This window comes from Tenacibaculum aiptasiae (genome assembly GCF_008806755.1).
Classification (GTDB): Bacteria; Bacteroidota; Bacteroidia; order Flavobacteriales; family Flavobacteriaceae; genus Polaribacter; species Polaribacter aiptasiae.
In genome coordinates this window covers 1-57671 of the sequence record NZ_WAAU01000036.1, presented here as the reverse complement: position 1 = coordinate 57671, position 57671 = coordinate 1, and the positions used below count along the sequence as shown (strand labels likewise).

The 57671-nt window shown below is 29.4% G+C and carries 51 protein-coding genes and 3 tRNA genes (1 of these 54 running past the window's edge); 20 read left to right on the top strand and 34 right to left on the bottom strand.

Annotated elements, in window-relative coordinates:
- From F7018_RS17460 to F7018_RS17400, 13 genes are all read left to right on the top strand, one after another.
- Positions 1-114, top strand: the 3' portion of a protein-coding gene (locus tag F7018_RS17460; RefSeq protein ID WP_150901391.1) for a DUF4876 domain-containing protein. It extends 1212 nt beyond the left edge of the window; the window shows 114 of its 1326 coding nt (coding positions 1213-1326); the start codon falls outside the window, past its left edge; its stop codon occupies positions 112-114.
- A gap of 62 nt (positions 115-176) precedes the next feature.
- Entirely contained in the window at positions 177-1703 is a 1527-nt protein-coding gene (locus tag F7018_RS17455) for a DUF6850 family outer membrane beta-barrel protein (protein WP_150901390.1), read from the top strand.
- Positions 1704-1712: 9 nt separating this feature from the next.
- Positions 1713-2825, top strand: coding sequence for a cytochrome-c peroxidase (locus F7018_RS17450; RefSeq protein WP_150901389.1), 1113 nt, complete (start codon positions 1713-1715; stop codon positions 2823-2825).
- A 251-nt stretch (positions 2826-3076) separates the two neighbouring features.
- Positions 3077-3150 (top strand) — tRNA-Thr (locus F7018_RS17445).
- 100 nt (positions 3151-3250) lie between these two features.
- Positions 3251-3856, top strand: coding sequence for a uridine kinase (udk, locus tag F7018_RS17440; protein WP_150901394.1), 606 nt, complete (start codon positions 3251-3253; stop codon positions 3854-3856).
- Between the two features lies 1 nt (position 3857).
- Positions 3858-4175: an FtsB family cell division protein gene (locus F7018_RS17435; RefSeq protein ID WP_150901388.1), complete on the top strand. Its 318-nt coding sequence runs from the start codon at positions 3858-3860 to the stop codon at positions 4173-4175.
- Positions 4175-5524, top strand: coding sequence for a methylmalonyl-CoA mutase subunit beta (locus tag F7018_RS17430; RefSeq protein ID WP_150901387.1), 1350 nt, complete (start codon positions 4175-4177; stop codon positions 5522-5524). The genes F7018_RS17435 and F7018_RS17430 overlap by 1 nt, the downstream gene beginning before the upstream one ends.
- Entirely contained in the window at positions 5517-7580 is a 2064-nt protein-coding gene (gene scpA / locus F7018_RS17425; RefSeq protein ID WP_150901386.1) for a methylmalonyl-CoA mutase, read from the top strand. Before F7018_RS17430 ends, scpA begins: the two co-directional genes overlap by 8 nt.
- 4 nt (positions 7581-7584) lie before the next feature.
- The gene (locus F7018_RS17420; protein WP_150901385.1) at positions 7585-8463 is read left to right on the top strand and encodes a phosphatidylserine decarboxylase; all 879 of its coding nucleotides are present in this window, start codon (positions 7585-7587) and stop codon (positions 8461-8463) included.
- Positions 8464-8569: 106 nt separating this feature from the next.
- Positions 8570-11716 carry a cytochrome c biogenesis protein CcsA gene (gene ccsA / locus F7018_RS17415; RefSeq protein WP_150901384.1) on the top strand — a complete coding sequence of 1049 codons (3147 nt, stop codon included), beginning with the start codon at positions 8570-8572 and terminating at the stop codon, positions 11714-11716.
- 53 nt (positions 11717-11769) lie between these two features.
- Positions 11770-12285 carry a DUF2892 domain-containing protein gene (locus F7018_RS17410; protein ID WP_150901383.1) on the top strand — a complete coding sequence of 172 codons (516 nt, stop codon included), beginning with the start codon at positions 11770-11772 and terminating at the stop codon, positions 12283-12285.
- A 56-nt stretch (positions 12286-12341) separates the two neighbouring features.
- A complete protein-coding gene (locus tag F7018_RS17405) occupies positions 12342-13109 on the top strand; it encodes a polysaccharide biosynthesis/export family protein (protein WP_175578772.1) in 768 nt (255 codons plus the stop codon).
- Positions 13110-13121: 12 nt separating this feature from the next.
- The gene (locus F7018_RS17400) at positions 13122-15482 is read left to right on the top strand and encodes a GumC family protein (protein WP_150901382.1); all 2361 of its coding nucleotides are present in this window, start codon (positions 13122-13124) and stop codon (positions 15480-15482) included.
- Between the two features lie 42 nt (positions 15483-15524).
- Here the strand turns inward: F7018_RS17400 and F7018_RS17395 are convergent, their stop codons facing one another.
- Positions 15525-16262, bottom strand: a complete 738-nt coding sequence (locus tag F7018_RS17395; protein WP_150901381.1) for a tyrosine-protein phosphatase — start codon at positions 16260-16262, stop codon at positions 15525-15527.
- Between the two features lie 163 nt (positions 16263-16425).
- Between F7018_RS17395 and F7018_RS17390 the strand changes: the two genes are divergently transcribed.
- Positions 16426-17277: an N-acetylglucosamine kinase gene (locus F7018_RS17390; RefSeq protein WP_150901380.1), complete on the top strand. Its 852-nt coding sequence runs from the start codon at positions 16426-16428 to the stop codon at positions 17275-17277.
- On the opposite strand, the gene F7018_RS17385 is transcribed toward F7018_RS17390, so the two are convergent.
- Both F7018_RS17385 and gldJ read right to left on the bottom strand, forming a co-directional pair.
- Positions 17274-18527 carry a UDP-N-acetylmuramoyl-tripeptide--D-alanyl-D-alanine ligase gene (locus tag F7018_RS17385; protein ID WP_150901379.1) on the bottom strand — a complete coding sequence of 418 codons (1254 nt, stop codon included), beginning with the start codon at positions 18525-18527 and terminating at the stop codon, positions 17274-17276. The two genes, F7018_RS17390 and F7018_RS17385, sit on opposite strands and share 4 nt — an antisense overlap.
- A 64-nt stretch (positions 18528-18591) precedes the next feature.
- Complete coding sequence (gldJ, locus tag F7018_RS17380; protein ID WP_150901378.1) at positions 18592-20310, bottom strand: gliding motility lipoprotein GldJ; 1719 nt, start codon at positions 20308-20310, stop codon at positions 18592-18594.
- 381 nt (positions 20311-20691) lie between these two features.
- Here gldJ and porV point away from each other — a divergent pair, with 381 nt between their 5' ends.
- The 5 genes from porV (at position 20692) to F7018_RS17355 (ending at position 27047) form a co-directional block, all read left to right on the top strand.
- Complete coding sequence (porV, locus tag F7018_RS17375) at positions 20692-21783, top strand: type IX secretion system outer membrane channel protein PorV (RefSeq protein WP_150901377.1); 1092 nt, start codon at positions 20692-20694, stop codon at positions 21781-21783.
- An 82-nt stretch (positions 21784-21865) separates the two neighbouring features.
- Entirely contained in the window at positions 21866-22348 is a 483-nt protein-coding gene (gene cdd / locus F7018_RS17370; RefSeq protein ID WP_150901376.1) for a cytidine deaminase, read from the top strand.
- Positions 22349-22506: 158 nt separating this feature from the next.
- The gene (locus F7018_RS17365) at positions 22507-23571 is read left to right on the top strand and encodes a 3-oxoacyl-ACP synthase III family protein (protein ID WP_150901375.1); all 1065 of its coding nucleotides are present in this window, start codon (positions 22507-22509) and stop codon (positions 23569-23571) included.
- 62 nt (positions 23572-23633) lie between these two features.
- A complete protein-coding gene (gene guaA / locus F7018_RS17360) occupies positions 23634-25169 on the top strand; it encodes a glutamine-hydrolyzing GMP synthase (protein WP_150901374.1) in 1536 nt (511 codons plus the stop codon).
- A gap of 24 nt (positions 25170-25193) precedes the next feature.
- Positions 25194-27047 (top strand): LysM peptidoglycan-binding domain-containing protein, encoded by a 1854-nt coding sequence (locus F7018_RS17355; protein WP_150901373.1) that lies wholly within the window; start codon positions 25194-25196, stop codon positions 27045-27047.
- 96 nt (positions 27048-27143) lie between these two features.
- Here F7018_RS17355 and F7018_RS17350 read toward each other — a convergent pair whose 3' ends face one another.
- The 30 genes from F7018_RS17350 to F7018_RS17205 form a co-directional block, all read right to left on the bottom strand.
- A complete protein-coding gene (locus F7018_RS17350; RefSeq protein WP_150901372.1) occupies positions 27144-28274 on the bottom strand; it encodes a glycosyltransferase family 4 protein in 1131 nt (376 codons plus the stop codon).
- A gap of 65 nt (positions 28275-28339) precedes the next feature.
- Positions 28340-29386 (bottom strand): dTDP-glucose 4,6-dehydratase, encoded by a 1047-nt coding sequence (gene rfbB, locus F7018_RS17345; protein ID WP_150901371.1) that lies wholly within the window; start codon positions 29384-29386, stop codon positions 28340-28342.
- Between the two features lies 1 nt (position 29387).
- A complete protein-coding gene (rfbD, locus tag F7018_RS17340; RefSeq protein ID WP_150901370.1) occupies positions 29388-30251 on the bottom strand; it encodes a dTDP-4-dehydrorhamnose reductase in 864 nt (287 codons plus the stop codon).
- A 2-nt stretch (positions 30252-30253) separates the two neighbouring features.
- Positions 30254-30808, bottom strand: a complete 555-nt coding sequence (gene rfbC / locus F7018_RS17335; protein WP_150901369.1) for a dTDP-4-dehydrorhamnose 3,5-epimerase — start codon at positions 30806-30808, stop codon at positions 30254-30256.
- 4 nt (positions 30809-30812) lie between these two features.
- The gene (rfbA, locus tag F7018_RS17330) at positions 30813-31685 is read right to left on the bottom strand and encodes a glucose-1-phosphate thymidylyltransferase RfbA (RefSeq protein ID WP_150901368.1); all 873 of its coding nucleotides are present in this window, start codon (positions 31683-31685) and stop codon (positions 30813-30815) included.
- Between the two features lie 22 nt (positions 31686-31707).
- Entirely contained in the window at positions 31708-32148 is a 441-nt protein-coding gene (locus F7018_RS17325) for a ParB N-terminal domain-containing protein (protein ID WP_150901367.1), read from the bottom strand.
- Positions 32149-32176: 28 nt separating this feature from the next.
- Positions 32177-33295: a glycosyltransferase gene (locus F7018_RS17320; protein WP_150901366.1), complete on the bottom strand. Its 1119-nt coding sequence runs from the start codon at positions 33293-33295 to the stop codon at positions 32177-32179.
- Complete coding sequence (locus F7018_RS17315; RefSeq protein ID WP_150901365.1) at positions 33279-34346, bottom strand: glycosyltransferase; 1068 nt, start codon at positions 34344-34346, stop codon at positions 33279-33281. Before F7018_RS17315 ends, F7018_RS17320 begins: the two co-directional genes overlap by 17 nt.
- Positions 34331-35359 carry an ATP-grasp domain-containing protein gene (locus F7018_RS17310; protein ID WP_150901364.1) on the bottom strand — a complete coding sequence of 343 codons (1029 nt, stop codon included), beginning with the start codon at positions 35357-35359 and terminating at the stop codon, positions 34331-34333. The genes F7018_RS17315 and F7018_RS17310 overlap by 16 nt, the downstream gene beginning before the upstream one ends.
- On the bottom strand, positions 35356-35925 hold the full coding sequence (locus F7018_RS17305; RefSeq protein WP_150901363.1) for an HAD family hydrolase: 570 nt from the start codon (positions 35923-35925) through the stop codon (positions 35356-35358). The genes F7018_RS17310 and F7018_RS17305 overlap by 4 nt, the downstream gene beginning before the upstream one ends.
- Positions 35912-37066: a pyridoxal phosphate-dependent aminotransferase gene (locus F7018_RS17300; protein ID WP_150901362.1), complete on the bottom strand. Its 1155-nt coding sequence runs from the start codon at positions 37064-37066 to the stop codon at positions 35912-35914. Before F7018_RS17300 ends, F7018_RS17305 begins: the two co-directional genes overlap by 14 nt.
- 1 nt (position 37067) lies before the next feature.
- Positions 37068-38120, bottom strand: a complete 1053-nt coding sequence (locus F7018_RS17295; protein ID WP_150901361.1) for an O-antigen ligase family protein — start codon at positions 38118-38120, stop codon at positions 37068-37070.
- Between the two features lie 35 nt (positions 38121-38155).
- A complete protein-coding gene (locus F7018_RS17290; protein WP_150901360.1) occupies positions 38156-39325 on the bottom strand; it encodes a hypothetical protein in 1170 nt (389 codons plus the stop codon).
- On the bottom strand, positions 39325-40344 hold the full coding sequence (locus tag F7018_RS17285; RefSeq protein WP_150901359.1) for an NAD-dependent epimerase: 1020 nt from the start codon (positions 40342-40344) through the stop codon (positions 39325-39327). The genes F7018_RS17290 and F7018_RS17285 overlap by 1 nt, the downstream gene beginning before the upstream one ends.
- Positions 40344-41669, bottom strand: coding sequence for a UDP-glucose dehydrogenase family protein (locus F7018_RS17280; RefSeq protein WP_150901358.1), 1326 nt, complete (start codon positions 41667-41669; stop codon positions 40344-40346). Before F7018_RS17280 ends, F7018_RS17285 begins: the two co-directional genes overlap by 1 nt.
- 2 nt (positions 41670-41671) lie before the next feature.
- A complete protein-coding gene (locus F7018_RS17275; RefSeq protein WP_150901357.1) occupies positions 41672-42103 on the bottom strand; it encodes an adenylyltransferase/cytidyltransferase family protein in 432 nt (143 codons plus the stop codon).
- Between the two features lie 33 nt (positions 42104-42136).
- The gene (locus tag F7018_RS17270) at positions 42137-43069 is read right to left on the bottom strand and encodes a Gfo/Idh/MocA family protein (protein ID WP_150901356.1); all 933 of its coding nucleotides are present in this window, start codon (positions 43067-43069) and stop codon (positions 42137-42139) included.
- Positions 43069-44355 (bottom strand): nucleotide sugar dehydrogenase, encoded by a 1287-nt coding sequence (locus F7018_RS17265; protein ID WP_150901355.1) that lies wholly within the window; start codon positions 44353-44355, stop codon positions 43069-43071. Before F7018_RS17265 ends, F7018_RS17270 begins: the two co-directional genes overlap by 1 nt.
- A 131-nt stretch (positions 44356-44486) precedes the next feature.
- Complete coding sequence (locus F7018_RS17260; RefSeq protein WP_150901354.1) at positions 44487-45647, bottom strand: DegT/DnrJ/EryC1/StrS family aminotransferase; 1161 nt, start codon at positions 45645-45647, stop codon at positions 44487-44489.
- The gene (locus F7018_RS17255) at positions 45634-46566 is read right to left on the bottom strand and encodes a GDP-L-fucose synthase family protein (RefSeq protein ID WP_150901353.1); all 933 of its coding nucleotides are present in this window, start codon (positions 46564-46566) and stop codon (positions 45634-45636) included. The genes F7018_RS17260 and F7018_RS17255 overlap by 14 nt, the downstream gene beginning before the upstream one ends.
- 3 nt (positions 46567-46569) lie before the next feature.
- Positions 46570-47691: a GDP-mannose 4,6-dehydratase gene (gmd, locus tag F7018_RS17250; protein WP_150901352.1), complete on the bottom strand. Its 1122-nt coding sequence runs from the start codon at positions 47689-47691 to the stop codon at positions 46570-46572.
- A gap of 270 nt (positions 47692-47961) precedes the next feature.
- A tRNA-Val gene (locus tag F7018_RS17245) sits at positions 47962-48039 on the bottom strand.
- Between the two features lie 26 nt (positions 48040-48065).
- Positions 48066-48140: transfer RNA gene (locus tag F7018_RS17240), tRNA-Val, on the bottom strand.
- Between the two features lie 69 nt (positions 48141-48209).
- Entirely contained in the window at positions 48210-49421 is a 1212-nt protein-coding gene (locus F7018_RS17235; RefSeq protein WP_150901351.1) for a bifunctional folylpolyglutamate synthase/dihydrofolate synthase, read from the bottom strand.
- Between the two features lie 64 nt (positions 49422-49485).
- Complete coding sequence (locus F7018_RS17230) at positions 49486-50307, bottom strand: energy transducer TonB (protein WP_150901350.1); 822 nt, start codon at positions 50305-50307, stop codon at positions 49486-49488.
- A 1-nt stretch (position 50308) separates the two neighbouring features.
- Complete coding sequence (locus F7018_RS17225) at positions 50309-50701, bottom strand: ExbD/TolR family protein (protein WP_150901349.1); 393 nt, start codon at positions 50699-50701, stop codon at positions 50309-50311.
- Positions 50701-51384 (bottom strand): MotA/TolQ/ExbB proton channel family protein, encoded by a 684-nt coding sequence (locus tag F7018_RS17220; protein ID WP_150901348.1) that lies wholly within the window; start codon positions 51382-51384, stop codon positions 50701-50703. Before F7018_RS17220 ends, F7018_RS17225 begins: the two co-directional genes overlap by 1 nt.
- Before the next feature lie 145 nt (positions 51385-51529).
- On the bottom strand, positions 51530-52924 hold the full coding sequence (nhaD, locus tag F7018_RS17215; protein WP_150901347.1) for a sodium:proton antiporter NhaD: 1395 nt from the start codon (positions 52922-52924) through the stop codon (positions 51530-51532).
- Between the two features lie 18 nt (positions 52925-52942).
- The gene (locus F7018_RS17210) at positions 52943-54169 is read right to left on the bottom strand and encodes a Glu/Leu/Phe/Val dehydrogenase dimerization domain-containing protein (protein WP_150901346.1); all 1227 of its coding nucleotides are present in this window, start codon (positions 54167-54169) and stop codon (positions 52943-52945) included.
- 311 nt (positions 54170-54480) lie between these two features.
- On the bottom strand, positions 54481-55542 hold the full coding sequence (locus tag F7018_RS17205; protein WP_150901345.1) for an anhydro-N-acetylmuramic acid kinase: 1062 nt from the start codon (positions 55540-55542) through the stop codon (positions 54481-54483).
- Positions 55543-55635: 93 nt separating this feature from the next.
- Between F7018_RS17205 and F7018_RS17200 the strand changes: the two genes are divergently transcribed.
- Positions 55636-56778 (top strand): acyl-CoA dehydrogenase, encoded by a 1143-nt coding sequence (locus F7018_RS17200; protein WP_150901344.1) that lies wholly within the window; start codon positions 55636-55638, stop codon positions 56776-56778.
- A 47-nt stretch (positions 56779-56825) separates the two neighbouring features.
- On the opposite strand, the gene F7018_RS17195 is transcribed toward F7018_RS17200, so the two are convergent.
- On the bottom strand, positions 56826-57608 hold the full coding sequence (locus tag F7018_RS17195; RefSeq protein WP_150901343.1) for a tRNA pseudouridine synthase A: 783 nt from the start codon (positions 57606-57608) through the stop codon (positions 56826-56828).
- Between the last annotated feature and the right edge of the window lie 63 nt (positions 57609-57671).

Here is a 57671-nt window from a genome sequence, read left to right as displayed (position 1 = left end):
ATTATAAGAAAAGTAGCTCAAACTTTTGGAACTCGTAAAGTATTACAAGATACCAATAACTCTGAAAATGATTTTATCGCAATAGACATTCCAGTACCTGGAGGTTGGAATTAATATAACTCATAAAAAATAGAGAAGATCTTGTTACAAAACTAGATCTTTTCTTTTTAAAGGATATGAAAAAAGCTTTCACAACCATAATAATGTTACTCTCTTTTGCTAAGATAAATGCACAAGATAGTTTAAAAGTTCAACAAAACTTACAACACTTTTACTACGAAGATTTATTACAGAACTTTCATAAAACACCTTTTTTATTCTACATAAATAAGGTCAACAATTACACTCATACTACCTTATCCTATCAAAATAAACAAAACAACAAAGCTAAACAGCAGCAAGCTATTGAAGAAACAAATATTAATTTACAAACCGAGGGTATTTACAAAAAAAACACTACTCTTTTTACAGGTAATATAGGTTATACTCGCAACTATCTAGATGGTTTAGGCTGGAATACCACAAATCTTCATCCTTATAAAAATCCTGTAGAATCATCTCCTATTTATAATTTAGCTTATAAACGTGGAAATTGGGACAATCAATTTTATCGTCTCAACGGAAATTTAGTTTTACCTTTAATAAAAGATAAATTATTTACCACAATTAACATAAACTATAAAACACTTCAGTTTTTTAGAAAAAAAATAAATCCAATTCCCAAATTAAATTATTTAGATGTTTTTGTAAAAGCTTCACTTTATTATAAAATTTCTCCTCAAAAATATATTGGAGCTTTTGGTGGTTACGGATCTGTAAATAATAAATCAGAAATATCTTATTTAGGTGGAGGTTATGAAAACATTCCTAACAATACTGAAATCTATAGTAGAATATCATATGGATATGGACTTATTGAAACAGCTATCTTTTTGACAAACACAGAAAACGATATCAAATACAGCGGAGGATTTAATTATATTTCAAATAGGAAAAACAAACTATTACACGCCGAAATAAGATATGATAATACTACCACAAAATTTAACGCGGTAGATACTTCTGAAGAAATATTATTAGCCAAATACACAGTAAATAAAGTTTCTTCTAAAGTTAATTGGTATAATTTTAATAATGGTCATTCATTTTCTTTAAATGGAAATTATACTTCTGGAAGTAACTTCAAAATATCTACTAATGGTAAAAATTACGACGCTTCTTTAATTGATATTCAAGCAACCTATCAAATTTTAAAGCAAACAGACAATTTAATTAATCACAATTTTGGTATATATACTAGCTACTATCAACTAGAAAAGAAAGATTATCAAGCTGTAAATAGTTTTAATTTCGCTAATGCAAGTTTAGGTGCTTTTTATGGTAAAGATTTTAAAATCAAAAACAATAAAATCTACCTAAAAGCTAAAACAGACATCCTTTTCAATTTAAAAAAAGAAAAATTATTTAGTAATACTAACAACCGTTTTATTACTGATGTTGCTCTGCCTGACTTTTATTTAAACACCGCTAATAAATTAAATACGTCATTACAAATTGGATATCAACGTAAAGTTAAATCAGCTACCTATCTAACTTTAGGTACCACTTTACAACAACAATATTTTTTCAACTTAAACGAGAACATCACCTATAATAAAGGCTTCAATTATGGAGCAATGTTCTTTTTCAATATTACTTATTAATTTTTTAGCATGAGATATAGTATAATAGCTCTTATTATATTTAATTTATTGGTTTCCTGTAAACAGCAAAAATCAGAATATCAAGCTTTACAAGATATTTATAAAAAGAAACCTTCTGAATGGGTAAAACCATGGGTAGACAGTACCGTTACATGGAAAGAACTAGGAGTATTACCAAAACCTAACTATCCAAATAATGAGAAACCTTCAAAAGAACTCTTACAATTGGGTAAACAATTATTTTTTGATTCAAGATTATCACAAACAAAACAATTTGCTTGTGTTAGTTGCCATCATCCAATACAAAACTATACTGATAATAGAGAAAAATCTTTAGGTTTTATGCTTAAAGAAGGTAACAGAAACGCTCCAACTGTGTTAAACCTATCTTATAACAAACATTTTTTTTGGGATGGAAGAGCTGCCTCACTTGAAGAACAAGCTTTAGGTCCATTTCAAAACCCTGTAGAAATGAATACTCATCTAGATACAGTAGTCTCTAGAGTAAAAAGTATAAAAGGTTATAGAAAAGTTTTCAAAAATATTTTTAATAAAGAAGATATTATTATAGAAGACATTGCTTATGCAATAGCAATGTTTGAACGATCGTTAATTAGTCGTAAATCTAAATTTGATAATTTTTTACTAGGAAAAAAAGAACTCGACGAAAACGAATTAAAAGGATTACATTTATTTAGAACTAAAGGCCGTTGTTTAACATGTCATAACGGACCTTTATTCACCGATAATAAATTTCATAACTTAGGACTTACCTATTACGGCAGGAAATTTGAAGACTTAGGTAGATATAATATTACTAAAAAAAAGGAAGATGTAGGAAAATTCAAAACACCTAGTCTACGAGATGTTATGCGTACAGGTCCATGGATGCATAATGGTTTATTTGGAAAAATGGATGGAATTTTAAATATGTATAGTAATGGAATGCCCAGACCTAGACGTAGGGAGCACCAAAAAAACGACAGTTTATTTCCTACAACTTCGCCTTTAATACAAAAGTTAGATTTAACAGAAGAGGAAAAAGAAAATATTATTGCTTTTTTAGAAAGCCTTTCCGCTCCTGCTTTTCGCATTTCAACACCAGAATTACCTAAAGAATAAATTTAAAACCATATTTATAAAACTCAAAGAAATCCTCTCGGCCTTTAAAAATTGATATAATTTTAATTGAATCATATTTTTCAATATTTTTTTGAAAAAAAATTAGCATTCAAAAAAAAACTCAAGCTTTTAAAAAACAAACAGTTACAAACCTCAAAAAAAACTTCTCAATTTTTACCCTAAAAAAAAGTGAAAAAAGTTTTTGGCAGTATCAAAAAACCTTCTATATTTGCAGCGCCTTAAAGGAAAAGGCCGATGTAGCTCAGCTGGCTAGAGCAGCTGATTTGTAATCAGCAGGTCGGGGGTTCGAGTCCCTTCATCGGCTCAGAAACAAAAAGCGTTAACTTAAGTTAGCGCTTTTTTTGTTTACATATTTTCCTAAATTTGTCTTGAAAATTTTATCTTAATTAAACTCAATGAAAAATATATTTGTTATTGGTATTGCTGGTGGAACCGGAAGTGGAAAAACTACTGTAGTAAATCAAATAATTAACGAACTTCCACAAGATGAAGTTTGTGTAATCTCACAAGACTCATACTACAACCAAACCGATAACTTAACATACGATGAGCGTACTAAGATAAATTTTGACCACCCAAGAGCTATTGACTTTGATTTATTAGTTCAACACCTAACAGATCTAAAGAACAATAAAATAATTGAACAACCTGTATACTCTTTTGTAGCTCACAATAGAACCAAAGACACTATTAAAACACATCCACGTAAGGTTGTAATTATTGAAGGAATCTTAATCTTTAACAGTAAAGAATTAAGAAACCTTTGCGACATTAAAGTTTTTGTACATGCCGATGCAGACGAACGCTTAATTAGACGTGTAAGAAGAGACATAAAAGAACGCGGTAGAGACATTGACGAAGTTTTAAGCAGATACCAAAGCACCTTAAAACCTATGCATCAACAATTTATTGAACCAACAAAAAATTATGCAGATATTATAATACCTAACGACAGGTATAATACTGTAGCTATAGATATCGTTAGAACAGTAATTAACGACCGTTTATAAGATGAATTTAAAATCACTAAAAAACAAACCATCCTTTAAAATAGCAACTAACATATATGTTATTATCTTAACAATATTTGTTTTCTGGATGCTTTTTTTAGATGAAAATTCATATCTTACCCATAGAGAGTTCAATAAAGAAATCAAGGAACTTGAAACCTGGATTGACTACCACCAAAAAAAGATTAAGAAAGATAAAGAGACAATCGAAAAACTTAAAGATTCTCTTCAACTAGAACGCTATGCTCGTGAAAAATACTTGATGAAGAAAGAGAATGAAGATATATATATTATTGAATTTGATACCATACAGAAATAATGAGTAATTATTTATTTAATGAATTCAACGAAATTAGCCCTGCAGAATGGAAACAAAAAATCCAAGTAGATCTTAAAGGCGCTGATTACAACGAAACACTTCTTTGGAAAACTAACGAAGGAATTACCGTAAAGCCTTTTTATTCAAAAGAAGATCGAACACAATTAAAATCGAACACTTCTAATGAAGGCTTCAAAGTATGCCAATCTATCTTCGTTGAAGATGAAAAAAAAGCAAATTCTTTCGCTTTAGATTCATTAAATAGAGGAGCTAAATCAATAGAGTTTAAAGCTAAGAGTAAATTCAACCATAAAGCTCTACTAGATAAAATCGACACTCAAAATATTACCATTTATTTCAACTTAAAATTTTTAGAATCAGATTTCATTATTGAATTATCGGAATTTGTTAATTCTAAAAACTGTTATTTCAATATAGATATAATTGGAAACCTTGCTAATTCTGGAAATTGGTTTAGCAACCTAAACAATGATCACAAAGAACTAGAAAGAATTATCTCTTCTACCGACAACTCTATTTGCGTAAATGCTTCAATATATCAAAATGCAGGTGCAAATATTACCCAGCAATTAGCTTATTCGTTAGCCCATGCAAATGAATATTTAAATCACTTCGGAAAAGATATAATCAATAAAATACATTTCAATTTTTCAGTTGGAAGTAATTACTTTTTTGAGATAGCTAAACTAAAAGCTTTTAGGATTCTATGGGATGCTCTTTTAAAAGAATACAATACTGAAAATCAAAAAGCACATATTTACGTTCAACCAAGCTCACGAAATAAAACATTATATGACTATAATGTAAATATGCTACGTACTACCTCAGAATGCATGAGTGCTATACTAGGAGGAGCTAACACGGTAAGCAACATATCTTATGATGATATTTTTCACCACTCAAACGAATTTGGTGAACGAATTTCAAGAAATCAGCTATTAATCTTACAGCAAGAAAGCGAATTAGCTAACGCTCAAAATTATGCCGATGGTGCTTATTACATAGAAGCAATCACACAACAATTAGCACAGAATGCTTTAGTTATTTTTAAGTCGATAGAACAAGGAGGAGGCTTCTTACAACAACTTAAAGAAGGAACTATTCAACGAAAAATAAAAGAATCAGCAGACAACGAACAAGAAAAATTCGATTCAGGCGAATTAGTTTTACTAGGAACTAACAAAATTCAAAACGAAAAGGATTTAATGAAAAACGATTTAGAATTATTCCCTTTTGCAAAAACTAGAAATGAAAAAACTCTAATACAGCCAATTATCCAAAAACGATTAGCTGAAAAGTTAGAACAAGAACGATTAAGTAATGAGTAGAAAAGATATATCAAATATAAAACTAGCAGAAAGCCAAGATATAGAAAACAAAAGCTTCCCTCATGAAAATTTCGTTGCAGGGATTGCTCCAAATTTACGTGGTCCATATTCAACAATGTATGTCCGTAGACCATGGACTATTAGACAATATGCCGGTTTTTCAACAGCTGAAGAAAGTAATGCTTTTTACAGAAGAAATTTAGCTGCAGGACAAAAAGGGCTTTCAGTTGCCTTTGATTTAGCAACCCACAGAGGTTACGATTCAGATCACGAACGCGTTCAAGGAGATGTAGGTAAAGCTGGAGTAGCCATAGATTCTGTGGAAGACATGAAGGTTTTATTTGATCAAATACCTTTAGATAAAATGTCGGTTTCTATGACAATGAATGGAGCCGTATTACCTATTCTTGCTTTTTATATTGTTGCTGCAGAGGAACAAGGAGTAGAACCTAAATTACTTACTGGAACTATTCAAAATGATATCTTAAAAGAATTTATGGTGCGTAACACCTATATCTACCCACCTACTCCATCAATGAAAATTATTGCAGATATTTTCAAGTATACTTCTGAAAATATGCCAAAATTCAATTCAATATCTATTTCTGGATACCACATGCAAGAGGCTGGTGCCACTGCAGAAATTGAATTGGCCTACACTTTAGCTGACGGATTAGAATACATCAAAAAAGGATTAGAAGCCGGAATGGATATTGATACCTTCGCCCCTCGCCTTTCTTTTTTCTGGGCTATTGGAATGAATCATTTTATGGAAATCGCAAAAATGCGAGCAGGTAGAATGCTATGGGCTAAGCTAGTAAAACAGTTCAATCCTAAAAATCCAAAATCACTAGCCTTAAGAACACATTGTCAAACAAGCGGATGGTCTTTAACAGAACAGGATCCTTTTAACAATGTAGCAAGAACAACTATTGAGGCTATGGCAGCAGCTTTTGGTGGAACACAAAGTTTACACACCAATGCTTTAGATGAAGCAATAGCACTTCCTACAGATTTTTCTGCTAGAATTGCTCGAAACACACAAATATACTTACAACAGGAAACCAACATTACCAAAACTGTTGACCCTTGGGCTGGTAGTTATCATGTTGAACAATTAACTGAAGAAATCGCAAACAAAGCTTGGGACTTAATTAAAGAAGTTGAAGAGCTAGGTGGAATGACCAAAGCTATTGAGAAAGGTATACCTAAAATGCGTATCGAAGAAGCCGCTGCTAAAAAACAAGCAAAAATAGACAGCGGTCAAGATGTAATTGTTGGTGTAAATAAATATCAACTAGAACAAGAAGACCCTTTACATATTTTAGAAGTAGATAATGAAGCTGTAAGACAATCTCAAGTTGACAGGCTAAACGATTTAAAAGCTAAAAGAAATCAAACAGAAGTTGATGAGATTTTAACTGAATTAACCGAATGTGCTAAAACAGGCGAAGGCAATTTATTAGATTTAGCTGTAAAAGCTGCTAGAAAACGAGCTACTTTAGGCGAAATTTCCGATGCAATGGAAAGTGTTTTCGGACGTCATAAAGCAGTTCACAAAACCATATCAGGCGTGTACAGTAAAGAAATAAAAGACGACAAATTATTTAAAAAAGCAACTGAACTAGCTGATCAATTTGCTGAATTAGAAGGTAGACGACCTCGAATTATGATTGCCAAATTAGGACAAGATGGACATGATCGTGGGGCAAAAGTAGTAGCTACAGGATATGCCGACTTAGGTTTTGACGTAGATATAGGACCTCTTTTTCAAACTCCAATCGAAGCAACTAAACAAGCCATTGAAAACGATGTTCATATTTTAGGAATATCCTCATTAGCAGCAGGCCATAAAACATTAGTACCACAAGTTATTGCTGAACTTAAAAAATATGGTCGTGAAGATATAATGGTTATTGTTGGAGGAGTAATTCCTGCACAAGACTACCAGTTCTTATTTGATGCTGGTGCAGTAGGTGTTTTTGGACCTGGAACCAAAATAGCACAAGCAGCTATTGATATGTTAACTATTTTAATTGACAGTATAGAAGAATAAAGCCATGCAAATAAAATTCATTGATAGAGAATCTGGTAACACAATTATAGAAACTCCTCCTGGAGAAGCGTTCCTAAAATTATTATACAATAACCCATTCGGTAAAATGGCTATTTTACCTATAGCTAAACGTAAGTTTTTATCATCTTGGTATGGTAAAAAAATGAGCAAACCTAAGTCTACAAAAAAAATAGAAAGCTTTGTAGCACAGTTAGGTATTGATATAAACGAAGCTGAAAAATCTATTTCTGAGTTTACCTCTTTCAATGATTTCTTTTATAGAAAATTAAAACCCAATGCCAGACCCATAAATTCTGGCTTTGTCTCTCCTGGTGATGGAAAAATGTTGGCTTTTGAAAACATTTCTGACATCCACAACTTCTTTGTAAAAGGTAGAAAATTTACACTTAAAGAATTTTTAGGCAACGAAGAATTAGCAGAAAAACACAAAGATTCTTCTTTGATTATTTTAAGATTAGCTCCTAATGATTACCACAGATATCATTTTCCTTTTGATGGAGTCCCTTCTGAAATGACAAAAATAAAAGGTGATTATTTTTCTGTTTCTCCATATGCTTTAGCTTCCAATTTTACAAAGGTTTTTTGCGAAAATAAACGTGAATATTGTATTTTATCAACAGAAGAAAAAGGAGACATCGTCATAGCACCAGTCGGCGCAACAATGGTAGGAAGCATTATTGAAACTTATACTGCAAACACCCCAATAAAAAAGGGTGACGAAATGGGGTATTTTGCTTTTGGAGGCTCAACTATTGTTCTTCTAGTAAACAAAGAAAAAATAGCTATAGATCAAGATATTATAGAAAACACAAAAAACCGTATAGAGACTTTTGTTAAAATGGGGGAAACAATAGGAAAGTAATCTATTTACTTTAACACTTCTCTACCCTTAAAAATGATTGAAATCATAATTTTATTACAGCTTTAATCCGTAAATTTGCGAAGTTTTATACTTATCAGATTTACAGATGAAAAAAGTTCTTAATATTCTTTACTCAACTCGCCTGATGGCCGTGTTGTTTTTTGCTATTTCAATTGCCATGGGAGTTGCTACTTTTATAGAAAACGACTATGGTACTCAAACCTCAAAAGCTTTAGTTTACAACACTTGGTGGTTTGAATTAATTATGATTTTTTTCACTATCAATTTCTTTGGAAATATTTTCAGATACAAATTATATAAAAAAGAAAAGTGGTCTGTTTTATTATTCCACGTAGCTTTCTTATTCATTTTAATTGGAGCTGGAATTACCCGTTATATCAGTTATGAAGGTTTAATGATTATTGATGAAGGAGAAACTACAAATACTTTTTTCTCAGACATCAATTACCTTAACGTAATTATAGACGACAATCAGTTTCAAAAAGAAACAAACAATAAACTTTTATTATCAGCTTGGGGAAGTAATTCCGCTAGTTTTACAGAATATTTCCAACCTAAAAAAGATGGTAAAAACCATCAAATAGACTTTAAACTTATTGATTACATTCCTTGGGTAGAAAAGAAATTTATTGAGGACGATAACGGAGTAGAACATATCAAATTTGTTGAGAGTTCTAGTGGAAGTAGACATGAACATTATATCAAACGAGGTCAGATTCAAAATATCCATAATATTTTAGTTGGCTTTGATGCTAAGGATGGAAATGCTAACATTAATATTTTTAAAAGAAATGATTCTTTAAAAATAATTACAAAATCTGCTGGTAACTACCAAGTAATGGCTACTCAACAAAAAGGTTTTGTAAAACAAGATACTATTCAAGATTTTAAACTACGTTCACTTTACAATGTTTCTGGTTTACCTTTTGTAGTTCCTCAGTACCCTACTAAAGGAGACATTAAAACTGTTAGAGGAAAAAAAGACAATAAAAAATACGACATGGTTATTTTTGATGTAACTACAGATGGAAAAACTGAGCGTATCGAATTAACAGGAGGACAGTTTAATGTAGACGGGCAAAAACAATTTAAAATTGGAGATTTGAATTTTAGAGCTTGGTATGGCGCTAAACAGCGTGTAACTCCTTTTAGCGTAAAACTAAATGATTTTCAATTAGAAAAATATCCTGGTTCAGAAAACGCAGCTTCTTTTGCTAGTGAAATTACTGTTTTTGATAAAGATGAAACTTTTGATTTTAGAATTTTTATGAATAATATTTTACACTATAAAGGATATCGTTTATTTCAATCAAGTTACTTAAATGCTGGTGAAAAAATTGAACAAACTCACCTTTCTATAAACCACGATTCTTGGGGTACAGCTGTAACTTATATTGGTTATTTTCTATTATTTTTTGGTTTAATCGCTTCTTTATTTGTGAAAAATACTCGCTTTTACGATTTAAAAAAATCGTTAGAAAAAATACGAACTAAAAAAGCTACACTTTCAATTATACTATTATTAATTAGTTCTATAGCTTTTTCTCAACACAACACGCATAAACCAAAAGAATTATCAGAAACTCAAATTGATTCTATATTACAAAAATCAATAGTTGATAAAAAACATGCTGATTTATTTAGTCAATTAGTAATACAAGATGCAGGTGGAAGAATGAAACCCGCACATACTTTTGCTTCTGAATTAGTGCGAAAAGTTGCACACACCGATAATTTTAAAGGTTTAACTCCTAGTCAAATTTTAGTTTCTATAACTGAAGCACCTATGTTTTGGTTAAATGTTCCTTTTATTTATTTAGAAAAAGGAAATACGCAAATACGTGAAGTTCTTGGTTTACCAAAAGATACAAAATACGCTCGTTTTATTGATTTTTATGACGAAAATGGTACTTCAAAAATTAGTCATTTAGTTATTGAAGCTCAGAAAAAAAGAATACAAAGTAAATTAGAGCAAGACGCTATAAAAATAGAGCGTAGAGTTTGGCTATTATCTCAAGCTTTAGGTGGAGGTATATTAAGAATATACCCAATTCCAAATGATGAAAATAACAAATGGGTATCGCAACCTGAAACTTCACAAGCTAATTTTAGAGGAACTGACTCTGTATTTGTTCGTCAATCATTACCTGTATATTTTCAATTATTACAAGCTTCTAAAAAAACAGGAGATTACACAGAAACTAATAAAATTTTAGATGGCATTAAAAAGTTCCAGAGAAAATTTGGTTCAAAAGTAATTCCTACTCAAGATAAAATACAATTAGAAATTGCTTATAATAAAGCTAATATTTTTGTTAAGCTGGCTAAATACTACGGATACGTTAGTTTACTAATGATTATATTCGTTTTCTTCCAAATATTCAACAATAAACCCTGGATTAATTACGCCATCAAAGCTTTTATAGGAATAATAATCATACTTTTTATTATACATGTATTAGGTTTAGCTGCACGATGGTACATTAGTGGTAATGCTCCTTGGAGTAACGCTTATGAAACCATAATCTTTGTAGGATTAGCCTCTATGTTTTTTGGCTTAATTTTAGGTAAGAAATCCTCTTTAACGATTGCAGCTACTACATTTTTAACTGCTATCATATTATCTTTTGCTCATCAAAACTGGTTAGATCCTGAAATTGCTAACTTAGTACCTGTATTAAACTCGTGGTGGCTATATGTACATGTTTCTATTATTGTTTCTGGTTATGGGCCTTTTGCCTTAGGTATGATTCTAGGTATATTTTCTTTATTCTTAATCATTTTTACAAATGAAAAAAACAAAAAGAAAATGAAGTTACACCTAAATGAGCTAACAACTATAAACGAAATGGCCTTAACTGTTGGTTTAGTCTTATTCACTGTTGGTAACTTTTTAGGTGGAATGTGGGCAAATGAAAGTTGGGGACGTTACTGGGGATGGGATCCAAAAGAAACTTGGGCTTTAATATCAATTATGATATATGCTTTTGTATTACATATGCGTTTAATCCCTGGATTACGTAGTAAATATACATTTAATCTTTGGTCAATTATTGCATTTGCTTCTGTTATGATGACATACTTTGGAGTTAACTTCTACCTATCTGGCTTACATTCTTATGCAAGTGGAGATAAAGTAATTACTCCAAATTCAGTATACTATTCTGTATCTTTTGTCTTTATCATCGGTTTAATTGCATGGTTTAAACACAAGAAGTTTTACAAAAAATAATTATAAATAAATAAGAATAACGTACTTTTGCGCGTTGTTAAAAAAAAGAAATTATGTTCAATAAAAATATAAAATTAGTTTTAGCTGGATTAACTGTTATTTGGTCAGTATATGAATTTACTCAAGGCCACATAATGAATGGTATATCTATATTACTATTGGCAGGGATATTCATCTTATTTTATTTTAAAAACGAATTTATTTTATTAGCCTTTCTAAAATTAAGAAAGCAAGATTTTGAAGGAGCTAAGAAATGGCTTAGCTATATTAAAAATCCATCAAGTGCTTTAATCAAAAAGCAAGAAGGATATTTCAACTATCTTCATGGTATTATGCTTTCTCAAACAAATATTACTCAGGCAGAAAAGTTTTTAAGAAAAGCTGTAAAATTGGGATTAGCAATGGATCATGATTTAGCAATGGCTAAATTACAATTAGCTGGTATTGCTATGACCAAACGTAGAAAACGTGAAGCAACTAATTTAATGGCCGAAGCTAAAAAACTTGACAAGCATGGCATGTTAAAAGAGCAAATGCAAATGATGAAGCAGCAGATGAAGAAAATTTAAATAGGCTAAAAAACATAAGAAAAATTAAATTAGTACTTTCGCAAAAAAATAAACAAATGCTAAGAATCATTAAAATTTCGTTAGTCTTAGTTGCGCTAACAATTTCTTCATGTGTTTCGAAGAAGGAAATTGTATATTTTCAAAATCATGAAGCAAATCAATCATTAGTTAATAACACCTATAAAACTATTTTTAAACCAAATGATTTAGTGCAAATTACAATTTCAGCATTAGATATTGAGGCTGTAAAACCTTTTAATTTACCGATTGTTAACTTTGCAACAACAACAGATAATGTTGTAGGTACTCCTCAACAACAATCATATTTAATTGACAATAATGGTTTTATTGAATTTCCTCTTTTAGGAAACATAAAATTAGCTGGTCTTACTAGACCTGAAGCTATCTCTCTCTTAAAAGAAAAATTATCACCAGATTATGTTAAAAATCCGACCATAAATATAAGAATATCTAATTTTTCAGTTACAGTGTTAGGTGATGTTAAAAATCCTGGGAGATTCATTATTCCAAATGAAAGAATTTCTGTACTTGAAGCAGTAGGTTTAGCAGGTGATTTAAACATTTCTGGTATAAGGAATATCGAGGTAAAAAGAGAAAATAACAATAAAATCATTACATACAACTTAGATTTACGTTCAAATAAAATTTTTACATCTCCTGCTTATTTTTTACAACAAAATGACGTTGTATATGTAAAACCTAACAAAGCAACTTCACAATCGGCCTCTTACAACCAAAATACTGGTTTATTTATATCTATAGGTTCTGTAATTATTTCATTAATTTCTATTTTAACTAGGTAACCATAATCGATCATGAACAACGAACAATATTCTCAGAAAATTCAACATGGCAATCCGATTAATATTAGAGCTGAATTAGAAAAGTATTTAATTCATTGGAAGTGGTTTGTCTTAGGTATCCTTTTTTCTATCATTGGAGCTTTTTTATATTTAAGATATAGTACTCCTAAATACAATGCTTCAACAACTATTTTAATTAAAAATGACAAAAAAGGAGGCCTTTCAGATGAGCTTGCTGCATTTGGAGATCTTGGTATTATTGGTAGTACTAATAAAAATATTGACAATGAAATTGAAATTCTTAAATCAAGAAAATTAATTCATGATGTCATAACAAAATTAAATTTAAATATTAAATATTTAATTAAAGGAAGAATAAAAGAATCTGAAACTTATAATACATCAGCAATCACTTTAGTCCCAAAAGATTCTTTATTTCATAAGCTAGATACTATTATCAATATTCATATTTTGTCTGATAATAAATTTAAATTATTAGATGAAGATGGTAGCTTTATTTCTGAAAACTTGTTCAATGAACCTATTAAAAGTAAAAAAATAGGAGAGTATAAAATCATAAAAAATAATAATTTTACAAAAAAATCAGTAAATCAAAACTTAAAAATAGCTATTAGGTCAATAAATAAAATTATTGATTCATATCAAAAAATCATTCGTATCTCTCCAATAAATAAAAAGTCTAGTGTTGTAAGGATGTCATTACAATCAGCAGTTATGCAAAAAGCTGAAGATATTTTAGACGAATTGGTTATTCAATATAATAATGATGCTATTGCTGACAAAAAGAAAGTTTCTGAAAAAACAAATGACTTTATAATTGAACGATTAAATAGTGTCGGTAATGAATTAGCTGGTATTGATAATAAAGTTCAAATATTCAAAAGTAAAAATAACATTACTGATATTGAATCAGAAGCTAAACTTACTTTAGAAACCAAAACATTAAATCGACAAAAATTAATTGAAGCTACAACTGAACTAAGCTTGGTAAAGTCTTTAAGTAATGAGCTTACGAACAATGATTATTTACCTGCCAATTTAGGCTTAACTGACCCCAATATAGGTAAGTCTATTGCTGAATATAATTTATTAATAGCTCAACTAAAGCGCCTAGAAAAAAGCGCTGGAGAAAAAAATATTGTTCTAATAGAAGTCCAAGACAATATTTCAAATTTAAAAAGTTCACTTAGTAGAAGTTTGAATAATACAATTAGATCATTACAAATAAAGGTAAACAGTTTACAACGTGAATCAGGGAGATTTAATTCTAAAATTTCATCAATACCTTCAAAAGAAAGAGAATTTTTAGACATAGCTCGTCAACAAGAAATTAAAGCAGGTTTGTATTCTTATCTATTGAAGAAAAAAGAAGAAACGGCTATATCTTTGACAGCTAATGCTGTTCCCAATGCTAAAATTATAGACAAAGCTTATAGCTCTAATATCCCTGTAAGCCCTAAGAAAAAGATAATTTACTTAGCTGCTCTATTATTAGGATTAATAATCCCTTTTATTGTCATTTATTTAAGGGAACTTCTTGACACTAAAGTTCATACAAAAAAAGATATTGAAGAGAACACTACAATACCATATCTTGGAGACATACCTCATTCTATAACAAGAGAGAAAATTGTTATAAACTCTAGTGCCCGTTCAAGTACAGCTGAAGCTTTCAGGCTAATTAGAACAAACTTAGATTTTATGCTACCTGAGAAAACAGAAAATAAAGGTAGTACTATATTCGTTACTTCTACTACAAGTGGAGAAGGAAAATCATTTACTTCAATAAATCTAGCAGCTTCTTTATCTTTATCTGGGAAAAAAGTTATTCTAGTTGGAATGGATTTGAGAGCTCCTAAAATCACAGAGTATCTTGAAATCCCTGACAGAAAAGGTATTACCAATTTTTTAACTAACAATAGTATTACCTTAGACTCTTTAAAATTTTCAATTGATGAAATACCTAGTTTAGATATTATTGCTTCTGGAGCTATTCCTCCTAATCCAGCGGAATTATTAATGTCTAAAAAAATTGGAGATATTTTTACGGAATTAGAAGAAAAATATGACTATGTTATTATAGATACTGCTCCAGTAAATTTAGTAACTGATACAATGCTTATTTCTAAACATGCTGATTTGGTTATTTATGTAACCAGAGCTAATTATTTAGACAAGCGTATGCTTGTTGTACCACAAACTTTATACAGAGATAAAAAACTACCTAATTTAGCTATTGTTTTAAATGATGTTGATTTAAAACGTGGTTATGGTTATGGTTATGGATATGGATACGGCTATGGTATTCCTGAAGAAGAAGATTTACCTTGGTATAAAAGAATCTTTAATTAATAATTATAAATAAAAAAGGAAGCAAATTGCTTCCTTTTTTATTTATAAGAACTTTTTATTATTGTTTAACAAATGTTCAATTTGCTTTCTTATTTTAACTGTACCTATTTTATTTAACAACTTAAGATGATTATGATGATGTGTATCTGTCCCAACAAAATCATACATATTCTCTTTTAATAATTTTTGAGCTGTTTTCTGTACTCCTTTTCCGTATTGTTCAGTTAATGACAATAAGTTTAATTGAAAAACACATCCTGCTTTTTTTAATTTATAAAAATTCTGAAAATCATTATGATAAAAATTATAACGCTCTGGATGAGCTAAGACAGGTTTATAACCTTTTAACTGAATTTCAAATAAAACATCATATAAATTATAAGGGGCATTAAAATATGACATTTCAACCAAAATATAATTGTCTTTTAAAGTTAGAATATCATCAGCTTTTAATCTTTCAACGAATTGTTCGTCCATCATATATTCTGCTGCTGCGTTAATCTTTATATCATCGAAACCTTGTTTTTTTAGCTCTGCTCTAACTATTTCTAATTTATCTTTTATCGTTTTAGAAGAGTTTGGATATACATCTCCTAAAACATGTGGTGTAGTAATAAAGTTTTTAATACCATAAGAATACATCTTAGTTATCAAAGAAATTGAATTTTCTAAATCTTTTGCTCCATCATCAATCCCAGGAAGTAAATGAGAATGGATATCTATAAATCCATCAGGAAACAGTTCATTTAAAGGAATCTCTTTTTTCTTAAAAAACAACATATTTTATTTTTATCTCTTAATTATTTTACAAATTTAAACTAATAATCCACCTTAACTAAACAAAAATTACACCTTTTTTTATTACGAAATCGATTGAGATTAATACAACTATTGTGCAACTAATTATGATAGTATATATTTGAGCAAAACTAAATAAAATATAATGATTTTAATAGCTGATGGTGGTTCTACAAAAGCAGATTGGATTGCTTTAGACAATAATAAAGAAGAAGTTTTTAGAGTAAGAACATTAGGTTTAAATCCAGCTGTAGTTTCAAAAGAAGAATTATTAAATAGAATTGAGAATATATTTCAGCTTATTAACATTAAGGAAGCTGTTGAAGCAATTCATTTTTATGGAGCTGGTTGCGGAACTGCTATACCTATTAAAATTTTACATGATGTTTTAAAATCCATTTTCTCAAATGCATCTATAAACATATCTGAAGATATGTTAGCTGCTGTGTATGCTAGTTCAGCTCAAAACCCAGCCATTGTTTGTATTTTAGGGACAGGGTCTAATAGCTGTTATTATGATGGCAATAATATGGAAATGATAACTCCTTCATTAGGTTATACTATTATGGATGAAGCTAGCGGTAACTATTTTGGTAAACAATTATTAAAAGATTATTATTATAGGAAAATGCCTCAAAAAATTGCTAAATCTTTTGAAGAAGAATTTAATGTTGATGCAGACTATATTAAATTGAACCTATATAGGAAACCCAATCCTAATATGTATTTAGCTTCATTTGCTAAATTCATGTTTGATTATAAAGATAAAAAGTACATTAAGAAAATTATTAAAAAAGGCTTTCAAGAGTTTTTTAAATATAGAATTTTACCATATCAGAAAGGAACTGAAACACCAATTTACTTTATAGGATCTATAGCATACTACTTTATAGATATATTAGAAAATGTAGCTTCCAAGAACAACCTAATTATTACTGATGTTATCCAACGTCCTATAGATAACTTAGTGAAATTCCATATGGAAAATGACATTTAACAAAATGGCAATATTTTTTCTAAAGTAATTCCTCGTGATCCTTTAATTAGGATTGTACTATCCTTAATTGGCTTTTTAGTTAAATATTCTTTTAACTCTTCTAAAGTTTTAAACTTGAGATGATTTGTTTTTGTTTCGAAAAAATTATTTCCAACTAACAAAACATTAGAAAATTTAGCTTTAGAGACGTAATCAACTATTTTTTGATGTTCTACCCCACTATAATCCCCAAGCTCAAACATATCCCCTAAAACAATTGTTTTATGGTTAGATTTATACAATATAAAACTATCTAAAGCAGCTTTCATACTTGTAGGATTGGCATTATATGCATCTAAAATTATTTTGTTGTTTTCTGTTTCTATAATTTCTGATCTATTATTAGAAGGAATGTAGTTTTCAATAGCTTTTTTTATTTCTTTTTCTGATACTTTAAAGTAACTACCTATAGTAATTGCTGCACTTATATTTGCATAATTATAACTTCCTATAAGCTTACTGTGTATCTTTTCATCATTAAAAATTAAATTAACGAATGGATTAGCATCAATAAATTTAATGGATTCTTCAAATCGTATAACATCTATTCCTTTAGTTTTTTCAATTTGAATTGGATCATCTGAGTTTAAAAAAACTTTTCCTTTAGAATCTCTAATAAAATCATATAATTCAGATTTACCTTTAATTACTCCTTCTATAGACCCAAAACCTTCTAAATGAGCACTTCCAAAATTAGTAATATAACCATAGTTTGGTTCTACAATCTTAGATAAAAAAGCAATTTCTTTTTGATGATTAGCTCCCATTTCAACAATTCCTATTTCAGTGTCAGAATTCATCGAAAGTAGTGTTAAAGGAACTCCTATATGGTTATTCAAATTTCCTTTTGTAGCTGTCGTTCTAAATCTACAAGATAGCACTGCATTAATCAACTCTTTTGTCGTAGTCTTACCGTTACTACCTGTTAAAGAAATTATTGGAATATTTAGTTGATTTCTATGATAATTAGCCAAATTTTGTAAGGCCTTTAATACATTATCTACTAAAATTACATTATCATTTGTTTTATATTCAATTTCATCAACAACTGCATATTTAGCTCCCTTTGCCAATGCATCAGAAGCAAATTTATTCCCATTAAAGTTATCACCTTTAAGTGCAAAAAAAATCGAATTGTTTCTTATTTTTCTTGTATCAGTATCAACTAAACCATGTTGAATAAACAACCTATATAATTCCTTTACATCCATGTTGTAAAAATAAAAAACCTCATTGAATTTCAATGAGGTTTAATTTATAATTTAAAAGATAAAACTATCTTCTTCTTTTAGCGTACTTTGGTGTTGCTGTCTTTCTCTTGTTCATCATCATAGGTCCCATTTTATCTGTAGCACATCTAAATCCAATAAAATTAGTTGCCATATACTCTGGGAAATATCTTCTTTGAGCTGGATCTAACCAATACTCTCTGTCTGCCCAAGAACCTCCTTTGTAAACTCTAGATTTATCACTAATTAAAGTTGTTCTTGTTTTAGCGTCATACTTATAGTTATTGATAACATTTCCTAAAGAATCTTTTTCAGACTCTGGTTTTTGAGGTGAATTATACATTCTAGATTTAGGATCTAGTTGATCTTTGTCTAATCCATAATTCTTAGAAGAAGCTTGATCTCCATCACCTAAACTAGAGTTATTAGCCAAGTTGTAATTTCTTCTCATGTAAGTATCTTCCTTTGTAATTGGGATATACTTTACACTTCCTGGTAAATCTTTAGGTACAATTCTACCGTTTTCTAAAGTATCATATTCAATATCACCGATTTCATCTCCAACGATTACAACTTTACCATCTTGATCTATTAACTTTTTTGTGAATATGTTACCTCTAAAATAGTTGAAATCATTTGCTTCTGAATCAATAATTGGACGATATACATCTTCTACCCATTCAGCAACGTTACCAGACATATCATATAATCCGAAAGCATTTGGAGGGTAACTTCTAACTGCATTAGGAATATCTGACATATCACTACTCCATCCAGCAATACCACTATAATCTCCTTTTCCTTGCTTGAAGTTAGCTAATTGATCTCCTCTTCTTCTTTTATCTCTATCTCTAGTATACTTTCCATTCCAAGCATACTTTTTTCTTCCTCTTATATTATTATACTCTCTGTTTTCAAACATTGCTTTAGCAGCATACTCCCACTCTACTTCTGTTGGAAGTCTAAACTTTTGAGATAAAATACCATCTGAAGAGGTAACTTGTCTTCCAGAAAACTCATCTTTACTAGGCTTTGGATCTCCTTTTTTTCTTGGTACTGGTATTCCTTTTTTATAAATAGTCGAATCACCATCAAAAAGAGCATAAGGATTTGTTAAGTAAGTATCTGTATCAAAATTGTTCTTCCCTTTAAAGCTTAATGAATCTTCTTTAAAAATATTTTTTATCACACCTTTATCCATTAAAATCTTTAAGTTAACAGCATTTGTACGCCATTTACAATATTTAGTTGCTTGTAACCAACTAACACCGACAACAGGGTATTCTGCATAAGAAGGATGTCTTAAATAACTTTCAGATAATAAATTTGTATTACCTAATCCTTTTCTCCATACTAAAGTATCTGGTAGAACAGATTTATATATATTCTTAAATTGAGCTTCTTCTGGTGGAAATACTTTTTTAGTATACTGCATAAATGCACCATAAGCAGAATTAGTTACTTCAGTCTCATCCATATAAAATGAACGAACATGCATCTTCTTAGGAGTAGTATTCCAATCAAACATTACGTCATCTTGAACTAACCCCATTGTAAACGTACCTCCTTCAATATGAACCATATTCATAGGAACATCTTTATTAGGGTTATAAGATCCTTTTATTATATTTCCATAATTATGATCATTAAATCTCCATCCTGTAAAAGGATCTACATCACTAGAACCACCTCTATTGCTTTTACAAGAAGTAATCAATAAGCTAGTGATAGCCAACAAACTAAATAATTTTAAGGTACTTTTCATGTATTTTTAACTATTTTAAGGGTGCCGCAATTTACAATATTTCTAATTTCTTACAACTAATTTATCTACAATTTCTCGTATTAGAAAGTTGCTTTGCAAGATTACAAACGACCATTTTTTAAGTTTAGTATTACGAATCTAAGAAAAAGATTAAATATCTAGCATTAATTTTTATTATTTTACACAATAAATATCTAAGACTCTCACTTTCAAAAACAAAAAAAAGGCAGAAATAAAATATTTTAAAATATTTTTAACTATTCTTCAAAAAAATGTAATAATTTTATCCTATGATCGTTAAGATAGTGGTTAAAATTTAACAGATTTTAGCATTTTTTTAAGAAAATCATATATTTGCCGAACTAATAATCAAATTTTTACATGAAAAAATTATCAATTTTATTGTTTTTTGCATGTTTTGCCCTTCAAATCAAAGCACAATCAACATCAAGTGGAATCACAACAGCTACTCCATTTTTATTAATTTCATCAGACGCTCGTGCTGGCGGTATGGGAGATGTAGGTGTAGCTACATCAGCTGATGCATTTTCAATTTTTCACAACCCAGCTAAAACAGCTTTTAACCAAAACAAAATAAGTATTGGTTTAAACTACACTCCTTGGTTGCGTAATTTAACAGACGATATATTTATAGGAAATGCTTCTTATGTAAATAGATTTAAAGAAAATGCTGCTTGGGGTGTTGACGTTAAATATTTCTCATTAGGTAAAATAGAACTTACAACAGATTTAGCTCAAAGTTTAGGCTATACAAATCCAAGTGAATTTGCTATTACTGGTACATACTCAATGAAATTAAGTGAAAAATTTTCAATGGGTATTGGACTTAAATACATAAACTCTAATTTAGATGTTACTAACAATAGTATTGACGCTGTTAATTCATTTGCTGTTGATATTTCTGGTTATTACCAATCTGATGAAAGAAATTATGGAAGTTTCAATGGTCGTTATCGTTTAGGTTTTAATATTGCTAATATTGGTCCTAAAGTTGAATATACTCCTGGACAAGAAAATTTTATCCCTACTAATGCTAAATTAGGAGGTGGTTTTGACTTTATTTTTGATAGTCAAAATACTTTAGGTTTAAACTTAGAATTCACAAAATTATTAGTTCCTTCAAGTAGTACACAATCTACTAGAGGCTGGTTCGATGGAATGTTTACTTCTTTAGGAGATAGAAGCTTTGGTGAAGAATTAAAAGAAGTAACATGGGCTTTAGGTGCGGAGTATTTATACAACAATGCTTTCGCAGCAAGAGCAGGTTATTTTCATGAAAGTGAAGAAAAAGGTCAACGCCAGTTTTTCACTTTAGGAGCAGGATTTACAGCTAAATCATTTACTTTAGATTTATCATATTTAGTTAATACTTCTGCTGTAAATAACCCATTAGAAAATACTTTAAGATTCTCTTTATCATTTGACTTAGGAGAAATCTACGAAGATTACTAAAATTTAGTATTTTTTTTTTAATTTCGTAACATAATTTAAAAGCAGTCTTGACGACTGCTTTTTTTGACCAATACTATTTCTTATGGAAAAAATAGAAGTAAAATCTTCAGCTGTTATTTATAATAGTGTAGAAGAATTATCTCAGGAAGATAGAATTCTAATGAATAAAGCTGTTGAAGCTAGAGCGAAGGCTTATGCTCCTTATTCTAAATTTAATGTAGGTGCTGCTTTTTTATTAGAAAATGGAGAAATTGTTTTAGGAAATAATCAAGAAAACGCTGCATATCCCTCTGGTATGTGTGCTGAAAGAGTCGGAATTTGGAAAATTGGCTCAGAATTCCCTGGAATAAAAATCAAAAAATTAGCTATAACAGCTGCATCAACCCAAACAAAAGTAGATAAACCTGTTGGGCCTTGTGGTGCTTGTAGACAAACATTATCTGAATATGAAATCAACCAAAAAGAACCAATGGAGATTCTTTTTATGGGAGAGGTTGGTAAAATTGTAAAAACAGAATCATTACTGTCTTTATTGCCTTTTTCTTTTGATAGTTCATATTTATAAAAACAACAAACATAGAAAAGGTCTCTTTTTTTTGTTAAATAGATAATTATTTATCTCTTTTTTAAGAATTCGATAATTCTCAAAAATTGACTGATAATTAAGGTATTAATGTAATTAAAAATGTTTTATTTGTATTCTTTAACCCTTAAAGAATTCTAATGACATCATCAGTAATTACAGGCACAGGAACATATATTACCTCTATTCAAAAAACAAATGCAGAGTTTTCTAATCATCAATTTTTGAATGAAGATGGATCTGATTTTCCTAGTACAAATGATGTAATTATTGAAAAGTTTAAATCAATTACTGGGATTGAAGAACGACGCTATGCTAAAAATGAATATAATGCTTCTGACTTAGGTTATTTTGCTGCTCAGAAAGCCATAAAAGATGCTAATATAAATCCAGAAGAACTAGATTATATAATCTTAGCTCATAACTTTGGTGATGTAAAGAGTAACGCAATTCAAAGCGATATCCTACCTAGTTTAGCCACAAGAGTTAAATACAAATTAGGAATAGAAAACCCAAACTGTGTAGCTTACGACATTTTATTTGGTTGTCCAGGTTGGGTAGAAGGAGTTATTCAAGCACAAGCCTTCATCAAAGCTGGTATAGCAAAAAAATGTTTAGTTATAGGTGCTGAAACACTATCCAGAGTCGTAGATCAAAACGATAGAGATTCTATGATATACAGTGATGGTGCTGGAGCTTGCGTTGTTGAAGCTAAAGAAGGTTCTGAATCTGGAATTATTAGTCATGCTAGTCAAACATTTACTAAAGAAGAAGCCTTCTATTTATTTTTCGGTAAATCTTATAATAAAAGTCACGATAAGGATGTGCGATACATAAAAATGCACGGTCGTAAAATTTACGAGTTCGCTTTAAACAATGTGCCAAACGCTATGAAAATAGCTTTAGATAAAAGTGGAATAACAATAGATGAAGTAAAAAAAGTTTTTATCCATCAAGCAAATGAAAAAATGGATGAAGCAATTATTAAACGTTTCTTTAGACTATATAAAAAACCTATTCCAGAAGGTATTATGCCAATGAGTATTCATAAGCTAGGAAATAGTTCTGTAGCTACCGTTCCTACATTATTAGATTTAGTTTTAAAAGGTAAAATAGAGAATCAAAAGGTAGAAAAAGGAGATGTAATTATGTTAGCTTCTGTTGGCTCAGGAATGAGTATTAATGCAATCGTTTATCGTTATTAAAAAACTTCAAAAAATCTAAAATCAAATACTACAAATCTAAAATCTAAGTACTATTTTTGCACATGCAACAACACAACGTACTTATATTAGATTTCGGATCGCAATACACGCAATTAATTGCGCGCCGAGTAAGAGAATTGAACATTTATTGTGAAATTCATCCGTATAACAAAATACCAGAAAATTTAAACAATTTTAAAGCTGTCATACTATCTGGGAGTCCTTCATCTGTTCGTTCTGACGAAGCACCTCACCCAGATTTATCTGAAATTAGAGGTAAAAAACCTTTATTAGCTGTTTGTTATGGAGCCCAATATTTAGCTCATTTTTCTGGTGGACTTGTAGCTCCTTCAAATACCAGAGAATATGGAAGAGCCAATTTATCATTCATTAAAAAAGAGGAGGAGTTTTTCAACGAAATTTCTGAAGGAAGTCAAGTTTGGATGAGCCATTCAGATACAATTAAAGACTTGCCTACTAACGGAATTTTATTAGCTAGCACACACGATGTAAAAAATGCAGCTTATAAAATTGAAGGAGAAACAACTTATGCTATTCAATTTCATCCTGAAGTTTATCATTCAACAGATGGAAAACAATTATTACAAAACTTTTTAGTTAATATAGCAGGGGTAGCTCAAACATGGACACCATCTTCTTTTGTAGATGAAACGGTTGCCAGCATAAAAGCTAAAGTAGGAAATGACAAGGTTGTTTTAGGACTATCTGGAGGAGTAGATTCAACAGTAGCTGCTGTATTATTACATAAAGCTATTGGAAGTAATTTACATTGTATATTTGTTAATAATGGATTATTAAGAAAGAATGAATTTACCGACGTATTAAAACAATATGAAGGTATGGGCTTAAATGTAAAAGGGGTTGATGCTTCGGCACGTTTCTTGAATGAACTTGCTGGATTAAGTGACCCTGAAGCTAAACGTAAAGCTATAGGTAAAGTTTTTATTGATGTTTTTGATGATGAAGCTTCTCAAATTAAAGATGCAAAATGGTTAGCTCAAGGAACTATTTATCCAGATGTTATAGAATCTGTTTCAGTAAATGGAGGCCCTTCAGCAACAATTAAAAGTCATCATAATGTAGGAGGATTACCTGACTTTATGAAACTAAAAATAGTTGAGCCATTACGAATGATATTTAAAGATGAAGTTCGTCGTGTAGGAGCATCAATGGGAATTGATAAAGACTTATTAGGACGTCATCCTTTTCCTGGCCCTGGTTTAGCTATTAGAATTTTAGGTGATATTACAGCTGAAAAAGTTAGGATATTGCAAGAAGTTGATGCTATTTTTATTAATGGATTAAAAGAAGACGGATTATATAATAAGGTATGGCAAGCTGGAGCAATTTTATTACCTGTAAACTCGGTTGGAGTTATGGGAGATGAAAGAACTTATGAAAAAGTAGTAGCTTTACGTGCTGTTGAAAGTACCGATGGTATGACTGCTGATTGGGTAAACTTACCTTATGAGTTTTTACAAAAAACATCAAATAAAATAATTAATAATGTAAAAGGTGTTAATAGAGTTGTTTATGATATTAGCTCTAAACCACCTGCAACAATTGAATGGGAATAACTCCTAAAAATAAAAACAACCTAGATGAAGAAATTACAATTTTTACTTTTAATTTGTATTTTAACTTTTGCCGTTTCCTGCGGCCAGCAGAAACGATATGTCTCTTACAAAGTAAAAGATGGTGAAACAATGCGCGACATTGCAAAACGTCTTGACATGAAAACCAAGGATCTACTTCGTTTAAATCCAGACGTAAGTAGAAGGCCTGACCCAAATACGGTAATTGTAATTCCAAATCCTGAAATAAAAAAAGGAATTTCTTCATCTTCTTCAGAAAATACAGAAGAACAACCTATTGTTACTGAGACAGAGGCTGTAGAATCAGAACCTACTGAAAATAACAATGAAAATACAGAAGAAGTATTTCAACAAACTGTTTATGAATATGAAACACATACAGTAAAAGCTGGTGAAACTGTATATAGAATTACTAAAGAATATGATATTTCTAAAGATGATTTAATTAAATGGAATCCAGAATACCCAGGTATTAAAAACAATGACTTAAGCATTGGTCAAGTTTTAAAAGTTAAAGCTACTGAAAGTGTTATAACTATTGATCGTGAGGAAGTTTTAGAAAAATTTTTAACTCATACGGTTAAAAGTAAAGAAACTGTATATAGCTTAACACGTTTTTATAATATTTCTAAAGATGATTTAATTAGATTAAACCCTGAGTTTCCTAATATTGTTAATAATGAACTTTCTATTGGTCAACTTTTAAAAATTAAACCTATAGAAGAGGTTAACTCAGATGAAAACTTTACTTTTTATAAAGATACTATTCAAGAAAACACGGCTATAAATTTAGCTATTTTACTACCTTTTAAAGCAAAAGAATACGATTCTTTATCTGCCAAAGATATTTTTAGTAAGAAAAAGAATAAATCGGCTTCTTTAGCTAATATGGTTACTGATTTTTACATGGGAGCTGAAATGGCTATTGACTCTATAAAAAAACAAGGAGTAATGGTTAATTTGAATGTTTTCGATACTGGAAACAGAGGTAGTAATGTTAGTTCAATATTAGAAGAAGATCAATTAGATAATAGCGATGTTATTATTGGTCCTTTTTATTCTAATAAAGCAGAAATAATTGCCCGTAAAGTTAGCGCTCCAGTAGTTTTCCCCCATTTTTCTAGTAAGCAACAGAATTTTTCTTCTTCTAAATTAGTTAAAACAGCTCCTGAAAAAGATAAATACACTGATTTTTTAATTTCTTATTTAAAAGACAAATATAATGGTGAAGAGGTTTTTGTTGTAGGTGATGGTAAAACGAATTCAAACTCTAGGATAACAAAAATTGCTGGCAATTTAAAAAGTCATGATTCAATTAAAAACGTTCATATTTTCAAACCAAAAGACGGTTATATTAAAAGAGAACGCTTTACTGAAAAAATGAATCCTAAAAAACACAACTGGGTTGTTATTACATCTGATGATAATGTAGCTATTGCTGATGTTTTAAATAGTATGATAGGGTTACCTGATGATATAACAGTTCAAGTGTTTGCAATTGAAAAAAATAAAGCATACGATAAAATAGAAAACAATAAACTAGCTAGTATTGATTTTACATATGTTTCTAATGTTTTTGCTGATGATTCTTCTAATGATGTAAAGGTTTTCAATAAAAAATACTTTGACAACAACAACACCATACCTTCTGATTATGCTATCAAGGGATTTGATATTACCTATGATGTTTTAATGAGATTAGCTTCTGGAAAAAGCTTAACAGATACTTTTAAAGACGGTGTTTCTCTTCGTTTAGAAAATAAATTCGATTATCGTAAGAAAACTTTTGGAAGTACAAGTAATAGAGGCTTATTTATAGTAAAATACAACAAAGATCTAAGCTTAGAAAGATTAAAATAAATATTATTTATTATATCTTTTTATCAAAAATAAAAAACACAAAATCATTATATGATTTTGTGTTTTTTTTATGTCTTTATATACAATAGACTTAACTTATAAGAAAAAGTTCAATATTGTTTTTGCTATTTTATTTAAAAAATTTGGTCGTAGCTCTTGATTTTCATTTTTCTTCATATTAAAATAGAAAAGAACCATATAAAATACAACGCTCAAAAGAAGAAAGACAAACAATAAAGCAAAACTATTTAATACAGAAGACAGCAAGTATATAATTGTTGTTATTATTAAGTTAATAAAAACAATAAAAAAAGTTGCTCTTCTATGAGACAAACCTTGATCAACAAAGACATGGTGAACATGGTTTCTATCTGCTATGAAAAAACTTTTTTTGTTAATAGTCCTAATTATAAAAACTCTAACCGTGTCTAAAACAGGAATAGATATTATAGATGTTAAAATTATTATCAAATTTTCAGAAGGTATGTCTATTTTATCTATTTTGTAATTATAGGTTAATATCTTAAATGTTAGGAGAGCAATCAAAAAACCTATAATCATAGAGCCTGTATCCCCCATAAAAATTTTCCTTTTTTCAGATAAATTAAAACTTAAAAAAGCCAATAGAGTTCCTATAATTACAATACATAAGAAAAAATAATAATTCTCTCCTAATAGATAAAAAATAATACTATAAAGCGTAAAAATCATTATTCCTACTGATGAAGCCAATCCATCAATACCATCAATTAGATTATATGAATTTATTATAAAGAAGATTGCAAAGTATACAAAAACTAAGTAAGTCCAATAGTTTACATTGGTAATTCCTAAAAAACCTCCTAAAGTATCTGTCATTAAACCATTATCAAATACTAGAAAAGATATCGCTAAAATTTGCGCTAATGCTTTTGTTTTTGCAGAAATAGCTATTAAATCGTCTTTTAAACCTATTATAAACAAAACAGTAATACTTACCATTAAATTCAAACTAAATAAATCTGAGTCCCATTTTTTTAGAAAAAAGAATGATAAAATTATAGTTATATAAAAGGCAACTCCACCTAATGTGGGAGTTACTTTTTTATGTGAACTTCTATTATTTGGTTCATCTAATAATTTCTTATAAGAAACTACCTTTATTATTTTAGGTATAACAAAATAAGTAACTAAAAAAGAACCTATAAGAAATAAACCCAAAGTAATTAAAAACATAACTAACTGCATAGAATTTTAACGCAAAATTAAGAAAGTAAATGTTATAAAAAAACTAATTCTACCTTTTTTAATTGTTATGAATACATAGTACTATAATATTTTTGATAATCTCCATTCATCACATTATCAAGCCAATCTGTATTTTCTAAGTACCATTTAACTGTTTTTTCAATACCTTCCTCAAATTGTAAAGAAGGTTCCCATCCTAATTCTTCTTTTAGTTTAGTAGAATCAATTGCATATCTATAATCATGACCTTTTCTATCTTTAATATAAGTTATCAATTTATCAGAAGTTCCTTTTTCTCTACCTAATAATTTATCAACTGTTTTAATTAACACTTTTATTAAATCGATATTTTTCCATTCGTTAAATCCACCTATATTATAGGTTTCACCTAACTTTCCTTTATGAAAAATAACATCAATGGCTCTTGCATGATCATTTACAAATAACCAATCCCTAACATTTTCTCCTTTTCCATATACCGGTAACGGCTTATTATTACAAATGTTATTTATAAATAAAGGAATTAATTTTTCTGGAAATTGATAAGAGCCATAATTATTAGAACAATTAGATATAACAACAGGTAATCCATAAGTGTCATGAAATGCTCTTACAAAATGGTCAGATGAAGCTTTAGAGGCTGAATATGGCGAATGAGGATCATAAGGTGTGTTTTCCGTAAAAAAACCTTCATCTCCTAAACTTCCATATACTTCATCTGTAGAAATATGGTAAAACAGCTTATTTTCAAAATCATCATTCCAACTATTTTTTGCTGCTTCTAATAAACTTAATGTCCCCATTATATTAGTTTGAGCAAAAGAAAATGGATCCTTAATAGATCTATCTACATGAGATTCTGCAGCTAAATGAATAACTCCATCAATATTATATTTAACAAATACTTCTTTTAAAAAATTATAATCACAAATATCACCTTTAACAAAGGTATAATTAGATAATATTTCAATATCTTTTAGGTTCTCTAAATTTCCAGCATAGGTTAAAGCATCTAAGTTAACAATATTATACTCTGAATAATTATTAACAAATAGTCTGACTACATGTGATCCGATAAAACCAGCACCTCCAGTAATTAATATATTTCTCATTCTATTCGTTTTTTATTCTATCAATACTATCTTTTAATGAATCTCTCCAATAAGGTATTTTTATATCAAAATCTTCTTTAATTTTAGAATTATTTAAAAGTGAATAACTTGGTCTTTTGGCAGGTGTAGGGTATTGCTTAGTATCAATTGGGTATACCTTACAATCTATTTTTGAAATCTCAATTATGGCCTTTGCAAAATCATACCACGAAGTAACACCTTCATTAGAATAATGATAAATTTTAGAATTTTTATCTATTTTATTTCTTCCTATAATATCCAAACAAACTTTAGCCAAATCTTTTGCATAAGTTGGCACTCCTATTTGATCATATACTACATTTAATTCTTTTTTTTCTTTTCCTAAACGAAGTATTGTTTTAACAAAGTTTTTTCTATAAATGGAATACAACCATGATGTTCTAATTATAATTGCTTCTACTGATGATTTTAAAACTTCTTCTTCTCCTTTTAATTTAGTCTTTCCATAAACATTTATAGGACTTATATTATCTTCTTCTTTATAAGGAATAACATTTTTTCCATTAAAAACATAATCGGTTGAGATATGGATTAATTTTCCTTCTACTAACTCAATCCCCTTAATTAAATTAGAAACACCTATATAATTAACTTGCTCTGCTTTTTCCTTTTCTATTTCAGCTTTATCTACTGCTGTATAAGCTGCACAGTTGACAACTGCTTGAATTTTTTTTTTTAAAATATATGTTTTTACTTTTTCTAAATCAGTTATATCAAGGCTTTTCGAATCTTCAAAAAAAAAATTATATCTAGAATAGTCAGAAGACAAATCCTTTATCTCTGATCCTAACTGACCATTACTACCAGTAATTAATATATTCATTTTTAATAATTAAAAGGACTCTTAAAATCTTTGAAAGATAATAAATCTTTATCTTTTTCTGATAAAATTACTTCTTCTGAGTTTAATTTCCAGTTTATTTTCAATTGTTTATCATCCCATTTTATCCCAGATTCATAATCTGGAGCATAATTATTGTCTACTTTGTATGAAACTATTGCTTCTTCTGATAAAACAGCAAAGCCATGTGCAAAACCTCTTGGTATAAACAACTGTCTTTTATTCTTTTCCGATAATTCAACAGCAATATGTTTACCATATGTAGGTGAACCTATTCTAATATCTACTGCTATATCAATAACTTTCCCTTTGATGCATCGTACTAACTTAGCTTGTGAAAAAGGAGGCTTTTGAAAATGTAACCCTCTTAAAACTCCTCTTCTAGATTTTGATTCGTTGTCTTGAATAAACTTAATTTTTTGAATATTTTCTTCAAACTCACATTGCTTAAATGATTCAAAAAAATACCCTCTTTCATCCCCTAAGACATTAGGTTGAATAATTATAATTTCAGGAATTTCAGTTTTAAAAAAATTCATTTTACTATTTCACTAAACTCAATAAATACTGTCCGTAACTATTTTGTCTTAATGGTTCAGCTAGTTTCTTTACTTGCTCTTTAGTTATGTAGCCCATGTAAAGAGCTATTTCCTCTAAACAAGCTATCTTCAAACCTTGACGTTTTTCTATAGTTTCTATAAAGTGTCCTGCTTCCATTAATGAATCCGGAGTTCCAGTATCTAGCCAAGCAAAACCGCGTCCCATTAATTGAACTTTCAGTTCTTTTCTTTCTAGATAATATTGATTTATCGATGTAATCTCTAATTCTCCTCGCTCTGATGGTTTAACTTTTTTAGCTACATTAATGACATTATTGGGATAAAAATACAGTCCAACTACTGCATAATTAGATTTAGGTACTTTAGGCTTTTCAATAATAGATTTAGCATTTCCATTAGAATCAAAATCAACTACTCCATACCTTTTAGGGTTTTTTACATAATAACCAAATACCGTAGCTTTTCTTTTCTCTTTTACATTTTTTATTGCTGAATTTAACATCTCTGGCAATCCATGACCATAAAAAATATTATCGCCTAAAACCATACAAACATCATCTTTACCAATAAATTCTTCTCCTAGAATAAAAGCTTGTGCTAAACCATCTGGTGATAATTGTTCCGTATATTTTATTTCAAGTCCCAAATCACTTCCATCACCTAATAACTTTTGAAAATTAGGTAAATCATTTGGTGTAGATATAATTAAAATTTCAGTTATACCAGCAAGCATTAATACCGACAATGGGTAATAAATCATAGGCTTGTCATATATTGGCAATAATTGTTTTGACACACCTTTTGTTATCGGATACAGTCTTGTTCCTGATCCACCTGCTAGTATTACTCCTTTCATTAAAATTTTTTATTTTTTTTAATTATATTCTAAACTCACATAAAGAAGAAATTAAAATTATTGGTTTCCATTGTAAATCTGAAGTTTGAACTTCATGAATTGTAGATTTTGGAGGTAACTTTTCTCCTTCAAGAGAATCTAATATAATTGTTTTTTCTAATTCTTTTTCTGCTTCATTATGAGTTCTTATACTATCGTCAAAATAATCAATAACAGTAACTGGAACTTTTTTTGCTCCTAGTTCTAAAAGTGTTTGATATCTATGATGACCATCAATAATCATAAAGGTTTTACTACAACATATTATAGATGGAATTACAACATAATTATTATATGATTTAATATATTCTTTTAGAGTATCTTTTCTACTTTTAATCACATTTTCATGCGGCTTTAACTTCTGAATATCAATTAATTCAATTTCTTTTATTATTTCCGGATTTTTTAATTTTATAGAATACACTTTTTCTTATTTTTAATTATTAATTTCACTATAAACTAGAATAGGTTTCTAGCATTTTAGGAAAAACTACTTCATTTCTCAATTCTTTCTTGTATAATTTTTCACTATTTTCCTTCATTTGAATAATATCTAGTTTTTCAAATTCCAAAAAAGCTTTAAGAATATCTTCTTCTTTATTACCATTCATAAGTACCCCGTTATTATTAAAAGCTTCTTTATTACCAGGTGTATTGGTAGTAATTATTGGTTTTTTCATTGCTAATGACTCAATCAAAAACCTTGGGATCCCCTCTCTATAAACCGATGGAAATATAGAACATGTTGCCATATCTATATATTCGTTAACATTTGTTACTTTTCCTAATATCTGTATATTTTCTATTCTTTTTATATTTTCATATTCTTTCCTTGAAATAGAATCTGGATTTTTATAATCTGGCTCTCCTGCAATTACTAAAAGTACTTTTTTAGTTGTGTTATCTTGATAATTTTTAAAAGCTTCGCAAAGATTTAAAACTCCTTTTGATTTTAATAACCTAGATGCAAAAAAGAAAGTCAAGTTATAGTTTTTATTTAATTCATTTTCTTTATTTAAATTAACCTTAAACTTTTTTTGATCAACTCCACTCCCTTTTATTATATGACAATTTAAATTTAAATCTATTTTATCGTCTGGATTCTGCACTATAGTTACTACCTTAAAAATCTTATTATTAACTGTATATACAAATTTAATAATCTTAGATATTATTAAATTTTTTATTCCTTTATTTGAAAAGTAAGTACCTAAACCTGTTATATGATTTATTACTTTTGTTCTAGTTAATACTCCAGCAATAGTTCCAATGAGGATTGGATGAAACCTATAACAATGTATCAAATCTATTTGTTCTTTCCTTATAATTTTAGACATATGAAAAATAGACTTTAAAATCGTTATTGGATTCATAGATTTTACATTTTTTATTTCAAAAAAATTAAAATCATTCTCATTACTTTTTTCTAATAATTTTTCAGTATGGTCACAGCTTAGGTAAACATCAAAACCTTTTTCTTTTAAAAAAAGAGCATATAAAAACCTAGAGTTCAACATATCACTAGGCGAATTTTCAAATAATAAAACTTTTTTTTTAAAATCTTTTGCCATAAAAAACTTCTTTAAACTTATCTATAATTAAGTTTGCTTCAAATTTTGTATCTGTTCTTTGTTTTATTTCTACTCTATTCCATTCTTTTTCTTTAAACTCTAAAAAAGACTTATAAATATCTTCAAAATCATTTTTATTCGCGTTTAATGATTTTATATCAGAAACTACTGAATTATTAAAATTAAGCAACTCTTCTTTCCCTCCAAGAAAATCTAATGCAAACACGGGTAATCCAGCTGATAATGCTTCTAATATAGAATTACTAAAACCTTCATATTTAGAAAAATTTAAATATGCTTGACTTTCATTTAAAATACTTTCTATATCAGAATGTTTATTTATAAATTCTAAATTATAATCTTTTAAAGATTTGTTTAAATCTATTGCTCTATCTCCTACACCAATACATAATAATTGAGAATTATCTTTCTTTATATCCTTAATCCACTTCCAAAACTCTATTAATAATTCATAATTTTTTTGATCATGCCACCTTGCCACATAAATAAAGTTGTACTTTCTATCTTTTTCTACATCTAACTTATATCTTGGAGATGGGTTATTTATTAAGAAAGTAGTTTTAATTTTCAACTTTTGTACTTCATCAAGCATATCTTTACTTTGAACAATTACAGTATCATATGCTTTCATTACTTTTCGATAATAAAAAAGTAATAGTTTCCCCATAAAACCAAAACTTTTATAATAAGTTATTGGTAGAATACTTTCCCTACAAATTAATTTAGTTTGTCTTTTTCTAAACACTAACAAAGGTAATATCAAATTAAAATGATTAAGAGTACTATAAACAAACTTCCAATCGTGTTTATTTATTACTTTTATCATTGAAAATAATGCCTTTTTTAATCTCTTGTGAGGAAGTCTTATTACTTCTATATCTTCGGGCAACTCATAACCTAAATCATGATCTAAGGTTAAAAAAGATATATTTTTAACATCTTCTTTTGGTAAAGATAATAACACTCTGCTTAAAACTCTCTCCGCACCTCCTTTTCCGAAATTTGGTACAATTATTAAAGCTCTACCCATGGTTTTAATTTTGCTTTGATATGGGTTTTAAATTCGTTCAATAAATATTTCTCGTAATTTAAATTGTTTTTATAGCTAGCATATGATTCATTAGCACTATAATTTTCTCTAGGGTTTGGGTAATATATTGGGCTAACTTCTAAAGCTAATGGATTTTCTTGATTTAAATCTTCTTCATCAAAAACAATATCCCAGGCTGCACTTCTTAAACCTAACTTATTTGTAGATTCTATTACCCATTTTTTTAATGATTCAGGATATTCCATAAATGTTACTGTACTACCTGTAGATGTTGAAGTTGGAATCCACCCTTCGCTTTCAACTTTATTTCTCCAATATTGTAAAACAATTTCATCATTAATTACTATAATTCTACAGTCTCTTTTAATATTAATAATCTTTTGGATTACTACATATTTATTTAACTTTAATTTCTCTTTAATAAAACTTTCAAAATCTGACTTTATCTCAACAATTCCAATACTACTTTTACTATGGTTAGGTTTATAAAGCCATTTACTATCTTTTAAATCAATTTTATTTAAAATTTCCTTTAAATTCTCCTCTTGAATTACATGAGTCGAAGGCATTTCAATATTTTTTTCAATAAACTTCTGGTACATAAAAAATTTATTTTCCCAAAAACTTATTTCTTTTGATGTTGGTATTACTTCATTTGATTGGTTTTCCAATATACTTGAAATTAAAGGAAAAAAAGCTACATCGTTATCTACTTTCCAATCATTTAAATTATATCCTGGATTATAAATTACTTTACTACTAGAAATTTTTGAAATCTCTTTTAAACCTATTCTAACTTTATATGTTTTTTTTATTTCACTCAAATACATCATTGTTGCCAAATCCCACAAGAAATTGGTTCTTAAAAAGTATGTCATAGACAATCTTGGAATTAACAATGTTACCTCTGCTTTATTTTGAGATTTAAAATAAAATTTGATAAATGAAAAGAATAACTTTATCCTTATTAATTTAGTTAATATTTTTTTCATAATTTTTCTATTATAGTGCTTAATCCTTCATTAATATTTTTAAAATCGAAATATTTGATGCTATTATGTTTTTTTAACATTTCTATTTCATCTGCATAAAATTTCACCTCTTCATTTTCATGATTATAACTTAAGTCATCTAAAACTACTGTTTCTTTAGATATTTTAGCTAATCTATTCCAGTAAATAATTTTAAGACTTGCTTTAGGTACTAAAACAAGTTTATAATTAGTTAACTTAAAATTACTTTTTATCCATTGATCTGTAATAGAAAAGCACCTTGGATCTCTTGCTGATAAAAATAAAATTTGATCAAACTTTTGATTAACTAGCTTAACTAGCTCTTTAGCATTTGGCAATAGCTCCAATGAAGATAATCTATCAGCTTCATTTTTATACTTTGATCTTTCTTCTGGCTTTAATGTAGGCCAAGTATTAGCTAAAGTATTATCTATATCGAATACTAAAGTTTTCTTATTTCTTTTTAAAAAAAGAACATCTACTCTTAAGTATAATATGTATACTTCTTTTAAAAATAACTTTAAAATTTTCTTAAGAAAGCTCAATTTTTATTGCTTTTATTATATTAATATTTTCTTCAAAAGTTCTACTAGCAACTCTATAATACCCACTTCCTTCTAAACCTACTTTATCAGAACAATTTCTAACATATACTCCATGGTTTATTAACATATTTAATCCAAAATTACCATCAAGATCATTTTCTACTTTTATTAAAAAGAAATTTGCTTTTGATGGATATATTTTTATTCCTTTGATTCCTGACAACTCAGACCTAAACATCAAGGTGTTCATTATATATTTTTTCCTTACAACATCATATTCCTCTCTAAACTTTTTCTGAGAATATAAATCAAAGAAATAAGAAGCTAAACCACTAATATTCCATAAATAGCTTGATTTAGTTAAATTTTCAACTCTTTCTTTAGACATAATACCATAACCAGCTCTAACTCCTGCTATTCCAAAATCTTTGCTCATACTTTTAATAATAACTAAATTATTATAGGTATTGATAAGATCGTAATAATTCATTAAATCTAAATCATCACTTTCATAAGCAAAATGCACAAAACTTTCATCTAGTATAACACAGTCTAAGTTTTTACAAAACTCTAATAAATCTATTACTTTTTCACGATTTAAGTAATCTCCATTTGGATTATTAGGATTAATAAGTATAAGAGAATCTGCTTTTTTATTTAACAAATCTTCTTTTAAATTTTCAACATCTAATTCATAATTATTAAGTTCACTTAATTCGTGGAAAACAATCTCTTGATCTTCTTTTATAAACTCATAATAACTACTGAAAGTAGGTATAGGTAGCATAATTTTCTTTCCACAATAATTACTTAATACTGCTGATATTATTTCAATTGCACCATTACCTACAAAAATATTTTCCATTGATACATCAATCGTATTACCTATTATTTTTGCAATATCAGAATTTTGCGGAGGGTAGAATTCTAAACAATCTCTTAAGTCACTATAAGTAGGAAAATCTTTTTCTAAATAATTTAAAAATAAATCTGTTGCATATGGGTTACTAAGAAAACATGCATCTATTTTTATATCTAATTCAGGTATTTCTTCCAATAATGTTTTTATACTTGGTGAATGTGTACCTGATTGTTTTTTCAATCTTAAAAACTCCCCTTTAATTCTATCTTTTTTTTCCATTTTATGTTAACATCTTTTTATTCTTATTCTGTCCAATGAGTATATATAAATATATAGGTATAGTATATAATAGACCATGTCCTGTAATTAAGGCTACAAAAATAGACAATCCAACAATTGATTTTAAATTAATTACCCTTAATAAACTAAATATTATTAACACTCCTATAACCAAACCAAAGTCTCCTAATATTTCAAAATAACTATTATGAATTCCAACATCATCTAAAGTTTTTATGGAAGACGACATATATCCAAACCCATTACCAAATATAGGTTTAGACACAATAGCTTCTATACCTTCTTTCCATAATTCAATTCTTCCTGTAAATACTTTATCTAAAGTAACATTACCATTTAGGTATTCATTTAAATATGCTAATTTCTTATATCTAGATTGACTAAAATTAAATGTCTCCCAAAATGTAACTAAATAAGTTAATGAGGCTATAGGAATTATTATAAATAAAACTTTATTTTTCTTATACAAACCTATTAATGTTATTAATATAGCTGTAAAAGAAAATGTAAAAAATATCGCAGTGTAATAAATTATTGTTTCTATTAATGTTATTTTCTCTTTCTTTTCTTTTAACATATTTAATCCAATAGCAACTACAGTTCCTGCATAATTGGCATTTAAATAAAAACCTGAAAACCTAGTTTGATAATCAGATGATATATCTTTAGATAAAAGAACTACATCTATTTTTAAAATACCAAAAATCATAATACTTAAAGCTCCTATTAAAATACCATAACGAATACCTTTTAAGTAAATAGAATTATCTATATTACAGAAGCCTAAAACTAGAAGAATTAAAATTAGTCTTAAAAAATTTCCATATTGAATGAACATGAAATCTGTGGTTTCTTCATGTGCATAACTTAACAGTATTGATAATGAAGAATATGCAAACAAAAATAAATAAAAGACATTTACTTTATTATCTTTAAAAGATATCTTCTCTTGTGTATAGAAAATTAGACCTAAACAAATTAATATTAACGCAGTCATAAATAATGAACCACCTACATAATAAGGCATGGCCATATTAACCGCACTAAAAAATATTGTTAGTAATATTATTATTGGACTCTTTTTTGAAAACACTTCTTATATTTATAAATAAAAAACAAGTTCGATAAAATTATAAACGCTACATAAAAGCCAACACCTATAAAATCTCCTTGGTTGAAATATGATATACTTACACTAATTATTAACACTAATATTAAATAAGGGACAATTTTAGACGGTTCTATTAAGACTTGTACCATACTACTTTTTAGTCCCACTAAAATATCTATAAATGCAGCTAAAATATATAACATTAAAAAATAAACAAACCCTCTCTCTTCCAAGTATTCTATACTAAAAGGATTATATAACACAAAGAAAAGAATAAACAACAATACTGGAGATGAAAAAAGCAACGAATAATTTCTTACGTAGAAAAAATTAGATTTAAATGAGCTATTGTTTTTCAACACACTTGGTAACCTTAATTTTGTTAAATAATTGTAAGGAATCGAAATCGTATTAGCTATAGTAAAAGCAATATTTGCCATACCGATAAGCTCTGGTGCCACAATAGACATTAATATAAATTGAAATTTAGCTACAAATGAACCTAATCCAGAAATTAAAGCTTTTCCAAACTTAAAATACGAAAGATAAACTCTAAATTTAACTTTTTTTAAATCTATCTTTAACACAAAAACATAATACAAAAAAAGGACTAAAAAAAACAGTAAAATAAATAATATAACAGAATTCAACTTAATGAACCCTATAATATAACATCCTAGTAAAGAAACCTGAATTACGCCAAATAAAATATCAAACGTATATCTCACAAATCTTGCCTTATCTTTAACATTTAAGATTATAACAAAATAATCGACTAAAACTTTTAATGGAATTAGTAGAATAAATTCTTTTTTAAAAACAAAATTATTTTCTGTAAACTCATAAAATATATAAAAAGAACAAGAAACAACTATAGCTCCAATCAATAAAGTAAAGAAGTCTTTATAGATTAATGAATTTACATTCTTGTTTTCCTGATAATATTCTAATTCTTTACCTAATAATAGTAGAGTACTAATTACAGCTGAAATGGATAAAAATAAAACTAAATCATTATAGTCCTTGCCTTTTTGAAATTTAGCGAATCCTAAATGAAATAAGGTACTAAGTGCAATTGGTAAAAAAACAGGAATAAGTAAACTTATTTTTCTTAAAAATGATTGCATTACTTTTCATCTTTATAATATAATTTGAACCAATCTACAAATTGTTTAATTCCATATTTTAAGTCGAACTTAGGTTTATAATTAAATTGCTGAGATAAAAAAGTTACATCTGCATATGTTTTATACACGTCTCCTGGTTGCATTGGATACATTTTCTTAATTGCCTTTTTATCTGCATTTTTTTCTATTTCTGAAATAAAATCCATTAATTGTACAGGAGAATTGTTTCCAATATTATATAATTGGTATTTCGATTTATCTTTAGACTCATTTATTAAGGTCATTTTAATCCCTTCAACAATATCATCTATATAAGTAAAATCCCTTGATAAATCTCCATTATTAAATACCTTTATTGGGTTTTCTTTTAAAATTGCATCAGTAAACAAGAATGGAGCCATATCAGGTCTACCCCATGGACCATAAACAGTAAAAAACCTAAGACCTATTGTTTCTATCCCATACAAATGGCTATAGGTATGAGCCATTAATTCATTAGACTTTTTTGTTGCTGCATATAAACTAATAGGATGATCTACATTATCTGTTTCTTTAAATGGTACACTATCACTATTTCCATATACACTAGAACTACTTGCATACACTAATTTATCTACTTTAAAGTTCCTACATGCTTCAAGAATATTTAAAAAACCAACTATATTACTTTGAACATAAGCGTCAGGATTTTCGATACTATATCTAACCCCAGCTTGAGCAGCTAAATTACAAACAACATCAAAACCTTCTTTTTCAAAAAGAGAATACAATTCTTTCTTATCTTCTAAATTAAGCCTAATAAACTTAAAACTATTAAAAGAATCACTGCTAATTTCATTATAAAATGCTTCAGCTTCTTTTCTTTTTATACCTAACTCAGCTAATCGTGCATATTTAAGCCTAACATCATAATAATCGTTAATATTATCAATACCTACAACTTCAATACCTTGTTCCAATAACTGCTGACATAAATGAAAACCTATAAAACCTGCAGCACCTGTAATTAAAACCTTCATTATTCCTTTCCTATTCTGTGATATTCTATTCCTTTTTCTACTAAATTATATGCTATATATTGATTTCTTCCATCAAAAATTATCGGTTCAATTAACTGATTTTTGATTTCCTCAAAATCAGGTGAACGGAATTCTTTCCATTCAGTCAATAAGATTAGAGCATCAGCTCCTTGAAGTACTTCGTATTTAGAATTTGTATAAGAAATTCCAGCTACATCTTTTAAATAAAAACATCTTGCTTCTTCTATTGCTTTTGGATCATACGCCTGAACCTTTGCACCTCTCTTTATCAACTCTTTAACTACATATATAGCAGGTGCTTCACGCATATCATCCGTCCCAGGTTTAAATGCTAACCCCCAAAGTCCAAATACCTTACCTGATAAATTTTCACCAAATCTTTTAACAATTTTATCAGCTATTACGTATTTTTGGCGATTATTTACATCTTCAACAGATTCAATTAACTGTGCTTTATAATTATATTCCTCTGCAATTTTTTTTAATGCTTTAACATCTTTAGGGAAACAAGAACCTCCATAACCTGCTCCAGGGTATATAAAACTATAACCTATTCTAGAGTCAGATCCAATACCTATACGTACATTATTCACATCAGCTCCTACTCGCTCACAAATATTTGCCATTTCATTCATAAATGAAATTTTAGTTGCTAACATAGCGTTAGCTGCATATTTAGTCATTTCAGCAGAGCGTATATCCATACCTATAAATCTTTCTCTTGACATTGTAAATGGTGAATACAACTCTCTCATTTTATCAAAAGCATAATCAGACTCTGCTCCTATTACCACTCTATCTGGCTTCATAAAATCATTTATTGCATCACCTTCTTTTAAAAACTCAGGATTAGAAACAACATCAAATTTTAAATCAACATTTCTTAGTTTTAATTCCTCTAATATTGTTTCTTTTACTTTATCTGCAGTACCTACTGGAACTGTCGATTTATCTACTACGACTAATCGACGGTTCATTTTTTGTCCGATTTCCTTAGCAACAGATAAAACATATTGTAAATCAGCAGATCCATCTTCTCCCATAGGTGTTCCTACAGCTATAAAAACAACATCTGCATCTTCTATTGCGTCCTCTAACTTTGTTGTAAATAATAAGTTTTTATTCTCTACATTTTTTAGAACCATTTTTTCTAAACCAGGTTCATAAATAGGGATGATTCCCTCATGCAACTTATCTATTTTCTTTTGATCAATATCTACACAAACAACTCTATTTCCCATCTCAGAGAAACAAGTTCCTGACACTAAACCTACATAACCTGTACCAACAACAGCTATATTCATTCTTATTTATCTTTAGTTTTTAAACTTTCTTTATCATGTACTTCTTTTCGTAAACCACTACTTGAAAAACGATGTTCTCTTTTATTGTAAAATAGTTCTATCCCTTTCTCTTCACAATATTCTCTACCTGTAAATTTTTTGTCAGCATATTCTTCTCCCAAAACCCTAACATCAATTTTGAAAGAACGTAATATATCTTCTAAGTCTTGTTCTGTGGCATAAGGAACTATCTCATCAACATGTACACAACCTTTCAATTGAATATACCTTTCAACGACTGATTGAATTGGTTTATTTTTTTCTGGTCTATCGATTGTTGGATCTGTTTGCAATCCACAAATTAAATAATCGCATTGACGCTTCGCGTCTTCTAACATTTTAATATGCCCTGCGTGTAGTAAATCAAAAGCACTAAAAGTGATTCCTATTTTCATTCCCCTTTTTTGTTTGCAAATATATTGATTCTTTTATAATAGAAAATGTTTTTCTCCTAATTTCACCAATTCCTTATTTCTTATGTCATGAACTATTTGAATTGATGGTTTTGCATCAATCAAACCAAAACCATTTCCTTTCAAAATTTCTTTATAACTATCTGTATGTAATTCTGTAAAACCACCACTAAATTCTATCTCCTCTCCATTTACAGTAATTGAACGATATGTTCTTTGCCCTTTTTCATTTATTTCTTTCGGAAGTGAATTTTCATCTATAGATAAAAACCAACGTACTCTTGCTTTTTCAAACTCTAAGTACCCAGCTGCTTTATCTTTTTCTCTAAGATGCACAATATTCTCTTGTACCTCTCCAAAAACCCAAGATAACATATCATAAAAATGAATACCAATATTAGTAGCTATACCTCCTGATTTACTTTGATCTCCTTTCCAAGATACATCATACCAATTACCACGAGATGTAATATATGTTAAATCAACATCATATTTCTCTTTCTTAACTTCGCTATCTACTTTATTCTTTAAAGCAATAATACTTGGATGCAAACGCAATTGAAGAATTGTGTTAATTTTATTTCCTGACTCAGCTTCTATTGCTTGTAACGCATCAACATTCCATGGATTTAAAACCAATGGTTTTTCACAAATAGCATCAGCACCTCTTCTCAAAGCCATTCTTATATGAGAATCGTGTAAGTAATTTGGTGTACAAATACTCACATAATCTAATTGAATATCTTGTTGACGTTTTATTTTTTCAATATGACGATCAAATCTCTCAAACTCAACAAAAAAATCAGCATTTGGAAAATAGCTGTCCATAACTCCAACACTATCAAATTTATCAAGCGCTGCTATTAAATCATTTCCTGTATCTTTTATCGCCTTTAAATGACGTGGAGCTATATAACCTGCAACTCCTATTAAAGCAAAATTTTTCATTACAAAGTTCTATCTATTAATTCCTGAGAGAAAAAACCTTTTACATCATAAACCACAGCATCTTTCTTTTTCAGTCTTTCTAAATCTATTTCTTTAAATTCATTGTGAGATACTGCCAAAACAACTGCATCATATTTCCCTCTATAAAGATCTTCTTCTAATTGAAGATCATATTCTATTTGTACTTCTTCTTTTTTAGCCCATGGGTCATAAACATTTACACTTACCCCATAATCTTTAAGTGCATGACATACATCAATCACTTTAGTATTCCTTATATCTGGACAATTTTCTTTAAAAGTAATTCCCAAAATTAAAACCGCTGCATTTTTCACTTTTACATCTTCAGAAATCATCAACTTAACAACTTCTGAAGCTACATGACTTCCCATGCTATCATTCAACCTTCTACCCGACAATATTATTTCAGGATAATATCCGAACTGTTGGGCTTTTTGAGCTAAATAAAATGGATCAACTCCAATACAATGCCCGCCTACTAATCCTGGTTTGAATGGTAAAAAATTCCATTTTGTAGCTGCTGCCTCCAACACTTCACTTGTATTAATGTTCATTAAATTGAAAATCTTAGCAAGCTCATTAACAAAAGCTATATTTATATCTCTTTGGCAGTTTTCTATAATTTTAGAAGCTTCTGCTACTTTTATTGATGAAGCCATATGTGTTCCTGCATTAATAACTGACTTATACAAGTTATCAACTTTCAATGCTGTTTCTTGAGTTGAACCTGAGGTTACTTTTAAAATATTCTCTACAGTTCTAATTTTATCTCCAGGACTTATTCTTTCTGGTGAATACCCTACATAAAAATCTTTATTAAATTCGAGACCTGAAACACTCTCCAATACAGGCACACAATCTTCTTCAGTAGCACCAGGATATACAGTTGACTCATAAATAACAACATCTCCTTTACTCAAAACATTACCAATTGTTTTACTCGCACTTATAAGAGGGGTTAAAATAGGCTGGTTATTTTTGTCTACCGATGTTGGAACAGTTACTATATAAAAATCACAACTTTCAATATCTTTTTCATCTGTAGTGACGAATAAACCTTTATTTCTTTCAGAGTTATCTGATACTAATACAGATTTCAGTAAACTATTATCTACCTCTAATGTTACATCCATACCCGATCTTAACTCTTCTACTCTTTTTGTCTTTATATCAAAACCTACTACAGAAAATTTTTCTGCAAACAACCTTGCCAATGGCAAACCGACATAACCTAATCCAATAATTGCAATCTTTGGTGCATCCATCTCTTACTCCTAACTAAATACCTTATAAAATAGCTTACGAAATTACAAAAAACATTACTAACTAATTGTTACAAAACAAAAAAGTCTTTATCATAAATAGATAAAGACTTTTTTATTTTTTTTAACCTACATCATTTCAAAACATCAAATAAGTATTGAATTTCTTCTTTAATCAAAACTTGTTGATTTCCTACAAACAATCCGTTATCATGTAAATACTTTGCATTTTTTAATTCTCCATGAATTTCATAATCAAAATACTTCATTACCTCATTTTGTGTAAAGTCTCCTGTAACAATTGGTCTACATTCTATTCCATTATCAAATAACTTTGCTACCACTTCTTTTCTACTCAAATTTGACTCTGGTTTAATTATTAATGAAAACCCAAACCAAGAACTTTTACTTATCTCTTTTTGAATTATAAAATCTTTATGATCTTTAAACAACTCAACAAAGAAACTTGCATTTTCTCTCCTGTTTTCAATAAAAGAAGGTAATTTTTTTAATTGTTCAACCCCTATCGCTCCACTCATTTCTAACGGCCTTACATTATATCCTGGAAGTACAAACCTAAACGATTCTTCAAACCAATCATCGCTTTTATCAGACACTAAATTCTTTTTAGGTAAATTTCTTGTCCACCCATGGGCTCTTATTGATAGTAATATATGATACAACTCCTCATCATCTGTTGTTACAAAACCACCTTCCATTGTAGCCATATGATGCGAGAAAAATGTAGAAAAAGTTCCCATTACACCGAAAGTACCTGCTTGCTTATCTTTATAAGTAGCCCCCATTGACTCACAATTATCTTCTATCAAGAAAATATCTTTTCCTTCTATAACACTATTAATCTTATCAAAATCATTTGGATTCCCTAAAAGATTAACCACCATTATCATCTTGGTATTATCTGATATTGCCGACTCTAAAGCCTCTAAATCATAATTTAAAGTTTCTAAATCTACATCTACAAACTTCAACTTTAAACCATATTGCTGTAAAGGAAAATACGTTGTAGACCATGATACTGCTGGAACTATAACTTCATCTCCTCTTTTTAACTTTGGATTCTTAGTAAAAAAAAGAGCGGCTACTGCTAATAAATTAGCTGTAGATCCAGAACTTGTCATAACACAATATTTAGAATCCAGATACTTTGAAAAATCATTTTCAAATTGCTTTACACTATCTCCCATAGTGTACATATCTTTATCTATTACCGATTGTATTGCGGCTAATTCTTTTTCATCCCATGTAGAGGATGCTAACTTATACTGCTTCATTGAACTCTTCTTTTTTATAATATTCAAATGTTTTTTTAACTCCTTCTTTTAAAGAAGTCTTATAACGCCAACCAAATTCGATAAGTTTTGAATCATCTATTAATTTCTGTTTCATTCCCACCGGCTTAGTTAAATCGTGCACAAATTGTCCTTTATAACCTATTACTTCAGCTATTTCTTTATAATACTCATTAATAGTGTAATCATGACCTAATCCCACATTTATATTTTGTGGCATTTCATCAAACTTATCGATAGCATAAAAAATAAAATCCGCTAAATCTTCTGCATACATAAACTCTCTTCTAGCCAATCCGTCTCCCCAAATATCTATCTCTTGCTGATTTGCTAATGCAGCATCATAAATTTTTCTAATAACCGCCGGTATCATATGAGAATTCTTAGGACTAAACTTATCATGTTTACCGTATAAATTACAAGGAATTACTGTTTTATAGTTTTTTGTTTTATCTTCTTTCATTATGTATTCACACAATCTAGTAGACATTACTTTCGCTATAGCATATCCTTCATTTGTAGGTTCTAACTCTCCTTTCAAAATAAGATCTTCAGACAATGGGTTCTTTGCATCTCTTGGATACATACACGAACTTCCTAAATTCAGTAAGTTTTTCACCCCATTATTTTTAGCAGCCATTATTATATTTCTTCCCATATCAATATTGTCTACTAAAAAACTCACTGGTTCAGCTATATTAGCTTGAATCCCTCCTACTTTCCCTGCAGCATGAATAATAAATTCTGGCTGATTATCTTTTATATAATTACACACCGAGTTATAATCTAATAAATTTAGCTCTTTGCTTGTTGGAGTTAAAAACTGATGTTTTGAAGCTTCAGGGTATTCTAAAACATTCTTCCCCACCATACCTGATGCTCCTGTTAATAATATTTTCATCTTCTACTCGAAATAATTATTTGTGTAGTACCCTCCTTGCTTTAAGTATTGATCTTTGGTCATCAATTTAAGATCGCTTTGCATCATATCTTTTACTAAAGCTGGTAAATCGTATTCTAATTCCCAACCTAATTTTTCCTTTGCCTTGGTTGGGTCACCAATTAATAAGTCTACCTCAGTTGGCCTGAAATATTTTGGATCTACCGATAAAACTTCTTTACCTATTTCTACTTGATACTTCGGGTTATTACAAGCTTTTACATAAGCTTTCTCATCAACACCAGTTCCTTTAAACTCTAATTCAATTCCAGCTTCATTAAAACTCATTTTAACAAAATCACGAACTGTTGTTGTTTTACCTGTTGCAATTACCCAATCTTCTGGTTCATCTGCTTGTAATATCATCCACATCATTCGCACATAATCTTTTGCATGTCCCCAGTCTCTTTGAGCATCTAAATTCCCTAAGTAAAACTTATCTTGTAATCCTAAAGCTATTCTAGAAGTTGCTCTAGTTATTTTTCTTGTAACAAATGTTTCCCCTCTAATTGGTGATTCATGATTAAATAAAATACCATTACATGCATACATACCATATGCCTCTCTATAATTTACCGTTATCCAATACGCATACATTTTTGCAACAGCATAAGGACTTCTAGGATAAAAAGGTGTAGTTTCCGATTGAGGTACCTCTTGAACCTTTCCGTAAAGCTCTGATGTTGATGCTTGATATATTTTTGTTTTCTTTTCTAACCCTAATAATCTAACAGCATCCAAAATACGCAAAGTTCCAAGACCATCAGCATTACCTGTATATTCTGGTATTTCAAAAGAAACATGAACATGGCTCATTGCTGCCAAATTATATATTTCATCTGGCTGAATCTCTTGAATTAAACGAATAATATTTGTACTATCAGTCATATCTCCATAATGTAAAAAGAAATTTCTATCTTCAACATGAGGATCCTGATATATATGATCTACTCTATCTGTATTAAACAAAGATGTTCTTCTTTTCAATCCGTGGACCACATATCCTTTCTTCAATAAAAACTCACTCAAATAAGCTCCATCCTGACCTGTTACACCTGTAATTAATGCTACTTTTCTAGTACTCATAATCGTTTATTAAATTAGGCAACCATTTCATTACCTTTATTATATTTATTTCTTAAAATCATTGATGCTTTTATCTTACAAATTAATCACATCAACTTCCTACAATCTATTCTTATAATTTCTCACTATCAAACATGCTTTACACCTAAGTTTAAAGTTCTCTTCTCAACAACTTCACATCTTAATAGAATAGCTTACGAAATTACAAAAAACATCATTAACAAAATATCATAAAATAAAAAAGTCTCCATCTGAAAAGATGAAGACTTTTGGTGGGCGCGAAGGGATTCGAACCCCTGACCCCTTGGGTGTAAACCAAGTGCTCTGAACCAACTGAGCTACGCGCCCGTTTGCAATTAACTTCTTAAGAGTTGTGGGCGCGAAGGGATTCGAACCCCTGACCCCTTGGGTGTAAACCAAGTGCTCTGAACCAACTGAGCTACGCGCCCTTAATTGCTAATTGCGGGTGCAAATATATAACTCTTTTAGATATCTGCAATAACTTTTTTCACTTTTTTTTATAAAATTTCTGCAACAACAAACGTACTCCCTCCAATATAAACAACATCTTCTCTTCCTGAGTTCATTTTCGCTTTTTCAAAAGCTTGATTTACAGAAGAAAAAGCTTCTCCATCCAAATTACATGCATTCGCCTGCTCTTTTAAAAAAATTTCTGACATTCCTCGTGGAATATTTGGTTTACAAAAATAATAAGTCGCTTTTTGGGGAAACAATCTTAATATTTCTTCTATTTTTTTATCAGAAACCACACCTAAAACAATATGTAAATTTTTATAATTTTCTTTTTGAAGTTGCTTTAATGTATAAATTAACCCCTCTTTATTATGAGCAGTATCACAAATTACCTTAGGATTTTCTTGTAATATTTGCCAACGTCCTTTTAAACTCGTGTTTTTAGCTACCTTTAAAAGCCCTTGTTTTATATTGTTTTCAGAAACAATAAAGTTTTTTAGTTGTTTTACTGCTAAAACTGCCGTTTTTACATTTTTCAATTGGTATTCTCCTAGTAAATCTGTTTTAAACTTATTTTCTTCTTCTTCTGAAGCAAATAAAATTTCAGAATTACATTCTTTAGCTTTCTTTTTAAATACCTCTACAACTTCTTCTTGCCTTTCCCCTATAATTACAGGTATTTCATTTTTTATAATCCCTGCTTTTTCAAATGCTATCTCTGGTAATGTTTCTCCTAAAAACTGAGTATGATCTAATCCTATATTAGTTATAACCGACACCTCTGGCTTTATAATATTTGTTGAATCTAATCTTCCTCCTAATCCAACTTCAATAACCGCTACATCTACCTCTTCTTTTGAAAAGTAATCAAATGCCATTCCTACTGTCATTTCAAAAAAAGATAACTGTTGCTTTTCTAAAAACTCTTTATTGGTTGTTATAAAATCTACAACACTTTCCTTTAGAATTTCTTTACCATTTATTCTAATACGTTCTGTAAAGTTCTTTAAATGCGGAGATGTGTATAATCCTACTTTGTATCCTGCTTCTTGTAATATAGAAGCTATCATATGACTTGTTGAACCTTTTCCGTTTGTTCCTCCTACATGAATTGTCTTGAACTTTCTTTCTGGATTTCCTAACTCTTTACTTAAAGCTACAATATTTGTTAAGTCTTTTTTAAAAGCTGTTTTTCCTTGACGCTGGTACATTGGCAACTGTGCAAACATCCAATCTAAGGTTTCTTGATATGTCATGTCTATTATTTATAACATCTCTATTTCAGTATTGTGAGATGAAATTATTTTTGATGCAAAGTTATTATTGAGACAAAGAAAATCTGTAGATAATTGTTCCCCTTTGTTTTGATGGTGCTTTACCATCTGCATTCCATTTTGTTCTTAAAGCTGCTTCTTTAGCAGGTTTTAATAAACATGGTGCTGTGTTAGTTGATCCTTTTACTCCAGGTACTGCTTTAATCACCTTACCATTTTGATCTACTTCTATACTCACAACCACTGTTCCTTCCTCTTGGCACTCTGGCTTTTTTATAGGTTTGGATAATGCCTTTCTTCCTGCTAAATTATAATTACCTCCAGAGCCACTACCGCCTCCTCCATAATATTTATTAGAGCTAGGATCACCATTCTCTTTACCTTTTACACCAGTCTCATTATCATCTCCTTCTCCTTTATCTGCTCCATCTTTTGATGTCCCATTCAACAAACTATTTAAAGCATCTGTTGCTTCTTTTGAAGGCTTTGGTTTTGGTTTTTCTTTAGGCTTTTCCTCTTTAGGAGTTTCTTTTACCTCTTCTTTTTTTTCTTCTATCTTCTCCACAACTGGAACATCATCAGCGGTATCATCAGTAATTACTTCTTCCTGAATTGCCTCTTCCTGTACTTCTTGCACCTCTTCTACAACTTCTTCTTGTTGTTCTTCAGGTACTGATTGTGATTTTGTTTTTTCAACTGGCTCTCCACTACCAATATCTGAGTTTCCAAAATTAATTGCTACTCCATACTCAATAGGAGGATCAAGATACTTCATCCCGTAATTGAATATTCCAAATAATAAAAGTAACAGAATAACTGCTGTTATTACTGCTGATTTACGTTTATGTTGTGTATCTAAAATTGACATTTTATTTGCCCTTTACTGCTAATATCATTTTCAACTTGTTCCTATTTGCAATATCTATAACTCTCATTACATTTTTATACGGAACATTTTGATCGCCTCGTATTACTACTGTTTTCTTTTTATCTGGCCCTACTTTAGCTAAAATTGAGTTTTCTAAATTAGCATTACTAACTTTAGTTTTATCAATATAAAAAGAAGAGTTTTTTGTTATTGTTACTGCTACTGAAGTATTATTTTCTGTTTTCCCTCCTGCTTTAGGTAATAAAACATCTATTGCACTAACGGTAACTAGCGTAGATGTTAACATGAAAAAAATCAACAACAAGAAAACAATATCTGTCATTGAAGACATATTGAAACTTGGATCTACTTTATTTCTTCCTTTTAAATTCATTATACTGGCTCATTTAATAAATCTAAAAACTCAACTGATTTAGCTTCCATTTGATAAACTACTTTATCTGTACGAACTACTAAATGATTATATGCGATATATGCAATAATACCAACTATTAAACCTGCTACTGTGGTTGTCATTGCTGTATACAAACCATCTGATAACATTTTAATATCTATTTGACCACCAGAGTTTGCTATTTCATGTATCGCAACTATCATTCCAATTACTGTTCCTAAAAATCCTATCATTGGAGCTGCTCCAGCTATAGTTGCTAATACCGATACGTTTCTTTCTAACTGATAAACTTCTAACTTACCAGCATTTTCTATTGCTGTATTAATATCATCTAATGGTTTTCCTATTCTAGAAATACCTTTGCCAATTAATCTTGCAGTTGGTGTTTGTGTGTTTTCACACATTGCTTTAGCACTATCTAATTTACCACTAGTTACATGGTCTCTAATTTGATTCATAAAATTTTTATCAACCTTAGATGCTGCTTTAATTGCAAAAAAGCGTTCAAAGTATATATAAAGAGCTACTGCTAATAACACAAACAATAGTGCTATGATAATTTGTCCTCCTAATCCACCATCTTTAATTAACTGGATTATAGATAATGTTTTTTCTTCTGACACTTCTTCTAACAATTCTATACTTTCTTGAAATAACAACATTAAAAATAATATTAGAGTTTGTAATTAATTTACGTTAACTAATTAACGATTTGTTTTATTGAAAATTGTTTTAAAATACAAGTATAAAAAAGTCTTCCTCAATAACCATGATTAAGGAAGACTTTATTTTTATTTATTATTTTTTTTAGATAAATGTTCTCATTAACATAAACGCTAATGATCCTACTATAAATCCGATGAAAGCTAACCAAGAGATTTTCTTTAAATACCAAAAGAAATCTATTTTTTCCATTCCCATTGCCACAACTCCTGCTGCAGAACCAATAATTAACATACTTCCTCCTGTTCCTGCTGAAAAAGCAATAAAGTGCCATAACGGATTATCGATTGGTTCAGAGAACATTCCTAATGAAGCTGCTACTAATGGAACATTATCAATTACAGCTGAACCGATTCCTAATAAAATTACTACTAAATCCGAAACATTTGTTCCAGCTAACTCAGACCCCATTAAAGGAATTCCTTGTTTTAAACTATCAGCAAAATTAAATAAGATCCCTAAAGACTCTAAAGCTGCCACAGCCATTAAAATTCCTAAGAAAAATAAAATACTTGGCATTTCAATTTTAGATAAAGATGCATGTACTGGACTATGATGAGCATGAGCATCTGATTCTTCGCTATCAAAATCTGTTAATGAGAATTTTGTTCTACTATAAATTTCAGCAAAAGTAGCTACAACTGCTAATGATAACATCATTCCTACATAAGGAGGTAAATGAGTTACTGTTTTAAAGAAAGGCACAAATACAATTGCTCCTAGTCCTAAATATAACATTCTTGCGCTATGAGGACTTTTCTTTTTATCATCATCACTTTCATCTGTTTCTATTTCTCCTTTGAAAGCTGGTAAAAACGACGCTATAAAAGTTGGTACAACCATACAAAGCACTGATGGTATGAATAAATACGCAACTAACATTGGTGTACTTACTTTTTTACCTATCCATAACATTGTAGTAGTAACATCTCCAATTGGCGACCAAGCTCCTCCTGCATTTGCTGCAATAATAATTAAACCTGCAAACCAAATTCTATCTTCTCTACTTTTTACTATTTTTTGTAAAATAGAAATCAATACAATGGTAGCTGTTAGATTATCTATAATCGCTGATAATATAAATGCTAGAATACCAAACATCCAAAGAATTTTCTTCTTACTCTTAGTTTTTACATATCCTTTAATTGTAGAAAAACCATCAAAATAATCTATAATTTCTACTATGGTCATTGCTCCTAAAAGGAAAACTAAAATTTCTGCTGTTTTACCTAGATGATGTAACAATGTTTCTTCTACTAAATGCATTTTATCATCGTGGGCTAAGGCGCTAAAACCTTCTACTAAAGCATGCTTTGACGAATCAAACCAGTTAGAAAAACTATCTACTCCCAGAGCCACTAAGGCCCAACAAATAGCCATCATTATTAATGCTGGTATTAATTTATCTAACTTAATGTTATGCTCTAAAGTAATGGCCAAATATCCCATTACGAATACTAAAATAATCGCTAACTCCATTTTTTATTTAATTTGTTTTTATATCAATTCTTTTAACGCGATTTCGAAGGCTGTCTCGCTAATTTTTGTTTTAGAAGCACTCTTTGCAAAAGTTTTTTGAAGTGCTTTCTTTATTGTGTTTGAAGTATCTGTGAATATAGCTTCATCTGTCATTTCAACTCTACGTTCCATAAAGTATGCAAATACTCTTGCCATTCCACAATTTGAAATAAAATCTGGAATCAGACTAACTTTCTTATCAGTTTCCTCCATGATAGGTCCAAAGAATATTTCTTTATCAGCAAATGGTACATTTGCTCCACAAGAAATTACTTCTAAACCTGTATCAATCATTTTATTTATTTGATCTTGTTGTACTAACCTTGAAGCAGCACACGGTGCGAAGATTTCACATGGTAAGTTCCAAATACGCTCATTCATCTCCTCAAAAGGAATCATATTTTCAGATACTAAAGTATTCCCATCTTTATTTAAGAACATTTCTTTAATTTCTTCAAACGAAAACCCTTCTTCATTTATTACTCCTCCTACTCTATCAATAATTCCAACAACCTTAGCTCCCATTTCTGCTAAATAAAATGCAGCTGCAGAACCAACATTACCAAAACCTTGTACAATAGCTCTTTTTCCTACTACTGTACCTCCATAAATATTATAATAGTGACGAATAGCTTCAGCAACTCCATAACCAGTAATCATATCAGCTACTGTATATTTTTTTAAAATACTTGGAGATAACTTTTCGTCTTCTAATACTTTTATAACTCCATGACGTAACTGACCTATTCTATTAATTTTATCAGCTTCTGTTGGTTTAAAGTGTCCATTAAAAACTCCTTCCTGCGGGTGCCATACACCTACATCTTCTGTCATAGGAATTACTTCATGAATTTCATCAACATTTAAATCCCCTCCAGTTCCATAATAGTTTTTTAATAATGGAGCCACTGCTTTATACCAACGCTCTAAAACTCCTTTTTTACGAGGATCGTGCGGGTCAAAGTTAATTCCTGATTTTGCTCCACCAATAGCCGGTCCAGAAACAGTAAACTTAACCTCCATTGTTTTTGCTAATGAAGTTACTTCATACTTATCTAAACCTTTACGCATACGCGTACCACCACCGGCAGCACCACCTCTTAGTGAATTTATAACTGTCCAACCTTCAGCTTCTGTTTCAGAATCTTTCCAGTTAAAAACTATTTCAGGTTGTTTTTCTTCGTATTTTTTTAATAAATCTTTCATTCTAAATTTTATAGGTAAATTCAACTTTAATTGTTTCTCTTTTTCATTTTTTGAAGTTCTTTACAATTTGTCCCCAAAGGGGAGTTAAAGTTGATTCATCTTACTGTGGTTTTTAATAATAGTTGTGCATACAAAACTACCATAAAAAAACATATTTTACACATTATTAATTCAATTAGCTTTATTTTATAGAATATTTTGAAAGAAAATTGATTAAACATTTAAAATAACTCTGCTAAAATACACAGGAAACTTTAAATACTAAAAAAGTTTCCTTGGTTTTTTGTAAATTTTAACATAAAAATTAATTTTTATTTAGGCTGAAATATTTCTCCGGAAGAGTGATTTTTACTTGCCCCTGTGACAGAAGCCAAACAATTCACCTGATTATCAAGCTTTAAAACACCTAAAAAACCAAAAATTAATGCTTCCTTGTAATTAATAAGCTCATCATTAACTTTTTCTACTCTCGTTTTAGCATAAAAATCAATTCTTTCCATTAAAAAAGAGTTATAAACACCTCCTCCTGTAGCTAAAACTGATTTACTATTTTTAATAACACTCCCTATTTGAATTGCTATATGCTCAACAAAAGTTCTTAATATTGTTTGAATATCTTCCTCTAAACTGTCTATCAATGGAAAAATTTCTTTTTGAACCCATTCTAAGCCTAATGATTTTGGAGGATTAATCTTATAAAATTTTAGTAGGTTTAATTCATTCAGTAAAGTTTCATTGACATTACCACTTGACGCTAAATTTCCATTATAATCATATTCCTGACCTAACTTTCGTGTATAATGGTTCAAAACAATATTTACTGGACAAATATCAAAAGCTATTCTCTTAGTATTCTTTTCAAATGAAACATTTGCAAAACCTCCTAGATTTAAACAATATTCATAGTCAGAGAATAATAACTTATCACCAATTGGAACCAAAGGAGCTCCTTGACCTCCTAATTTTACATCTTGAACCCTAAAGTCACAAACAACTTTTTTATTTGTAATATTTGCTATTTGTTGACCATTACCAATTTGTAAAGTGATTCCATTTTCTGGTTGATGCAAAATAGTATGACCATGGGAAGCTATAAAATCTAATGTTGATATTTCATTGATTTCAATAAACTCATTTAAAAGCTTACCAAGAAGAATTCCATACTCTATATCTAAGCTTTTCAAATCTTCTTTTTTGTATGATATAGCTTTCTGTAATTTATTTTTCCATTCTTCTGAATATGAAAAAGTATCAGCCTTTATAATTTGGAAGTTATTGTATGAATTTGAGTCAAATTGGATATAAGCCAAGTCAATTCCATCTAATGAAGTTCCAGACATTAGCCCAATACAATAAATATAATTGTTTAACATGAAGTAAAAGTAGTAAGTCTATTGAAAATTTGCTATTAAAAAAGTATCTTTGGGGACATTTTTTACGAAATTAACAAAAATATAAATTAGATAATGGATTTTAATCTTACAGAAGAGCATTTAATGATTCGTGATGCTGCACGTGATTTTGCGCAAACAGAATTACTACCTGGAGTAATAGAAAGAGATGAAAAACAAGAGTTTCCTAACGAATTAGTTCGTAAAATGGGAGAATTAGGTTTTATGGGAGTAATGGTAGACCCAAAATACGGAGGAAGCGGAATGGATGCTGTTTCTTATGTATTAATAATGGAAGAATTATCAAAAATTGATGCTTCTGCTTCTGTTATGGTTTCTGTTAATAATTCTTTAGTATGTTATGGTTTAGAAGCATATGGTACTGAAGAACAAAAGGAAAAATATTTAACAAAATTAGCTACTGGTGAACAAATTGGAGCATTTTGTTTAAGTGAGCCTGAAGCAGGTTCTGATGCTACTTCTCAAGCTACAACTGCTGAAGATAAAGGTGACCACTACTTATTAAACGGTACTAAAAACTGGATTACTAACGGAGGGCGTGCTGATGTCTTTTTAGTAATTGCTCAAACTGATCGTTCTAAAAAACATAGAGGTATTAATGCTTTTATAGTTGAAAAAGGAATGGAAGGATTTGATATTGGGCCTAAAGAAGATAAATTAGGTATTCGTGGTTCTGATACCCATACATTACAATTTAACGACGTAAAAGTTCCAAAAGAAAACCGTATTGGTGAAGACGGATTTGGTTTTAAATTTGCCATGAAAACTTTATCTGGTGGAAGAATTGGTATCGCTGCTCAAGCTTTAGGTATTGCTTCAGGTGCTTATGAATTAGCTTTAAAATATTCTAAAGAGCGTAAAGCTTTTGGTACGGAAATTTGCAATCACCAAGCAATTGCATTCAAATTAGCTGATATGTACACTGAAATTGCTGCTGCTCGTCATTTGGTGATGAAAGCTGCTTGTGATAAAGATAATGGTATTAACTACGATCAATCTGGTGCTATGGCAAAATTATATGCATCTAAGGTAGCAATGGAACAAACTGTTGAAGCTGTTCAAATCCATGGAGGTAATGGTTTCGTAAAAGAATACCATGTAGAACGTTTAATGCGTGATGCAAAAATTACTCAGATTTATGAAGGTACTTCTGAAATTCAAAAAATTGTAATTTCAAGAAGTTTAATAAGAGACTAAGTTTATTCTCTAATAATATTAATAAAGCTCATCAAAATTGATGAGCTTTATTTTTTAAAATCTATTTTATGTAAATGCAAACCTGATGCTGGTGCAATGTTTTTTATTAAATCTACATCAGAATCTGGATTCAAACTATCTTTAATAAATTCCAAATCAAATTCACCTTTTCCTAAATCGTGTAAAGCTCCCATTATTAATCGAATTTGATTTCTCAAAAACCCTTCTCCCCTTACTATTAAAACATAACTTTCTTTAGGAAAAAAAGAAGCTGTTAATTCCGTATTTCTTTCAATTCTACAGTAAACAATCTCTCTTTCTACTTTAGTATCTTTAGATGGCTTAGTACAGTACCTTTTATAGTTATTAAAGCCTTCAAATAATTTAGCTCCCTCTTTCATTAACTCTATATCCAATTGCTCTCTAAAACGCGTTAAAAAAGGCGCTGAATAAGGATGATTCTTTTCTCCATAAGAAAAGTAATATCTATACTCTTTTAACTTTGGATGTTGAATAATATTAAAATCCCTATCAATATCTTCAATCTTCAAAGCACGCATGTCTCCAGGAGCGTTTGCATTAAAATCTGTCATAAATTGATCAAAATCTACTTCTTCATCAATAAATAATTGAAATGCAAAATGACTTGCAGAAACTCTTGCATCAGTTCGTCCAACTCCCAAACTCTTAAGTCGAATTCCCTTATAAATAAACTTCAATGTTTTATCTAAAAAAAGATGTCCCGTTTTTAAGTTTGGTTGCTTTTGCCAGCCATGAAAACGAAAACCTAAATATTGTATTGTTACTAAATAAGAATGTTTATAATTCATTTTTCAAATATAAAATTTTGGCAAAAAAAAACCTCAATCTTATTTTATAAGATTGAGGTTAAA

What these genes read in the sequence shown, in the direction of transcription:
- F7018_RS17410 (WP_150901383.1), top strand. Translation starts at nt 11,770, where the DNA reads ATGTTCAATAAAAATATAAAATTAGTTTTAGCTGGATTAACTGTTATT.
- F7018_RS17455 (WP_150901390.1), top strand. Translation starts at nt 177, where the DNA reads ATGAAAAAAGCTTTCACAACCATAATAATGTTACTCTCTTTTGCTAAG.
- F7018_RS17310 (WP_150901364.1), bottom strand. Translation starts at nt 35,359, where the DNA reads ATGAAAAAAATATTAACTAAATTAATAAGGATAAAGTTATTCTTTTCA.
- F7018_RS17220 (WP_150901348.1), bottom strand. Translation starts at nt 51,384, where the DNA reads ATGTTGTTATTTCAAGAAAGTATAGAATTGTTAGAAGAAGTGTCAGAA.
- ccsA (WP_150901384.1), top strand. Translation starts at nt 8,570, where the DNA reads ATGAAAAAAGTTCTTAATATTCTTTACTCAACTCGCCTGATGGCCGTG.
- F7018_RS17315 (WP_150901365.1), bottom strand. Translation starts at nt 34,346, where the DNA reads ATGGGTAGAGCTTTAATAATTGTACCAAATTTCGGAAAAGGAGGTGCG.
- F7018_RS17230 (WP_150901350.1), bottom strand. Translation starts at nt 50,307, where the DNA reads ATGTCAATTTTAGATACACAACATAAACGTAAATCAGCAGTAATAACA.
- F7018_RS17365 (WP_150901375.1), top strand. Translation starts at nt 22,507, where the DNA reads ATGACATCATCAGTAATTACAGGCACAGGAACATATATTACCTCTATT.
- F7018_RS17260 (WP_150901354.1), bottom strand. Translation starts at nt 45,647, where the DNA reads ATGAAGCAGTATAAGTTAGCATCCTCTACATGGGATGAAAAAGAATTA.
- nhaD (WP_150901347.1), bottom strand. Translation starts at nt 52,924, where the DNA reads ATGGAGTTAGCGATTATTTTAGTATTCGTAATGGGATATTTGGCCATT.
- F7018_RS17255 (WP_150901353.1), bottom strand. Translation starts at nt 46,566, where the DNA reads ATGAAAATATTATTAACAGGAGCATCAGGTATGGTGGGGAAGAATGTT.
- F7018_RS17395 (WP_150901381.1), bottom strand. Translation starts at nt 16,262, where the DNA reads ATGTTGTTTTTTAAGAAAAAAGAGATTCCTTTAAATGAACTGTTTCCT.
- F7018_RS17435 (WP_150901388.1), top strand. Translation starts at nt 3,858, where the DNA reads ATGAATTTAAAATCACTAAAAAACAAACCATCCTTTAAAATAGCAACT.
- porV (WP_150901377.1), top strand. Translation starts at nt 20,692, where the DNA reads ATGAAAAAATTATCAATTTTATTGTTTTTTGCATGTTTTGCCCTTCAA.
- F7018_RS17385 (WP_150901379.1), bottom strand. Translation starts at nt 18,527, where the DNA reads ATGGATGTAAAGGAATTATATAGGTTGTTTATTCAACATGGTTTAGTT.
- F7018_RS17235 (WP_150901351.1), bottom strand. Translation starts at nt 49,421, where the DNA reads ATGACATATCAAGAAACCTTAGATTGGATGTTTGCACAGTTGCCAATG.
- F7018_RS17355 (WP_150901373.1), top strand. Translation starts at nt 25,194, where the DNA reads ATGAAGAAATTACAATTTTTACTTTTAATTTGTATTTTAACTTTTGCC.
- gmd (WP_150901352.1), bottom strand. Translation starts at nt 47,691, where the DNA reads ATGAGTACTAGAAAAGTAGCATTAATTACAGGTGTAACAGGTCAGGAT.
- rfbC (WP_150901369.1), bottom strand. Translation starts at nt 30,808, where the DNA reads ATGAATTTTTTTAAAACTGAAATTCCTGAAATTATAATTATTCAACCT.
- F7018_RS17320 (WP_150901366.1), bottom strand. Translation starts at nt 33,295, where the DNA reads ATGGCAAAAGATTTTAAAAAAAAAGTTTTATTATTTGAAAATTCGCCT.
- F7018_RS17295 (WP_150901361.1), bottom strand. Translation starts at nt 38,120, where the DNA reads ATGGCCATGCCTTATTATGTAGGTGGTTCATTATTTATGACTGCGTTA.
- F7018_RS17400 (WP_150901382.1), top strand. Translation starts at nt 13,122, where the DNA reads ATGAACAACGAACAATATTCTCAGAAAATTCAACATGGCAATCCGATT.
- F7018_RS17280 (WP_150901358.1), bottom strand. Translation starts at nt 41,669, where the DNA reads ATGAATATAGCTGTTGTTGGTACAGGTTATGTAGGTTTAGTGTCAGGA.
- rfbB (WP_150901371.1), bottom strand. Translation starts at nt 29,386, where the DNA reads ATGAGAAATATATTAATTACTGGAGGTGCTGGTTTTATCGGATCACAT.
- cdd (WP_150901376.1), top strand. Translation starts at nt 21,866, where the DNA reads ATGGAAAAAATAGAAGTAAAATCTTCAGCTGTTATTTATAATAGTGTA.
- rfbA (WP_150901368.1), bottom strand. Translation starts at nt 31,685, where the DNA reads ATGAAAGGAGTAATACTAGCAGGTGGATCAGGAACAAGACTGTATCCG.
- F7018_RS17225 (WP_150901349.1), bottom strand. Translation starts at nt 50,701, where the DNA reads ATGAATTTAAAAGGAAGAAATAAAGTAGATCCAAGTTTCAATATGTCT.
- F7018_RS17285 (WP_150901359.1), bottom strand. Translation starts at nt 40,344, where the DNA reads ATGAAGGTTTTAATTACAGGTGCTGCAGGTTTTATAGGTTTTCATTTA.
- F7018_RS17300 (WP_150901362.1), bottom strand. Translation starts at nt 37,066, where the DNA reads ATGGAAAAAAAAGATAGAATTAAAGGGGAGTTTTTAAGATTGAAAAAA.
- F7018_RS17405 (WP_175578772.1), top strand. Translation starts at nt 12,342, where the DNA reads ATGCTAAGAATCATTAAAATTTCGTTAGTCTTAGTTGCGCTAACAATT.
- F7018_RS17270 (WP_150901356.1), bottom strand. Translation starts at nt 43,069, where the DNA reads ATGAAAAATTTTGCTTTAATAGGAGTTGCAGGTTATATAGCTCCACGT.
- F7018_RS17290 (WP_150901360.1), bottom strand. Translation starts at nt 39,325, where the DNA reads ATGCAATCATTTTTAAGAAAAATAAGTTTACTTATTCCTGTTTTTTTA.
- F7018_RS17200 (WP_150901344.1), top strand. Translation starts at nt 55,636, where the DNA reads ATGGATTTTAATCTTACAGAAGAGCATTTAATGATTCGTGATGCTGCA.
- scpA (WP_150901386.1), top strand. Translation starts at nt 5,517, where the DNA reads ATGAGTAGAAAAGATATATCAAATATAAAACTAGCAGAAAGCCAAGAT.
- F7018_RS17195 (WP_150901343.1), bottom strand. Translation starts at nt 57,608, where the DNA reads ATGAATTATAAACATTCTTATTTAGTAACAATACAATATTTAGGTTTT.
- gldJ (WP_150901378.1), bottom strand. Translation starts at nt 20,310, where the DNA reads ATGAAAAGTACCTTAAAATTATTTAGTTTGTTGGCTATCACTAGCTTA.
- F7018_RS17450 (WP_150901389.1), top strand. Translation starts at nt 1,713, where the DNA reads ATGAGATATAGTATAATAGCTCTTATTATATTTAATTTATTGGTTTCC.
- F7018_RS17205 (WP_150901345.1), bottom strand. Translation starts at nt 55,542, where the DNA reads ATGTTAAACAATTATATTTATTGTATTGGGCTAATGTCTGGAACTTCA.
- guaA (WP_150901374.1), top strand. Translation starts at nt 23,634, where the DNA reads ATGCAACAACACAACGTACTTATATTAGATTTCGGATCGCAATACACG.
- F7018_RS17210 (WP_150901346.1), bottom strand. Translation starts at nt 54,169, where the DNA reads ATGAAAGATTTATTAAAAAAATACGAAGAAAAACAACCTGAAATAGTT.
- F7018_RS17350 (WP_150901372.1), bottom strand. Translation starts at nt 28,274, where the DNA reads ATGCAGTTAGTTATGTTTTTAATTACTTTGGGTTTATTTCTTATAGGT.
- F7018_RS17275 (WP_150901357.1), bottom strand. Translation starts at nt 42,103, where the DNA reads ATGAAAATAGGAATCACTTTTAGTGCTTTTGATTTACTACACGCAGGG.
- F7018_RS17420 (WP_150901385.1), top strand. Translation starts at nt 7,585, where the DNA reads ATGCAAATAAAATTCATTGATAGAGAATCTGGTAACACAATTATAGAA.
- F7018_RS17265 (WP_150901355.1), bottom strand. Translation starts at nt 44,355, where the DNA reads ATGGATGCACCAAAGATTGCAATTATTGGATTAGGTTATGTCGGTTTG.
- rfbD (WP_150901370.1), bottom strand. Translation starts at nt 30,251, where the DNA reads ATGAATATATTAATTACTGGTAGTAATGGTCAGTTAGGATCAGAGATA.
- F7018_RS17430 (WP_150901387.1), top strand. Translation starts at nt 4,175, where the DNA reads ATGAGTAATTATTTATTTAATGAATTCAACGAAATTAGCCCTGCAGAA.
- F7018_RS17390 (WP_150901380.1), top strand. Translation starts at nt 16,426, where the DNA reads ATGATTTTAATAGCTGATGGTGGTTCTACAAAAGCAGATTGGATTGCT.